The organism is Salegentibacter agarivorans (assembly GCF_900113135.1).
In the GTDB taxonomy this organism is placed as follows: domain Bacteria; phylum Bacteroidota; class Bacteroidia; order Flavobacteriales; family Flavobacteriaceae; genus Salegentibacter; species Salegentibacter agarivorans.
Map to the genome: position 1 here is coordinate 287,857 of NZ_FOOH01000001.1, position 57,671 is coordinate 345,527.

Here is a 57,671-nt window from a genome sequence, read left to right on the forward strand (position 1 = left end):
AGAGCATAGCCAACGAGATGATTTTAATTACCAATAATTTACCGAGCGGTTATCACAGGGATTATCAATTAATTAAAGAAAACAGTATTTATGCAGTTGAAAATATTAAAGAGATCCTTGATATTTTTATTCACTCTATCGCTTTAATTAAGGTGAAAGATATCAATTTTAAGGATGAAAAATATAAATACCTCTTTACAGTAGATAGCATTAACGATTTGGTGATGCAGGGGAAATCATTTAGAGAGGCTTATCAAATAATTGGGGATCAGGTTCAGGAAGGAACTTATGAAGCTGCTGAAGGTAAAAGGCATTCGCATTTAGGAAGTAAGGATAATCTTGCTTTAGCCGAAATTAGGAGAAAAAAGGATGAGGTTTAGGAGTTTTGAATTTTTATGTGATTATAGATTAATAAGATCCCGACTGAAGTCGGGATAGTTCTACCAGCACTTTTCAGAACCTTAATTAAACTCCTGCAAAGTGGGTATCACTAAAAAACCCCCCGCAAAACCACACGAAATGCGAAGGGTTCAAAACATAAATGAAGAAAAAATAATCTTAAATAATAGTCATTTGCCCAAGGTTCAGGTTTTCGTTGTTGATACTAATATTATCAACTTCACTAATAAGCCCCTCAAGGAAATCACCCACTTTTTCTGTGGTATAATGGTTGTCTTTGTTAATGTCTATGGTGCAAACATTTAGTTTAATACTAAGTTCTACAGCCTTTTTTACTGCTTCAGCTTCTTCTACCAAACCGAAATGCTCTAAAAGCATCGCCGCCGATAAAATGGAAGCCACCGGGTTGGCAATACCTTTTCCAGTTGCCTGCGGATAGGAACCATGAATAGGTTCAAACATCGCATTTTCTTTTCCTACAGATGCTGATGCTAATAACCCAATACTACCACCAATTACGCTGGCCTCATCTGAAAGGATATCACCAAACATATTTTCCGTAAGGATAACATCAAACTGGGTTGGGTTCAGGATCATTTGCATTGCGGCATTGTCTACAAATAGAAAATCCAGTTCTACTTCAGGATATTCTTTACCAATTGCAGTTACAGTTTTTCGCCATAATCTTGAAGTTTCCAATACATTGGCTTTGTCTACCAGAGTTAATTTTTTGGAACGTTTCTCAGCCGCTTTAAAAGCCAGGTGAGCCATCCTGGAAATTTCTTCTACCGAATAGGTACAAACATCGGTAGCGCTTTGGCCATCTTCTGTTGTAAATTTATCACCAAAATAAATTCCGCCGGTAAGTTCTCGGTAAATTACCATATCGGCGCCTGCAATGCGGTCAGCTTTTAAGGGTGATTGTTCTATAAGTTTATCGTAAGCTTTTACCGGTCTAATATTGGCAAAAAGTCCCAGGCCTTTTCTTAGTTGCAAGAGTCCTTGCTCAGGTCTAACTTTTGCATCTGGATTATTGTCGTATTTTGGATGTCCTATTGCCCCAAATAACACAGCATCAGATTTCTTGCACAATTCCAGCGTAGCTTCAGGTAACGGATTGTCCAGCAAATCTATTGCTGCCGCACCTACCAAGGCGTCTTCAAATTGAAAGTGGTGATCGAATCGATCTGCTACAGCTTTTAAAACTTTAACTGATTGCTGTGTAATTTCGGGGCCTATCCCGTCTCCGGGCAAGACTGCTATTTTTAATTTCATTTTTCTTCTTTATGTGTGGTTAATTTTTAATCCTAAACCGTCTAAGAATTATAACTCTTGTCAAGCTGAACTTGTTTCAGCTTCTAATATGTTTAATCAATTTAGATCCTGAAACAAGTTCAGGATGACCTTAATTCCAGATATCTACTCATATTCAAATCTACAAGGCTGTGGTCCCTTGTAATTTTTGTGTTCTTTTTTGTTCATATTCTTTTATTGCATCCAGTTTACTTACCAGAAAATCTATATCGTCAAACCCATTGATCATACAGGTTTTTTTATAAGGATCTATTTCAAAATTTTCTGAAATATCTTTCTTCGGAATTCTAATCCTTTGGGCTTCCAGGTCAACCATAATTTCTACGGAAGGATCTTTGGTGATTTCAGCAAAAAGCTGGTCCAAAAATACCGGACTTACCTGAACCGGAAGCAATCCGTTATTGAGTGCATTTCCTTTGAAAATATCGGCAAAATAGCTGGATACTACTACGGTGAAGCCGTAAGCTTTAAGAGCCCAGGCGGCGTGTTCCCGGCTGGAACCGCACCCAAAATTATCCCCTGCGACTAAAATTGAACCTTTATATTCAGACTTATTTAAAGCAAACTCCGGATTAGGTTCATCATTTTTATCAAAACGCCAATCCCGAAAAAGGTTTTCTCCAAACCCCGCTTTATCGGTTGCTTTTAGGAACCTTGCAGGAATAATCTGGTCGGTATCTACGTTTTCTACTTCTAAAGGAACCGCTGTATCGGTTAATGTGATAAACTTTTCCATTTAATTTAAGTGTTTTGTAAAGTCGGTTAATTTTCCTGAAACTGCAGTTGCAGCCGCAGTTAACGGACTTGCTAATATAGTTCTGGAACCCTGTCCCTGTCTTCCTTCAAAATTCCGGTTACTGGTAGATACACAGTATTCGCCTGCGGGAATTTTATCATCATTCATTGCTAAACAAGCCGAACATCCCGGTTGTCGTAATGTGAAACCTGCATTTTCAAATACTTCTCGTAAACCTTCCGCTTCAATTTGAGCTGCTACCTGTCGTGAACCCGGTACAATTAAAGCGTTTACATTTCCAGCTTTTTGTTTACCTTTTATATACGCTGCTGCCTGTCTAAAATCTTCAATTCTAGAGTTAGTACAGCTACCAATAAAAATCCAATTTATAGGTTTATCTAATAAAGATTCTCCAGGTTTAAAGCCCATATAGGCCAAAGCTTTAGCATCGCTTTTTCCACCTTCCATCGGGATTGCACCTGTGATTTTTATGCCCATCCCTGGATTTGTACCGTAGGTGATCATCGGTTCAATATCTTCTGCATCAAATGAATATTCCTGGTCAAACTCAGCGTCTTCATCGGTTTTTAAAGTTTCCCAATAAGCTTGGGCAGCTTGAAAATCTTCACCTTCCGGTGCAAATTCTTTTCCTTTTACATATTCAAATGTAGTTTCATCCGGAGCTATTAATCCTCCTCGTGCTCCCATTTCAATACTCATATTACAAACCGTCATTCGGCCTTCCATAGACATTTCTTCGAATACATTTCCGGCATATTCGCAAAAATATCCTGTACCAGAATTTGTCCCAAGTTTGCTTATTATATAAAGGATCACATCTTTAGGTAAAACCCCTTTTTTGAGTTTTCCGTTTACATTTACACGTAATTTCTTAGGTTTTTGAACCAAAACACACTGGCTGGCAAAAACCTGGGAAACCTGGCTGGTGCCAATTCCGAAGGCAATAGTACCAAAAGCACCGTGAGTAGAGGTGTGGCTATCCCCACAAACCATAGTCATTCCCGGTTGGGTAATGCCGAGTTCGGGAGCCATTACGTGAACAATCCCGTTATAGGGATGTCCGAGGCCGTAAAGCGTAATATTATTTTCTTCGCAATTTTGGGTTAATTCTTTAAGTTGTTTTCTGGACAAGAGATCTTTAACCGGTAAATGCTGATTTTCAGTAGGGGTATTATGATCCGCCGTAGCCACAATTTGATCTGGACGAAATACCGAAATATCTCTTTCTTTCAGCTCGTTAAAAGCCTGTGGACTCGTAACTTCGTGTATTAAATGTTTATCGATATACAAAATATCGGGACCATCGGGTATAGATTCTACCACGTGTGCATCCCAAATTTTATCGAATAAAGTTTTCTTCATTTTTATAAATTCAATCCTGGTTTATATTCAACTTTATACAGAATTATTAGGCTATTGCTCTTATTTTTCTTTCTGAAATTTCCATAATTTCGTGAATATCATGGTCTTCCACGCATCTTCTGGCATCAGCATAATTCAGGAATTCTGCATAAACCTCATCTAACTGAAGCTTGGTTAAATTGTAGCCCATTTTCTTGGCTTTGTAAGCTAAAGCTGCTCTTCCGCTTCTGGCGGTAAGAACAATTGCGGATTCAGTAACTCCAACTTCTGCAGGATCTATAATTTCGTAAGTTTCACGGTTTTTAATTACCCCGTCCTGGTGAATTCCAGAGCTATGTGCAAAGGCATTTGCACCTACAATCGCTTTGTTTGGCTGTACAAACATTCCCATTTCACGGGAAACCATACAACTAGTATCAAAAAGGAATTTGGGGTCTATATTTGTATTTAAATTTAAAGTTGGGTGTTGTCTTAAGATCATGACGACCTCTTCTAAAGCGGTATTCCCCGCACGCTCACCAATCCCGTTAATAGTGCACTCTATTTGGCGTGCTCCATTTTGCACACCTGCAATAGCATTTGCAGTAGCAAGGCCTAAATCGTTGTGGCAATGGCAGGAAATTCTAACTTTATCGATGTCCTTTACATTGTCTTTTAAATATTTTATTTTTCTTCCGTATTCATCAGGAAGGCAATATCCGGTAGTATCAGGGATATTAAGAACAGTTGCTCCGGCTTTGATCATTTCGGTACAAACTCGGGCAAGAAATTCATTATCTGTTCTTCCGGCATCTTCAGCATAAAATTCAACATCGTCTACAAAATTCTTTGCGTGTTTAACCGCGGCTACACCACGCACAATAATTTCTTCTCTGGTAGAGTTGAATTTATATTTAATATGTGAATCTGATGTTCCAATACCGGTATGAATACGCGGTTTTTTAGCATATTTTAAAGCTTCAGCAGCAACTTCGATATCTTTTTTAACAGCACGGGTGAGTCCACAAACGGCGGCATTCTTTGCCAGCTTAGAGATTTCGTAAACCGATTGAAAATCGCCGGGACTCGAAACAGGAAAACCTGCTTCAATAACATCTACTCCCAGCTCATCAAGGCGCGCAGCAATTTTAAGTTTTTGGGCCGTATTTAATTTACAACCTGGAACTTGCTCTCCGTCTCGTAACGTCGTGTCAAAAATTTCTACCTTTTCTGTGCTCATAAGAGATTTTTTTTACTTTATCTTTAACTAAAGTATTGTTAATCTATACACTCAAGACCTTTGCCTATAAGGTCATTACGATAATTAAACTAAAAAATATAATGTAATACTACTGTAAATCAGTTTATTACGAACTATTCTGTTACAATGACTAATGATTTAACTGATAACTTATTTTCTTTGATTAAGTCGCTTTCACCTTCAGAAAAGCGTCAATTTTCATTGTATGTTGGAAGAATTGGTGTGAATACCGATAGTAAATTTTTAAATTTATTTAAGGTGATGACCAAAATGAAAAAATACAATGAGAAAGAAATTCTTCTAAAAACTAAAATAAGTAAGCAACAATTATCTAATGTAAAAGCACATTTATATAAACAAATCCTTATTAGTCTTAGACTGAATCCTGCTCATCAAAGCATACCGGTGCAAATTAGGGAACAGTTTGATTTTGCTTATATCCTTTATAGAAAAGGTCTTTACAAACAAAGTTTGAAATTGCTCGATAAAATTAAAGGCCAGGCGCTGGAATATGAAGAGAAAAATCTGGCTTATGAAATTCTGGAGCTGGAGAAAATAATAGAATCGCAATATATTACCCGAAGTATAGAAAACCGTGCCGAAAGCCTTATTCAGCAAACCAGGGATTTGAGTGATCTGAATTTAATTTCCAGTAAACTTTCAAATTTGTCATTACAGTTATATGCTATTTTTCTAAAAATGGGATATGCCAGAACCCAAGAAGAGGCTGAAAGTATTAGAAATTATTTTTATCAAAATCTTCCTGAATATCAAATCAAGAATATAGGTTTCAGGGAAAAATTGTGGCTATATAAAGCTCATTTATGGTTTAGTTTTATCACCCAGGATTTTCTGGCTTGCTACCGCTATTCTATGAAATGGATAGATCTTTTTAACGAACACAAACATTTGGTGCCTATTCACCCGGTTTCCTATTTAAAAGGGAATCACTATTTACTGGAATCGTTATTTTACCTGAATCACACCAATTTATTCGAGAAAACCCTTAGGAATCTTGAAGGGATGCTGAAAGATGCCAAAATCCCTGACGATGATAATATAAAAGCCCTGGCTTTTCTTTATCTATACTCCAATAAGCTGAATTTACGTTTTATGCAGGGGAACTTTGCGAATGGCGATGAATTGGTAGAGAAAATCCAGAAACGAATTAAAAAATATAAGGACCGAATTGATGAGCATCACATTATGGTGTTCTACTATAAGATTGCCTGTCTATATTTTGGAGATGGAAACAATAAAAAATGTATAGAATTTCTTAATAAGATTATTAATAATAAATCGCTTGAAATGCGGGAAGACCTTATGTGTTTTGCCCGTATCTTGAGTTTGGTGGCTCATTACGAAGCCGGGCTGGACTATCACTTAGATCGCCTTGTAAAATCTACCTATAAATTTTTAATTAAAATGAACGATTTGCACGAGGTGCAGAAAGAAATGATACGTTTTCTTAGAAATTTACCAGAAGTTTCTCCGCTTGAAATTAAAGATGAATTTAGGAAACTGCATACCAAATTAAAAGATTTTGAAGATCATCCCTATGAGCGTAGGGCATTTTTATACCTGGATATCCTTTCCTGGCTCGAGAGTAAAATAGAAAACAGACCGGTGGCTGATGTTATTGCTGAAAAAGTAGCTTTGGTAAGCAGATAGTTATTTCTGAAATACGAGAGGAAGACTATAACTTACATTTACCACCTCTCCAAATTGCTTCCCTGGTTTCCATTTTGGCATTTCTTTTACAACTCTATAAGCTTCCACCATATATTCAGCGGGGGCTTCTTCAACTATTTTAATGTCAGTCGTATTTCCTTCGCAATTAATAGTAAATCTTATTACTACTCGCTGCATAGAATTATGATAAGTAGGTATTTTAATATTTTCTATTAGATACTTTTGTAGAGCTTTTTGTCCTCCAGGAAATTCAGGTGGAATCTCAAAGTGGAAATATTCAATTTCTTCACCAGCCTTATTCCAAACCGTACCTTTTTTTAGTTTATTTCGTTTGAAATAATCATGTCTCCTTTTGATCCCATTTTTCCAGTAGGCAACTAATTCTCCGTGCATTTTTCCGTTCTTAAATTCTATCGAATGAAACAATTCTCCAGATTCATAATAATGTTTATGTAATCCTTCATAGATTTTCTTTTCATCTTTTAGATCATAAGATTGCTCAGCTTTTTTTGCTCCATCCACGAAATAGGTGGTTCTTAAAAATTCATAGTCTTTGTCTGGAGTAGGAGTAACAATTTTAAAATATTTAGCATTTTCTTTCTTATCCAATTCCTGGTAATTATTATCCATATAGATAGTATCCTGGGCAAATACGGAAAATGAAATTACAGTAAGAATTAAGCTGAGGAAAAGGTTTTTCATAAGTATTTTAGGCGGGTTTTAATTTAAACAATTATTCCAAAGTACTTCATCGGGAGGAGGAGCAGTAATGTGTATTTCTTCTTTCTTTACGGGATGAATAAATTTTAGCTCCCTGGCATGTAGATGAATACTGGCATCTTTATTACTTCGGTCAAAACCGTATTTTAGATCGCCTTTAATCGGGCTGCCAATTGCCGAAAGTTGGCTCCTTATTTGATGATGCCGCCCGGTATGCAAATCTACTTCCAACAGAAAATAGTTATCTAATTTTTTTAAAAGTCGATATTCCAGAATAGCTTTTTTGCTTTCGGGAACTTCTTTAATATGCGCGTAAGATTTGTTTTGTTTTGGGTTTCTATTTAAAAAATGGACTAAAGTATCTGAATCTTTCGGGGGAACATTTTTCACAATTGCCCAGTAAGTTTTCTTCGCTTCTTTTTGCTGAAAAAGCTTGTTAAGTCTTGGTAGGGCTTTAGATGTTTTTGAGAAAAGAACAATTCCGCTGGTTGGTCTGTCTAAACGGTGAACTACGCCTAAATAAACATTTCCGGGTTTATTATATTTTTCCTTTATATAAGATTTTACAACCTCGCTTAGCGGTTTATCGCCAGTTTTATCGCCCTGCACAATATCACCGGGACGTTTATTAACCACAATAATGTGATTGTCTTCATAAAGAACCTGGAGATTATTTTTATCTGAAATTACTTTTTCCAAAAAGAAGATTTTAGTTATACTGCCGGCTTTAACAATTCACTGCTTACCAAACTAGTACTGTTCATCATCAGATGGGAAACTTTTGCTTTTTACATCGTCCCGATAATTTTCAAAAGCTTTGGTCATTTCTGTATGAAGATCAGCATATCTTCTTAAAAATCTGGGGTTGAATTCGTGGGTCATCCCTAACATATCATGAATTACCAACACCTGGCCATCTACACCGTTTCCGGCACCAATTCCTATTACAGGAATACTTATACTTTCGGCAACTTCTTTAGCTAGCTTAGCCGGAACTTTTTCTAAAACTATGGCAAAACAACCCAGGCGTTCCAATAAGATCGCATCCGATTTTAATTTTTCGGCTTCAGCTTCCTCTTTAGCTCTAACGGTATAAGTCCCGAATTTATAGATAGACTGCGGGGTTAAGCCTAAATGTCCCATTACGGGAATTCCTGCGTGCAGTATACGTTTAAGTGATTCTTTAATTTCTTTTCCGCCTTCAAGTTTTACAGCGTGACCGCCACTTTCTTTCATAATTCTAATGGCAGAGCGCAAAGCTTCTTTTGGATCACTCTGGTAACTTCCAAAGGGAAGATCTACAACAACAAGGGCACGATTTATAGCTCTTACCACGCTGGTTGCGTGATAAATCATTTGATCTAAAGTAATAGGAAGTGTGGTTTCGTGTCCTGCCATCACATTACTGGCAGAATCTCCCACAAGAATTACATCTATTCCAGCACCATCTACAATTTTCGCCATAGAGTAATCGTAAGAAGTTAGCATCGCAATCTTCTCACCATTTTTTTTCATATCTACGAGAGACTTGGTAGTGACTCTTTTATATTCTTTCTTAGCTACAGACATATTTTCAATTTTGGATGGTAAAAGTACAAAAACACGCGGTTTTAAGGTAAGAAGCTGGTTTTAATGTTTTTTAAGCTCAGCATAAAGCGTTTTTAATAATTCACCATCGTCTCCGTGATATTGCCAAAACATCGCACCACCCAAATTATTATCTAAAATATAACAGGCTTTTTCTTTTATTGATTGGGGGTCATCATAAGTGATAAATGTTCCTGTAGCTTCGCGCCAAAGAAAAGGTGCTTTGGCTTCTTTATCCCAATGGCGTTTATATTTACCAGTTTCTATACTATCTTTTAAATCTCTATAATTGATGCTGAAAGCATTCCCAAGAGCTTTTTGATGTAACCCGAAGTTTTTATTTTCTGTCTCGTGCCATCCACGGCCATAGAAAGCCATACCCACAACAATTTTTTCTGAAGGAGCGCCAGCCGCCAAATGTTCCTTCACTGCTGTTTGAGTACTCTGTTTGTAATCCTTAGGATCTGTTTCTGAAACATATAAGTTTGTATGGTGTGATGTAGAATCGTTCCACCCACCCTGGTAATCGTAACTCATAATATTTATAAAATCCAGGTAAGGATGAATTTTATCCAATTCTACATTATCTAAATATTCCTGAGTAGCAGCCGTTGCTATGGTTAGTAAGTAATTTCTCTGGTCTATTTTGCCTAGGGAATCTAATTTCTTCCTAAAAAGTTTTAAAATAGAGGTGAAGTTTTGTTTGTCCTCAGGCATATGAGGGTTTCCCGCTCCTGGCAACCCGGGATATTCCCAGTCTAAATCTATTCCATCTATCTTGTGATTTTTAAGAAATGAAATACCATTATTTGCAAATTGTTCTCTGGCAGCTTTGGTTGCAACTGCTTCAGAGAAACCTCCAGACCAGGTCCAGCCTCCAACGGAAATCAATATTTTTAGTTCGGGATTGTTCTTTTTTAAAGTGTTTATTTTCTTTAGGCGGTCTTTGTCTTTAGGATTTCCTGCTACGATTTTTCCATCTTTAATATTAGCAAATGCGTAATTAATGTGGGTGAGTTTTTCAGCAGAAATTTCATCAAATTTATCATTAATATTCTCACTAATAATGTAGGCTACAATCTTTTTTTCCTGTTTTCCCTGGGCCTTCATGTGAAGATTATTAAAGAAAAAACAAAGACTTAGACACCAGAAAATAATCGTAATTCTTTTCATAATTGATGGATTAGCGTAAAAACTTTAAAATACTAAATTAGCGTTTAAATAAAATGAATTCTATGAAGAAGTTATTATTAATTAGTTTTTTGCTTTTGTGCCAAATTGGGTGGAGCCAAAATGGCGAAAAAGAAAATCTTCAGACTTTAATTGAGAATTTCTTTGAAGCCTTTCACGCTCAGGATTCTGTGAGGTTAAAAAGTTTTGCACATCCCGATATTAAAATGCAATCTGTAGCTATAGATAATGAAGGGAATACAGTTTTATCTACTTCAGAATATTCACATTTTTTAAGGTCGATAGCTTCAATTCCTGCTTCGACTAAATTTGAAGAAAAATTACACGATTTTGATATTAAAGTTAATGGAATGATCGCCAATGTAAGCACTCCTTATTCTTTTTATGTAAATGATGAATTAAGTCATTGCGGGGTAAATACTTTCCAGCTCATGAAATCATGGGGCGAATGGAAAATTATCTATTTGGTAGATACACGTAGTAAAAAAGGCTGTAAGTAACTATTCAACATCTTTTACACACCTAAAGCCTAAATGTTCCAATCCGCTCTCGGGAGTAGAGCTCATTCTTGCCGCATTCCGGTAACCGGTGCAATAAGATTCGCTGCATAAAAATGAACCTCCCCGAATAACTTTTTGTTGTTGGGGATTAAAATATTCTTTAAAGTAACCATCTGTGCGCTGTTCTAATTTTGAATACGCATTTGGATAATAGGTATCCAAAACCCATTCCCAGGCATTTCCAGAAATTTCGTAGAGCCCGAAAGAATTGGGAGGAAAACTTTTTACCGGGGCGGTTTTTTCAAAACTGTCTTTTATCTCGTTAGAAACCGGAAAATCTCCCTGGTGGAAATTCACGAATGCGGTTGCTTTCTCAAAATCGTTTCCCCAATGGTAAATTTGATTTTCTTTTCCACCTCTGGCCAGGTATTCAAATTCTGCTTCGGTAGGTAAACGTTTTCCGGCCCATTTTGCATAAGCCATAGCATCATACCAGGAAACCTGTACTACGGGATGATTTTCTTTATCTTCAATAGAACTTTCTGGACCTTGCGGATGTTTCCAGTTGGCACCTTCTTTAAACTTCCACCAGGCCTGCGGATTTTCGGCATCAAAAACCATCGCACCGGGAGGAAAAGTTTTACCGTTAATTTCAAAACTACGTTCGGCGGTAGTAACGTAACCGGTTTCTTCTACGAATTCTCCGAATTCAGCATTAGTAACCTCAGTTTCATCTACCCAAATTGTTTCAATTTTTTCTTTATGCTGCGGAAACTCATCTCGCCTGGCTTGTTGGGAATTTCCACCCATCATATATTCCCCTCCTTCAATCTTTAGCATTCCGGAGGTTGAAACCGAATCGCGTTCTTTTATTTCGGCAATTTCTTCAAGATATTTTTCGTGGTAGGATTTTTCGGTTTTCTGAATATTTTCTTTAGAAGCTTCAGCAGGTTCATTTTCTTCATTTTTACAACTAAGAAATGAACAGAAAAGACAGAGGAGAACGAAGTATTTTATAAAGAATAAACGCATTAATTGATTTTCGGCTAAAGATAAACAAGTGTGGTAAATACTTAAAATTAATTGAAGCTGCTAAGGCTGGTTTTATTTATTGTAAAAGCTTTGGAAGCAAAAAGAATACTACAATTCCGTTGTTCATGGCGTGCATCGTAATGGGCCAGATAAGGTTTCCGTTTTCAACTTTTATTTTTCCGAAGAAATACCCTGCTATAATTCGTGGGAAAATTAACAGGAATAAAATCAGATCAAATTGCCAGCCTTCAACGTAATTCCAGATATGAACCAGACCGAAAAGAGCAGCGGTAAGTAGCCATATTAATCTATAATTTCGGTATAGAATTATACGAAATATTCTAAGGAATCTTGAAGGTTTTAGAGATTGTAAGAACAGAAAAATGATAATAGCCGATAATATTACCAGCCCATATTTAAGTAAAGAATGTCCTTCCTGCGGAATAAAACCCAGGCCTATAAATGCAAGTACTGCACAAATAAAAATATGAATTTCGGTAAAAGATGGCTTAATGAGGGTTCTAAACATACTTTCTTCCAAAAGTGGCGCTATAATAACTGCCATAAGAATAAATGCCAGCGGACTCTCATCCATTAAATTGAATAACTCAGTTTGCTGGTATTTCTCGAGGTCTAATTCTGGTAAAAATGTATTTAAAAATCCCAATAAAAAGAAAAACAGAAAATAAGTCCCAATCATGAACCAGTAATTGCGAAAGAGGTTGCTGACTTTTGGTGGGATTTTAAGGAACTGCAAAGATTTAGATTTGATTATTGCTGCAATTTAATACTGTAAGATATTTTAAATAACTAATTCACGAATTATTCCAATGAGTTTTTTAAATAATTCAAAATTCAGAATAGCAAAACTCAGAACTGATAACCCACAACAGAGAACGGATAATTAACAATCACTCAAATTCACCTTAACTGCAAGCCCGCCTTCAGATGTTTCTTTGTATTTAGAATTCATATCTTTTGCAGTGTCCCACATTGTTTCAATTACTTTATCCAATGGAACTTTTGCTTTGGTAGCATCGCTTTCCAGGGCTATTTCAGCGGCATTGATGGCTTTTATGGCACCCATTGCGTTTCTTTCAATACAAGGCACCTGTACCAAACCTGCAATAGGATCGCAAGTCAATCCAAGATGATGCTCCATAGCGATTTCTGCGGCCATTAATACCTGTTCAGGCGTTCCGCCAAGTAATTCTGTTAATCCGCCGGCAGCCATTGCCGAGGATACACCAATTTCTGCCTGGCACCCGCCCATAGCTGCAGAAATCGTGGCTCCTTTTTTAAAGAGACTGCCAATTTCACCGGCAACCAGCATAAAGCGTTTCATATCTTCAAAAGTTGCTTCGTGGTTTTCTATCACCATATAATACATCATTACAGAAGGTACGGTGCCGGCACTGCCATTAGTTGGCGCGGTGACTACACGACCCAAAGATGCATTTACTTCATTTACGCTAATAGCAAAACAACTCACCCATTTAAGGATTTGCCTGAATTTCACCTCAGTTCTTCTAATAGCGATTATCCAATCTTCGGGCGAATCATATTTTTCTTCGCCAATAAGACGCTGGTGCATTTCAAAAGAGCGGCGTTTTACGTTGAGTCCGCCGGGAAGTGTTCCTTCGGTATGGCAGCCAATAAACATAGATTCCAGCATCACATCCCAAATTTGTTTTAAGCCGGCATTTATTTCTTCTTCAGTTCTAAGAGATTTTTCATTTTCCAGAACTATTTCAGAAATAGGTTTGTTTTCAGCTTTGCAGTAGGCTAGGAGTTCTGTAGCTTTTTCAATAGGAAAAGGAAATTCTAAAAAGCTTTTCATCTTATCACTAGCGTTTTTACGCTCTTTCTTTACAACAAAACCGCCACCGATAGAATAAAAAGAAGAGGAAGTTTTTTTACCGTTTTTCAGTTTAGCCCGAAATGTCATTCCGTTGGGATGAAACTCAAGGAATTTCTTGTTAAACTTTACATCGTCAACTATGCTAAAATCGATCTCTTTTTCGCCGTTAAATTGAAGTTTTTTTGTTTCCCTAATCTTTTGAATTTCAAGATCAATTATAGAAATATCCATAGTTACAGGATCGTGGCCACAAAGTCCTAAAACAGTGGCAATATCTGTAGCGTGACCTATTCCGGTAAGGGAAAGAGAGCCATAGAGATCTATATGTATATGTTCTACGTCATTAAAAGTGCCTTTTTGCTTTAATTCTGCAATCCAGCGTTGTGATGCCCGCCAGGGACCTAAAGTATGAGAACTGGAAGGGCCTACGCCCACCTTCAACATATCAAAAACACTAATACATTCAATTTTTCGCATTGTATAACTCCTATTTTACTGCAAAAATAAGGATTTGTTAGTATGAAGTAGAATGAATTGAAGAAATATTAAAACGATTTCGTAATCTTGGAAGCGCAGATTTGGCAAGTACTTTTAGAAAAAAATGACAACCTGTCATAAGTTTTCTGCTGGCATAATGATTGACTTTAACACCTCGAAGAATTGAAATCAATAATATAAAATTCAACCTATAAAGTTATGAGTAAAATAATTGGAATTGACTTAGGTACTACCAACTCTTGCGTTGCCGTAATGGAAGGTAACGAGCCTACGGTAATACCTAATGCCGAAGGAAAAAGAACTACACCTTCTGTAATCGCATTTGTAGAAGGTGGCGAAATAAAAGTTGGTGACCCGGCTAAGCGTCAGGCAGTAACTAACCCAGAAAAAACTATTTCGTCTATTAAACGTTTTATGGGGAACAAATATTCTGAATCTTCTAGAGAAGCAGGCAGAGTTCCTTATAAAGTAGTAAAAGGTGATAATGATACTCCACGTGTAGATGTGGATGGAAGAAAATATACTCCCCAGGAACTTTCTGCAATGGTACTTCAAAAAATGAAGAAAACCGCAGAAGATTATCTTGGACAGGATGTAACAGAAGCGGTAATTACCGTACCTGCATACTTTAACGATTCTCAGCGTCAGGCTACAAAAGAAGCTGGTGAGATCGCAGGATTGAAAGTAAGTCGTATTATAAACGAGCCTACTGCAGCAGCATTGGCTTACGGACTTGATAAAAAATCTCAGGATCAAAAAATCGCTGTTTATGACCTTGGTGGTGGTACATTTGATATCTCTATCCTTGAATTAGGTGATGGTGTATTTGAAGTATTGTCTACAAATGGTGATACGCACTTAGGTGGTGACGATTTTGATGAAGTTCTAATCGATTATCTTGCAGATACTTTCCAAAAGGCTGAAGATATTGATCTAAGAAAAGACCCAATGGCACTTCAGCGTTTAAAAGAAGCTGCTGAAAAAGCTAAAATTGAGTTGTCTTCTTCAAGTCAAACTGAGATCAATTTACCATATGTAACGGCAACTTCAAGTGGACCAAAACACCTTGTAGAGACTATTAGCCGTTCTAAATTTGAGCAGTTAGCTTCAGAATTGGTAACCCGTTCTATGGAGCCTGTTAAAAAAGCACTTAGCGATGCAGGTCTTTCAAAAAGTGATATCGACGAGGTAATTCTTGTTGGTGGTTCTACCCGTATTCCTAAAATTCAGGAAGAAGTAGAAGCATTCTTTGGTAAGAAACCTTCTAAAGGTGTAAACCCAGATGAGGTTGTTGCAATTGGTGCAGCTATCCAGGGTGGTGTATTAACCGGAGATGTAAAAGATGTATTGTTACTTGATGTTACTCCACTTTCTTTAGGTATTGAAACTATGGGAGGAGTTAACACTAAGTTAATTGAATCTAACACTACGATTCCAACCAAGAAATCACAAACATTCTCTACCGCGGCCGATAATCAGCCTTCAGTAGAAATTCACGTATTGCAGGGTGAGCGTCCAATGGCGGCAGATAATAAGACAATTGGTAGATTCCACTTAGACGGAATTCCACCAGCGCCAAGAGGAACTCCTCAAATTGAAGTGACTTTTGATATTGATGCCAATGGTATCATTAAAGTAAGCGCTACCGATAAAGCAACCGGAAAATCTCAGGATATTCGTATCGAGGCTTCTTCAGGATTAACAGAAGAAGAAATCGAGAAAATGAAGAAAGAAGCTGAAGCAAATGCTGATGCCGATAAGCAAGCTAAAGAAAAAGTAGATAAGCTGAACGAAGCTGATGCTATGATCTTCCAAACTGAAAAGCAGTTGAAAGAATTTGGCGATAAGATTTCTGAAGATAAGAAAAAGCCGGTAGAAGAAGCTTTAGAGGAATTAAAGAAAGCTTATGAAACTAAAGAGCTTGATCAAATAACTCCTGCTTTAGACAAATTGAATGAAGCCTGGAAAACAGCTTCTGAAGAAATGTATAAAGCACAAGCTGAAGCTCAAGGCGGACAAGGTGGACCACAACAAGGTGCTACCGGAGCCGAAGGCGGACAGCAAGCTGGAGGAGACTCTAAAAGCGGAGACGACGTAGAAGATGTAGATTTTGAGGAGGTGAAGTAAGCAGAGAGCCATTTTTCATAGCGCTTTGCGCTAAACAAAAATGTTCGAATCGCCTATCCCAAACTCGCTTCGGGATCTTAAAACCTCAAACTCACATCTGAGCAATATAAAAAGCGCAATCATTAATTTGATTGCGCTTTTATCGTTTTTACACGCAACCATTTTGTGATTTTTACATCTACTATATAAACACCCACAATTATGAAAAAATTTATACTACTTGCATTATTAACTTCAGCAACTATTTTTCTGACATGCAGCCCTGACAATACTGATGACCAACAAGAAAATTTTACTACTGATTCTGTTAACCTTAATATAGGTTTAGAGGAAAATTGTGCAGTAACTGAAACTTACTGTGCCATGAGTGATACATGCGGGGAAGAGTTTTTAAACTTAATTGATTTCCAGTATACCGATTCCGAATTAGAATTTACTATGTACTTCAATTCCCAAATTGAAAATAACTTTAGCCTTGAAACCTTAAGAAACAATTTCGAATATTTGAATTTTGTTATAAGATTTCCTGAACAAAAAACAGATAGTACGTCATATGCTTATGTTCACAAATTACCCATAAGAGAATTGAACACTCCGAGTGAAGAAGGCTTTACCCTAAGTTTTGATAATTATGAAGATGGGGCTATTACTGGCTCGCTAAAAGGTAATATATCAGAAATGACTAAAGTTAAACAATCAGATGATCCTAATTGTATAATGGATGATATCATGGGGGTTTGTACTGAAGAAATTAGCGTAGAAAAAGCAGTTGCTATAGATTTTAAATTTTGTTTAGACAGATAGTTAGTACTTATTATTTAATTACCTTGTTGCTTAAACGTCACTATCCTAAAAACGTAATATACAAATAGACAAAATTAAATACCACCAAAAGCCCAAAGCAAATCAAGCTGAAAACTCTATAATTTTTTCCCGGGCGGTGTTTTTTAGGCATTTGTTTTCCTGTTACCAGTTTATAATTAAACCAGGCCAGAAAAGGTGCTGATAGAAAAGAAAGTCCGGCAGCAAAATCTACTAAAATGGTAAATGACCCGGAGAGAAAATACAAAATAGAAAGTGAAAGAACCGGGATAATAAAAATGGAATTTCGGTAAATTTTCCATTTTTCTTTTTTGTCTTCCGGTTTATCCTTTTCAGGGTTTTTTAATTCAGAAATTACTCTCGGGTAAGCATCTGTAACTGTTAGAACGGTACTTAACATAGTAACAAAAGCTGCTACGGAGATCAAAGGCTTGCTCCATTCCCCAAGGGTTTTTCCGTAAAGTTCCACCAACTGGCTCGAAAATTCCACGCTGTTGCTGGAAAAAGAAGTCCCGCTGCCAAACATTACTAAAACGCCAAGTAGAAAAAATAATAAACCAATAAATGCCGCTGAAAGATAACCCACGTTAAAATCGACAAAAGCACCTTTCACTGAAATTTTCTGTTTGTTTTGAACTGCTTTTTCTTTGGTCCAGATGGAATGCCAAACCGAAGCATCTAAAGGAATAGGCATCCAGCCCATAAAAGCGATTATAAAACCTAAACTGGCGGTAGTCCAAAGCGAAGGCGATTCGGTAGTTACGGCATCATTCACAGTACCGGCACCAAAAGCCATAATTACGGCAACAAGTGTAGCCAACGTTAACAAAGTAACGATCACTTTCATGCTTTTATCCAGGCCGGGATATTTTCCTATTAAAAGTAAAGCGATACACGCAATAAGAATAATTCCACTCCAAAGAAAAGGCGACCAGCCAAAATTGAATAGTCGCTCGGCTAAACCTGCGGTAACAATAGTCACTGCGGCCTGTATAATAAACATACTTCCTATCGTAATCCATATATAAATCCAGTATGGGAATTTGCCCAGTTTTTTATATCCGGTAATTAGGTGATTTCCGGTACCGGCGGCAAACCTGGGACCAAATTCAAGAAAAGGATATTTTGAAATACAAGCCACGATCAAAACCCAAATGAGGATAAATCCATAATCGGCACCGGCTCTAGTAGCCTGCACTAAATGAGAAACTCCAATGGCTGCACCAGCCAGTAAAAATCCGGGGCCAATACTTTTTAAAATGGATTTTTTAGAAGAAGTAATATTTTGTTTCATTTAGAAATAATTAAATCGCTAAGTTCTCGACTGCGCTCGAAGTGACAGTTTCTGGCTAAAGAATTGAAAAGAATACCACCGAATTTAAGCAAATTCAGTAATAAGTTTGGTATTAACTTCGTGCCCGCCTTTATAGGTTTTTATTTCAAGATTACGAGGAAATATCTCTTTCAGGTGTTCTTCTTCTACTTTTACTATTCCGTTTTTGAGGTATTCATCTTCAGTTCCGTAGATAAAAGTGAAATTTGTTTTTTTAAGAAATTCAAAATCTTCGGCAGTTAATTCTGAAGGAACTTTTCCCGAATGCATAATTAATTCATGGCACTTAATTTTACGCCTGGCAATCCACCTTATTGCTACTGAAACGCCCTGGGAATAGCCTAAAACTATTAATCTTGGTGCGTTTTTTAGATATTCAGCTTTATAAACTTCATCGAGATAATTGAGTACATTTTCAGTTTCTGCTTCAGTGTGTTCTTTAGTGAGCCAGGAGGCACCTACGTGTTTATACTCGTTGTTGAGGTAATATTTAGATTGGGCCTGTGGAGCGATCACATAATTTTCTGTTGCATTTAAATGATTAAAATGCCTTAAGAAATACCTGCTTAAATAACCAATTCCATGGCAAACCAACCAGACGGTTTTTGTCTTTTCAGTAAAATCATTTAAAACGCTGTAGGTATTGGTGATTTGGTAAAAAAGCTGCTTTTCGGTACTCATTATTTTATGTGATTTTTAATGGGAAACCCTCAGTGGAATAGCGAGATTTTCTCATTAAATTTGAAATATCTTCGAAGATAATATTCTTAACCCCCTGTGACCTTTTCTTATTGCAATACACCCTCATGTAATGCAATAAATTTCACCCCGGCAATTTGTATTCACAAAACTAATTAATACTAATTATTATGGAAATTTTTATAAGAAGATTATTCTTATCGTTCCTCCTATGCGTTATTTGTTTTTCGTGTAGTGAAGAGGAAGGTGTCCAGGAAGTTTCAGAAAAAGCTACGCTATCTTTTAGTCCTATTCTTAATGATCTGCTACGAAACCAGCAAAATAAACAGGAAGCTACCGAGCTTCCAGCGTGTTCTGATGATACCCCTTCCTATGTAGAAATTATTTTATTGCGAGGTGAAGAAGAAGTCGTAGGTACTTCTGGGGATCCTTTTGCAATTGATTTGGTTTCTGATGAAAATTATACTGAATATAGTCCTGAACTTGAACTTGAACCGGGAACGTATACTTTAGATCATTTTGCCGTGTATAATTCTGAAGGTGGTCTTATTTGGCTTGCACCAAAAGGAGGTGCAATTGGAGATTTATTACAGAACACTTTACCGTTAGACATTAATCTTCGTAGCGGAGTTAAAAAATATGTAGATGTAACGGTGGTTTGTTTTGATGATAGAATTGTGAATGAATATGGTTATTTATTTTTTGATCTTATTCCCACCGAAATATTTGAATTCTGTTTCTTCGCAAATTATTGTAATGAAGCCGGAAGACATTATACCGCGGCTTATAGCGTAGATATCTGGTTAGGAACAGACGATAGTGGAACTCCGCTTTATACCGATGTAGAAAATGCAAAATCTGCTGAAGGTGAAGATCCCTGGGCAGATCCATTATGTTTCGATTTACCTAATTTACAGGATTACGACGATGAAGAACCATATCTATATTATGAGGTTACCCTTAAGGGATGGCCAGATGTATATGGCGAAGTTTCAGAGATAATTATTGATGGTACGTTGAGTAGATCCAATATCCAGGCTAATTTTGACGGGGATGATAATGTAGAATACGAGCATTTATTTTTTGGTTGTGGAGATGATGACGAACCATTAGACTCAGATCAGGATGGAATTCCCAATAGTGAAGATAATTGTCCAAATGTACCAAACCCAGACCAGGCAGACGAAGATGAAAATGGTGTAGGTGATGCCTGTGAAAGTGGATCAGATGATGATGGCGATGGCATACCAAATGATATTGATGAATGTCCAGATACAGATCCCGGAGTAGAAGTAGATGAAGTTGGATGTGAAAGTATCCGGGTTCCCGGCAGAGATGTGGTTGTATTAAACGATATAAATATATTTGATAATACCGCTCTGGAAGATCCCGATAATGTGAGATTTGTTCAAAACCTCGTTAATTATACCACTACGGGAGTAAGGAACGGTGGAGATGTGGTTTGGATAGATCGCGGGCGCCATGCAAGATGCTACAGCAATGGTGAATGTACTGAAACCGGATGGGCTACCACGGAATCTGTTATAGAAGATGAAGGTTTTACCGTAGAGAGTATTTTTTCAACGGTAGGCTCTTTAACAAGCATTCCTTCAGATGTTAAAATAGTGATGCTGGTTATGCCAACATCGCAATATACGGTAGACGAAATCAATACTTTAAAGCAATTCGCGGCCGATGGTGGAAGAATAATTTTTGTTGGTGAGTATGATTCATTTTATGCAAATATTGAAGTTGAAAATCAATTCCTTGCAAATATGGGCGCCGTTTTATTCAATAGTGGAGGCCGAGTTGATTGTGATTATACCATATTACCTTCAGCATCCAATAGAGATCACCCTATTATGGCAGGTATAGAAGACCTAACCATTGCCTGCGCTTCTGTAATAGAACCTGGAGATGGAGACCTTGCTCTGTTCTATGACACTACAAATACTTTAGTTCTTGGGGGTGTAGCAAAAATTGATACAGCACCAATAACTGAACTTAAGCAGGCAGCAAGATCGAAACTTAGAGCAAAAACCACACGTATATCTAATCAATCTTCGTCTACAGGATATTAATAATTAAAATTTTAATTAAATAAAAAGCCGCTATAGAGCGGCTTTTTTTATGGTAGATTAAAAATTTGTTTTGGCATCTTAGGTCTTTCTCAATGTTTATTTTTATTTCAGGGTTTCGTACTTTTACGATATAATCAATAATTAGAATGATGACTAATGAAGAAATTCTGGAGCTTTCCAAAAAGGTGTGTAAAAATACGCTTATGGAAACCCTGGAAATTGAATTTACTGAAGTTGGAGAAGATTATTTAATTGCAAAAATGCCGGTTACCCCAAAAGTGCATCAACCCGATGGCGTGCTGCACGGTGGTGCCAGCGTAGCTTTGGCTGAAAGTGTTGGCAGTATGGCCAGTTATGTTTTTTTAGATACTGAGGAGTTTTTTATTCGCGGTATTGAAATTTCTGCAAATCATTTAAAAAGTATTGCTGAAGGTTTTGTGTTTGCCAGGGCTTCTTTTATTCATAAAGGCCGAACAACGCAGTTGTGCGAAATAAAAATTACCGACGAAGCCAATAACCTGATTTCTATCGTAAAACTTACTACCATAGCATTGCCAAAAAAGAAATAGAAAATGAACAACGAAGAGTTTTTTATAAAATTGGAAGAACAAATTCAAAGCGGAAATCCTTTTGTAGCCTATAGAAACCCCGGATCTAAAAACGAATTGACCAAAGCTTTGCTTCAGGATTCAGCTGAAACATATAAAACCGACGATTTTACCGAAAATGGATTTGTTTTTGCTCCCTTTGAAAATACTAAAAACGCAATTTTAATCCCTTCAGAAAATGCCGAAATAATTACTACAGAATATTCGGCTGAAAGCTCTGAAGAAGTAGAAAAGGAAAATCAGGAATTTCCCCCTGCTTATACCAATTCCAAAGCCAGAATTAAACACGAAGAATTGGTTGAAAACGGAATTGAAGCCATAAAAAAAGGAGAATTGAAAAAGGTGGTTTTGTCACGTAAGGAAGACGTGCAAACCCAACTTAAAGCGATGGAGATTTTTAAGAATTTGCTTAAAAAATATAAAACTGCTTTTGTGTATTTCTGGTTTCATCCTCAAACCGGGATTTGGTTAGGTGCCACGCCAGAAACTCTTTTAAACGTAGAACGTGAAAAATTCAAAACTATGGCTCTGGCCGGAACCCAGGCCTTTGAAGGAACTTCATCTGTAAACTGGGAAGAAAAGGAAATTGAGGAACAACAAATTGTTACCGATTCGATTTTGGAAAATCTGGAAAATAAAGTTTCCGGGAGTATTCATAAATCTGAGCCCTATACTTCCAAAGCTGGGAATTTGCTGCATTTACAGACCGATATTACAGGAATGTTAGATCCTGAAAAATCCAGTCTTAAAAGCTTGATTTTTGCTTTACACCCAACTCCGGCTGTATGCGGACTTCCGAAGAAAAAAGCCCAACAATTTATTTTAGAGCATGAAGCTTATAATCGCGAATTTTATTCAGGTTTTTTGGGAGAATTGAATATGAAAAAGGAGGTAAAGCGAAATAACAATCGTAGAAATCAGGAAAATCAAGCTTATGGAAGCATCCTGAAACAAACTTCCCTTTTTGTGAATTTACGTTGTATGAAATTGGAAGCCGGAAAAGCCAGGTTATTTATTGGTGGTGGGATTACCAAAGATTCCAGTCCTGCAGATGAATGGCAGGAAACCGTAAATAAATCGCATACCATAAAATCTGTACTTGTTAAATAAGGTCAAAACCTGCTCCCAAAATGTTTTTGAAATTGTAATTTTGGGTGAAATTAAATTGCCTGTCGTCATTCTGAACTTGTTTCAGAATCTAGGTTTTTAATTAGCTTAGAACCTGAAACAAGTTCAGGTTGACCTTATATCAAAATTATAGACTTCAAAGGTTTTTAAAACCTGTGAAGTTTGGGATTCAACTCTACAAAATAAACTTTGTGAAATACTCCAAAATACCAGTTGCCAGATCTATTGTAGCCCTTTGTGTGGCTAAAAATATAAATCACGTGGTGATTTCTCCAGGTTCAAGAAATGCGCCTCTAACCATAGGTTTTACGCACCATTCCGACATTAGACCTTACAGCATCGTAGATGAACGCTGTGCGGCTTTTTATGCGTTAGGAATGGCGCAGCAATTACAAAAACCGGTGGCGCTGGTTTGTACCTCTGGCTCTGCATTGTTAAATTATTATCCGGCGATTGCCGAAGCTTTTTATAGTGACATCCCTTTGGTGATTATTTCTGCAGATAGGCCTATTGAACGTATAGATATTGGCGACGGACAAACAATTAGGCAGAAAAATGTATTTGAAAACCATATTTTATATTCGGCTAATTTACATTCAGAATTAGTTTTAGATTCTGAAGCAACCGATAAAAAGCTTCAGCAAAAACAATTTGAATCGCAGAAACATAATGAGCGGGAAGTCAATTTGGCGCTAAATAAAGCGATAGAAGAGAAGGGGCCGGTTCATATAAATGTTCCTTTTTATGAGCCTTTGTACGATTTGGTAGAAAATGTTGAGGTAAATCCTATCCAGATTTTGCCAGAAATTAAAGAACGAACCTATACCGAAAGTCAATTAGGCGGTTATGCCGAACTTTGGAACAAAGCAAAGCGAAAAATGGTGATCGTTGGCGTTGCACAGCCCAATATTGTTGAACAGCAATATTTGGAAAAACTGGCCAAAGACGATTCGGTTATTGTATTGACGGAAACTACCTCCAATTTAAATCATCCCGAATTTTTTACTAGAATTGATACTCTTATTGGTCCTATTGAGAAAGATGAAAACAGGGAAGAATTATTTAAAACGCTTCAGCCGGAAATTTTACTCACTTTTGGCGGAATGATTGTTTCCAAAAAGATCAAAGCATTTTTAAGAAATTACCAGCCCCAGCAACACTGGCATATTGATCCTAAAAAAGCATACAACACTTTTTTCTGTTTAAACAAACATTTTGAAACCACTGTAAATTCATTTTTCACACATTTCTTTCCCCTTACTGAAAAATCCGAAAGTGATTATGGAAAATTCTGGAAAGAGGTAAAAAGCAGGAGACAGGTTCGGCACCAGGAGTATATGAACGAGATTGTGTATTCAGATCTAAAAGCGATGCAGAAAATTATTCCCAGCGTACCAGAGAATTATATTGTACACCTGGGGAATAGTTCAACCATTCGCTATGCACAATTGTTTAAATGGAAAGAAAGCTTGCGTATTTTTTGTAATCGCGGTACTAGCGGGATAGACGGGAGTATTTCTACTGCAGTTGGCGCGGCATGTTTAAAAAGGGAGCCCACGCTAATGATTGTAGGTGATTTAAGTTTTTTCTATGATAGCAATGCACTTTGGAATAATTATATTCCTAAGAATTTCAGGATAATAATTTTAAATAATAACGGTGGTGGTATTTTCAGGATCCTACCTGGAAATAAGCACACCGAGAATTTTGAGACTTATTTTGAAACCACACATCAGCTTCAGGCAAAATCTTTAAGTGAAATGTATGGATTTGAATACTGTTCTGCTAAAACTTCCGAAGAAATAAATGAGCAATTGAAAGGTTTTTTTAGCGATTCGAGTCAACCTAAAATCTTGGAAATTTTTACCCCAAGAAAGATTAACGATGAAGTGCTGCTGGAATACTTCAGTTTTATGAAATCTTAAGAATTTAAATTCGTAAAAAAACACTCATTTAAGTAACTTGGTGGGAAATAATCAAAAAATTCTTAATTATGAGTACAAAAACCGATGAAAAAGTAGGTAAATACATTCAGGATGTAAAAGACAAAACTGGCGAAGAACCCGATGTTGATTTGCTTAGAAAAGTAACCGAATCCTGCGGCCCCAGTATTTTTAGAAGCGACGCGGAAACCGTTTCCAGTTCTTCAGAATCTGAAATGGAAACCGTAAAACGCAACTTCCTAATTAAAAAATTAGGACTTAAAGATGACGAAAAACTGGATGTAGGTTTAAATGCCGTAATGGAAAAATATGGTAAATCTAATAGAAATAAATATCGCGCGGTAGTCTATTATTTACTTACAAAATACTTTAAAAAAGAAAGTGTTTTTAAATAAAATGATGGGTTTAAATATTTTAAAAATCCGTTTTTCGAGGGTGAAAGACGGATTTTCCTGTTTTATAGAAAAGGCGTAAAATATAAAGTATATTTGCACTTCAAAATATAGATTATGCTTAGAATTGGCGAAAATCACACGCTTAATATTGTTAGAGAAACCGAACCCGGACTTTTCTTAACAGATACTGAAGGAAATGAAGTTTTGCTTCCAAATAAATATATCCCCGAAACTTTTGAAATAGGGGATGAAATTGAGGTTTTTATTTACCTGGATCACGAAGAAAGACCGGTTGCAACCACTTTAGAACCCCTGGTAAAACTAGATGAATTTGCATTTCTAAAATGTGTAGAGGTAACCGAATTTGGAGCTTTTCTAGATTGGGGATTGGAGAAACATCTATTTGTTCCGTTTAAAGAGCAGGCTTACCCAATGAAAAAAGGTGGCCGCTATCTTATTTTTTGCTATTTAGACGAAGAAACAGATCGTTTGGTTGCTTCAAGCAAGGTTCATGCTTTTTTAGATAATTCTGAACTTACCATAGAGCCTTTTGAAGAGGTAGATCTTATAATTAGTAATAAAAGTGATTTAGGCTATAATGTAATTATCAATCAGTTGCATTTAGGTTTGATCTATCACGACGATGTTTTTCAGGAAATAAACGTGGGTGATGAAATGCGCGGATTTATCACTAAAACCCGTCCCGATGGGAAAATTGATGTGAGTTTACAAAGGCCCGGTTACCGGAGTATTGAACCAAATGCCGAGCTTATTCTCGATAAATTAAAGAAAAACGAAGGTTATTTGAACCTTACCGATAAATCTTCTCCTGAAGCTATTCACAGTCAGTTAGGCATTAGCAAAAAGAGTTTCAAGCGTGCTGCCGGAAATCTTTATAAGCAAAGAAAAATTGATATTAAAGACGACGGAATTTATCTGAAAGAAGATTAGTAAAAGTAGCGTCCCCGGGGCGAATAATATTGGGAACCGTAATACATTCTTCGCTGGGTTTGCCTGTGAAGTGCATTTTGATAAATTCGCTGGTTCTGATAATAAGGATTAGAGTTTAAAGCATCATTATATACCTCGTCATTATCCCTAAGCCTGTAATTGTTTGAAATTTCGAAAGCTTTCTTCTTTTGATTTGTTGTAGGTAACGGCGAACCGATATCTACAGTGCGTTTTTTCATATTACGTTGGCTTTCAAGAATCCCAACCATATCTACGCTAGCGCGTTTTCCATCATCTACATTTATAAATTCGCCGCTTGGAAGATCAAAATCTCCTTTAAAGAATTGCTGTCCAAAACTAAGGTCGCTCCAGGAAGGCTCTATACTGTAATTGCTAATTTCAAAATCGGCAACATCCCAGTATTCCTGGGCAGAAACCGAAGTTATGCAGAATAAAAACAGACTTAGAAATAGAAAGCGAAATTTCATTTTTAGGGCTTTTGTCTTTAATATAGCAAAAACAATGCAAATCTATTTGCAACGCAAATATATTAAGATAAATTGAAAAGCTTATTTTTGAATAAAATAAAGACCTATGAGTGAAATCAACTGGAAAACTGTAAAAGAATACGAAGATATAACTTATAAAAAATCGGGTGGCGTGGCGCGAATAGCCTTTAACCGACCTGATGTTCGCAATGCTTTCAGGCCAAAAACAACCTCAGAACTTTTAGATGCCTTTCATAATGCACACGAAGATACTGAAATTGGCTGCGTTTTACTTTCGGCCGAAGGTCCTTCTACTAAAGATGGAAAATGGGCGTTTTGTAGCGGTGGAGATCAAAAAGCACGTGGGCACCAGGGTTACGTAGGTGAAGACGGTTATCATAGATTGAATATTTTGGAAGTTCAACGTCTAATACGGTTTATGCCAAAGGCTGTAATTTGTGTAGTTCCTGGCTGGGCAGTAGGAGGTGGGCATAGTTTGCACGTAGTTTGCGATTTAACTCTTGCCAGCAAAGAACACGCTATTTTTAAACAAACCGATGCCGATGTAACGAGTTTTGATGCCGGTTATGGTTCAGCTTATTTGGCAAAAATGGTAGGGCAGAAGAAGGCACGGGAAATCTTTTTCCTCGGAAGAAATTATTCGGCACAGGAAGCTTACGAAATGGGGATGGTGAATGCGGTTATTCCGCACGATGAGTTGGAAGATACTGCTTACGAATGGGCGCAGGAAATTATGGCAAAATCACCAACTTCCATTAAAATGTTGAAATTCGCCATGAATATGACCGATGACGGAATGGTGGGCCAGCAGGTTTTTGCAGGAGAAGTTACCAGACTTGCCTATATGACAGATGAAGCTAAAGAAGGTCGTGATGCTTTTCTGGAAAAAAGAAAACCAAATTTTGACAAAAAATGGATCCCGTAGCCAAGGACTTTAGTAACGAACAAATAGATTTAGCTTCCCTGCCCCAATATGAGCAGGTAGCTTTTTCTTCAGTTTCGTCTAAATATCTTATAAAAATGAATATTCAGACGGGCATTTTTATGCTCGTTCTGACTATTGCACTGGGAGTGTTTTGGTTTTTTCAGCTAAATTATGCTCAGTCGGGGATTATTTTTGGCTTTGTATTAGTCGCTTTTATATTTAGATTTTGGAATAATTATAAATTGCTTCAGAGTTTGGGATATGCGATTAGGGAAAAAGACATTATTTATAAAAGAGGGTTTGTTTTTAGTAAAATCACCGTAATTCCATTTAACCGAGTGCAGCACGCATCGATTTCACGAGGAATTTGGGATAAGCTTTTAGGAATTTCCAGCCTTAATATTTTTACTGCAGGTGGAGGCGCAAGCGATATTTCTATTCCCGGTTTAGAACCCGAAATGGCTGTGCAATTAAAAGAAGCTATTGCGGTTAAGATTTCTAATGATGAATCCTGAAGCCTACAGCAATCCCCAGCGCCAATCTATAGCCGGTATTCTTCTTATTTTTATTTCCAGCATTTATAAATTATTTAGATCTTTCTGGGCGGTGGTCGCGTATTTGTTGGTTAGTGGCCCCAGTAGAACGACTTTAATTTATATTGGTCTTGCATTGCTTTTAATTGGGTTCTTAGCCCTTATCTATAGCTACCTGTACTATCGCAAATTTATTTTTTATATAGATTATAAGCGGGAGGAATTTGTATTAGAAAAAGGGATTTTTTCTACCGAAAATACTGCGATTCCTTTTGATAAAATTCAGCAGGTTTATTTTAAACGTTCTATTCTTCAACGAATAATCAAGGTTTACAGCCTGGTAATAGAAACTGCCGGGAGTAATCTTAAAGAAGTTGAAATAAAAGCTGTTTCTGAAGAGGATGCCAATAAAATTTCAAAAATCTTATTAAAAGCGAAAGCTGAAAAAACCGAGGAGACTTCATTAGAAGAAGAATCTGAAAAAACAGAGGAAAATAAAGAGGTTTTTTGGACTCATAAAGTAGGATTTCTCACGCTCCTTAAAATTGGGATTAGTACTAATTATTTACGCGGGCTTTCGTTAGTGTTTGCCTTTGTAATGACTATTTATAATAGGGTAAATACCTATTTTAAAGATCAGGTAGAAGATGTAGAGGTTTATTTTGATCAGTTTTCCGGGGTTTTACAATCTATCGGTTTTTTAGCGATCCTTTTTGTGTTGCTTTTACTTTTAAGTATTAGTATTACGATTATTGAAGTTTTTATCAAATATTATGGTTTGACTATTCAGCAGAATAGGGATAAAATGGAGGTGGAGATGGGGTTGAAAACCAATACCAAGGTTTCCCTGCAACCGAGACGGCTTCAGTTAATGCGAATTAAAACAAACCCGGTCCAGGAGCGTTTAAATCTTTATGAGGCCCAAATTTCTTTATCAAGTAGTGAAAATGAACTACAGAAGAATAAAATAAAGATTCCGGGTCTTGGAAAAGAAATTGTAGAAAAAATAAAATATTTTTTATATCCAGAATCTTCTAAATCTAGTTTCAGCACAACCTTTAGACCAGATAAATTATTATTATTCAGAAAAATTTCCCTGGCAATGTTACCGGTAGTTCTTTTTCTTGCCTTCTGGTATTTTTTAGACTTTATAAACCTAAAATTAGGTGCTGTTTTAGCAATAGCGGGAGTATATACTATCGCAGCTTTAACTTTACAAATACTCGCTTTTAGAGCCCGTAAACTTATAATCACCGAAGAATTTCTACAGAAGAAAACCGGCTTTTGGAACAAAACCGAAGAAACCCTGGAATTATTTAGGATTCAATCTATAAGTGTAAAGCAGCCTATTTGGTACCGCAGAAAGAACCTGGTAAATGTAGTTTTTCATACCGCAGGTGGTGATCTTAAGTTTTATGCGGTGAATACTGGTATAATTCAATACGTAAATTATGTATTATATAAGGCAGAGGTTAGTTCGAAAAACTGGATGTGAGAAGGTAAAAAGTGATAAAAATCCTTTTTTTTATAAAACTTTACGCAACCTTTAGCACATTTTTGCATCTTTTATGAAGACATTCAATAAATACTGTATGAAAATCTCAAATTTTTTCCTTTTTTTCCTAGTGCTTTTTTCTTGTTCTGAGAATGAAAATAATAATAGTGCAATTACTGGTGAGAGCGGGGTTAGTTATAATGAAAGTAAGAAGGTGTGGAGCGAGCTCAAGAATATTAACGGAAATTCTTATAGTTATACAATTAGTTTTATTTCCTGGAGCGGATTTGGTAACCGAACAATCATATCGGTAAAAGATGGTATTATTAGTAAAAGGGAATATCTTTATTATGAACAGACATATAGCGACGAGGGTGAAATGGTAGAAGTGGAAATTAAATCTTATACAGAAACCGGTGAGGAAATTGGTAGTAATTCTGAAGGTTTTGATCCTTTGCTCATAGATGAATTATATCAAACCTGTCTATCTGATTATTTAAATATTAATAAAGCAGATAATGAGATTTATTTTAATACAGATGAAGCCGGAATAATCTCCAATTGTGGTTTTGTTGAAACAGGCTGTGTAGATGATTGTTTTAGGGGCTTTAGAATCAGTGAATTTAATTGGCTGTAAATTTCCAGAACCCCTACTAACTGAAATATCAGAAAATCAAAAATCCCCAATCTAATTTTAGACTGGGGATTCTCATTTAAACAATTAACAAGATTTATCGTATCGCCGGATATTCCTCGGGGTTTACTTCATTAAAAATCGAATAAACCTTTTCAAAAATATCTTCTGCTGAAGGTTTACTAAAATAATCACCATCAGTCCCGTAAGCCGGGCGGTGTTCCTTAGCGGTTAGGGTTTGCGGTTTACTGTCCAGGTATCTCCAGGCGTTTTGTTCATTTAAAACCTTATCTAAAATAAATGCTGAAGCTCCTCCCGGAACATCCTCGTCTATAACTAGAAGTCGGTTGGTTTTTTCTACACTTTTTACAATGTCGTGATCTAAATCAAAAGGTAGTAGAGACTGTGCATCTATTACTTCTGCATTAATTCCATATTCGCCTAATTCTTCAGCAGTTTGGCAAACTATTCTTAAAGTAGAACCATAAGAAATTAAAGTGATATCACTACCTTCTCTTACCGTTTCAACCTTACCAATTGGTGTTCTAAGATCGGGTAAGTTACTCGGTTTTTTCTCTTTTAAACGGTAACCGTTTAAACATTCTACTAATAATGCAGGGGTATCCTGTTCCAGTAAAGTATTATAAAAACCTGCAGCCTTAGTCATATTTCTCGGTACTAAAACATACATACCGCGTACCAGGTTTAAAATTCCACCCATTTGTGAACCACTGTGCCAAATTCCTTCTAAACGGTGACCACGAGTTCTTATAATTAGTGGAGCTTTTTGTTTTCCTTTAGTACGGTATTGTAAGGTTGCCAAATCATCACTCATTCCCTGTAAGGCGTACATCACGTAGTCCAGGTATTGAATTTCGGCAATTGGTCTAAGACCTCTCATTGCCATTCCTATGCCCTGGCCAAGAATAGTGGCTTCGCGAATACCAACATCGGCTACCCGTAGTTTTCCATATTTTTTTTGAAGACCTTCCAGTCCCTGGTTTACATCGCCAATTTCACCCGCATCTTCACCAAAAATTAATGTTTCAGGAATATTACCAAAAATCTGGTCGAAGTTATCTCTTAAAATAATTCTTCCATCAACTTCAGCTGAATCCTCATCATATTCCGGTAAAACTTCAGAAAGAACTCCTTTATTTTCGATATATAAATGACTGTTATAATCATTCGCCATATCTTTCTCAAAATCTGTGAACCAATCCAGTAATTGGGATTTTTCTTCTGAATTTTCTTTTCTAACAGCTCTTAAAGTTTTTCTTGCAACAACTGCAAGATCTTTTTTAAGCGGTTCTTTATTTGAGTTAAGATCTTTTGCCAGTTTAACTACACTCTCTTTTTCTTCGGTATTCTTTGCCAGTTTAGATAGTACCGCGAGTAACTCTTTTTGCTTTTCTTTTGTAGGCTGTAAATAGTTGTTCCAGGCTTTTTTCTTGCCTTCTCTTACTTTGCGCTTAATTTCTTTCTCAATATTTTGCAGCTCTTCATCTGTGCTAATATTGTTTTCAAGAATCCATTCTCTAAACTTTACATTACAGTCGTATTCACGTTCCCAGGAAAGGCGTTGTTCATTTTTGTAACGCTCGTGAGAACCAGAGGTAGAATGCCCTTGCGGCTGTGTAAGTTCTACCACGTGAATAAGTACCGGGCAATGTTCTTTTCTGGCTATTTTTTCGGCTTTTTCGTAGGCTTCAATTAGCGCTACATAATCCCAGCCATTCACTACGATTATTTCGTAGCCTTTTTCATCTTCATTTCTTTGGAAACCTTTTACGATTTCAGATATGTTTTCTTTTGTAGTTTGATGTTTCGCGTGTACCGAAATTCCATATTCGTCGTCCCATACGCTTAAAACCATAGGCACCTGCATAACGCCGGCAGCGTTTAGGGTTTCCCAAAAATGACCTTCACTGGTACTGGCGTTTCCAATAGTACCCCAGGCAATTTCATTTCCATTTTCTGAAAATTTTTCAGATGGAATACCTGCTACGTTTCTATATATTTTAGAAGCCTGTGCGAGTCCCAAAAGTCTTGGCATTTGACCGGCGGTAGGAGAAATATCTGCACTGGAGTTTTTTTGTTCCATCAGGTTTTTCCAGCTACCGTCTTCATTAAGGCTGTGAGTGGTAAAGTGTCCTCCCATTTGTCTTCCGCCAGACATTGGTTCATTCTCCAGGTTAGAATCGGCATACAAACCGGAAAAGAATTGTTCTATGCTAAATTGATTAATGGCCATCATAAAAGTTTGATCACGATAGTAACCAGACCTAAAATCACCATTTTTAAAAGCCTTTGCCATTGCAAGCTGTGGCACTTCTTTTCCATCGCCAAAGATCCCGAATTTAGCCTTTCCGGTAAGCACTTCACGTCTTCCCAGGAGGCTGCATTCCCGGCTGGTAACGGCAATGTTGTAATCTGCCAGCACCTCGGCCTTGAAATCTTCAAATGAAATTGAATCTTTAGTTTTTGTTTCGCTTTGCATGAACGTAATTTATGAATAATAACAAATGTAACGAAAACTTAGATTGTACACAATTCATTAAAATCAAAATATTTTAAGAAAAGTATATTTTAAAGGATTTTTATTGTATTTACTCAAATGAAATATCAGTTTTAATAGTAAATACTGATTAATATGTAATTGAATTGAAGAATGCTAAGAATTACCTAAGCATTTAAATATTTGTTAATACCAGCGACGGGTAAATAACCTAATTAATGTATTTATATCTAAGGAAACAATAAATCTTATTTTCTGATCGTAATTTTCCTGGGCTACTTCCCAGCCTAAATTGGAATAAACAGGAAAGAAAACTTCAAAATAATCGTCTACTAAACTTAAGCGTACCCCAGAGTCGTATAAAAACCGCGCATTTTGGTGCTGATTTTTAACCAAACCTACATCGCCATATATAAAAAACCATTTGTATAGGTTAGTACTGGCATTTAAAGTAGTTAGCCATTGGTTGGCATATTCAGGCTGTAATTGAGATTTGAACCCGCCTTCTGCCACTATAATTTGCTGACTGAATAGACCGGAGCCCTGGCTTCTTCCGTAGTAATTATAATCAAAAAGATAATCTGTAGGGCGATCTAAGGCAAAACTAAAATAATCGGTTTCCATATTATCGCTATACAAAAATGTACCGGTAAATAAGCGAAGATTTATTTGCCGATTATTTCTAAATAGTTTTCGATATTCCAGGCTCATAGAAATTTTACTGAATTTTTCAGCCAGTTGAAAATCAAAAGAAGCACTGTAGTAATCTACTAAATGAGGCTTACTGTACCTGTAATTAATATTAAAAACATTGTAATTGGGTTCGTCTAAAGTTTTATCAGGATCGCTATCCCGCCTTACATTTACATTTCTAATTAGCAGATTTTGACGCTCATTATCCCGTAAATATTTATCTCTAAAAGAAAAACTTAAAAATGGAGTATATTTTTCATAGAAGAGATCGTAGCCATATGAATAGCGCGTGCCTCCAATACCGTAAGAAATTTTGTAGAGTTCCTTATTTTCAAACTGGTGGGTATTGCTAAAAGAGGCCGATCCAACTATGGTTTCACTATTAAAACCATATTTAGGTGAAATATTAAAATTGAAGGTTTTAGAAAGTACTGTTTTATTATACAATTTGGGCCCAATAGAAATACCATCGTAGAGGTTATAATTAAATTCTGGCATAAAAAACAACTGGTTATACCGGGGGTCTTCTATATCCTGAAGTAATCTAAACTGAAGCGGTTTATTAAAGAGTTTAGTCACCGCTTTATAATTATCCCGTTGATTGAATTCCGGAATATTTTGTTCGTAATTTAATGCGAGCCTGTCTACACCCTGCCTTGGGATTTCAACTGTTTTGGTTTTATCTATATTATCTACCCATTTTTTAAAGATTACTTCTCCATCTTTTAAACCATATAAAGAAATAGGAAAATTGGTATTTCTTTTATTTTTAATGGTTACCCGCAGCGAATCTTTTGTTTCATTTAGTCTTTGAATGGTAAAATCTATTTTTTTATTGGAGTCTACATAATCCTGGAAAAACCACGAAATATCTTTTGTTGCATGGCTTTTTAAGCTCTCCTCAAAATCTTTTGCAGTACTGGGACGCATATTATTTTCCTGGTAGAAATCTTTAACAGCTTCTTTTATTTTATCATTTTCCAGGTAATCTTCAAGATATTTTAAGCCCACTCCTGCTTTATAGGCATTAGCAATATTTTTATTGAATTTAACCAGGGAATCCTGCGCGGTTCTAAGCGGTTGGTCTAAATTCATTCTTGCCATATTCATATAAAGAAACTGGTACTGGTCGTTAAATTCCAAGTCTGCTGCGTGAAACCATCGTATACCAATAATATTACTTAGGTTTCCTAAAAGTTTCATATTAGGATAATACTCATTTACATAATCTATCATTAAAGAAACCAGGATGGCATCATGAACCCATTGTTCTTTCCGCGGATTAATGTGCACCGAATTTTTTAGCAAATAATTAGTAATGGTTTTAAACTGCTTAATATCGTATTGAAAACCATCTGGAAAAGGACGAATAAAGCCAGGTAATTGGTTTAAACCATAAATAGGACTTATTAAATAATCGTCCCGTGTTACAAAAATGTTTTGATGAGGATATTCCCCAAGTCTTTTGTTATAGTATTTTAAAATACGATCTAATAAAATTCTTTTTATTTCAGGCTGAAGTTCATCATCATCTACATTTGTAAATATTTCGTGATCTTCGGTTCTAATAGACTCAAAAATGAAAGAGTTGGTTAGGTATAATTTAGTGTCTAATTGATCTTTCCCTGAAAGTTTTACGGTTTTTGAGCCATTACTCGTACTAACACCTTCAAAATCCAGCGCCGAGCCTACATAGTATTTAGGTGGAGTGGTAAGGGTAATTTCAACATCATGCATTGCATTATATTGATCGCCTAAATCTTTATGGCTGTAAACTTCCCAATTTCCGTTTTTGTAAACGCCAGGAGTAATATACCAATACCGGAGTTTATAATTATTATTTGAATCTACCCCGTAACGAGTAAATTTATCTATAGGAATCTTTACCTGGTAATCTAAATTAATGGTGATACTATTACCGGGTAGTAAAGGTTTATAAAGTTTAACTCTAATAAGGTCCTGGGCCAGGTATGGGCGTTCCCAAATTAAGGCTTCATCTTCGGTATTGCTGAGTTTATTAATATAGGTAGTACCTCGCTCTTCATTTTTAGCAAACCTGAAGCGTCTCGCAAATTCTTCGGCAAAACGTTTTGCAAGGGGAGTGTCTTTTGCACTAAAGGCATTTGCCCAATCGTTAAGATAAATTTGGGTAAGAGTATCGTTACTGGAGTTAGTATACACCAATTCCTGCTCTATGGTAAAAGTATGTGTACTATCGTTTAAGTGAGCTTGTAAAGAGATGGAGTTTTGTGCAAAACCCCATCCAATTCCCACAAAAAAAAATAAATAAAACAGATAAAATCTCAATGGGAATATATTTAACGTAACACAGAATTCGAGCTAAATATAATCAAAGTTTTTTTCCCTTCTTAAGATTTGATTAAAAGTTAGGGCTAAGATTATATTCCCCGTAGAATTCGTTTAGAATTTCAATAACTTCATCTTCGGTATCTACAACCTGAACAAGATCCATATCTGGAGCGCTAATGTTTTGAAAGGTATCTAAAAGTGTTTTTTGAACCCAGTCTACAAGACCTCCCCAAAAATCCCTTCCTACTAAAATAATAGGGAATTTATCTATTTTATGGGTTTGAATAAGGGTGATGGCTTCAAAAAGTTCGTCTAAAGTTCCAAAACCGCCCGGCATAACTACAAATCCCTGTGAATATTTTACAAACATTACTTTTCTAACAAAAAAGTAATCAAAATCCAGGCTTTTATCATTATCAATATATGGGTTGTCGTGTTGCTCGAAAGGTAAATCTATATTTAATCCTACAGAAGTTCCGCCTCCAAGATGAGCACCTTTATTACCGGCTTCCATAATTCCCGGGCCACCACCGGTAATTACGCCGTAGCCGTTTTCAACGATTTTTTTTGATATTTTTTCAGCTAGTTTATAATACTTTTGATCTGGTTTGGTTCTGGCTGAACCAAAAATTGAAACACAGGGACCAATTTGACTTAGCTTTTCGTAGCCATTTACAAATTCGCCCATTATTTTAAATATGGCCCATGAATCGTTTGTTTTAATTTCGTTCCAGGCTTTATTTTTAAGATTTTTATTCATATTATAATTAATATAGTTAGTGTAATTCTTTTTTAAGGAAACCGGCAGTATAACTCTTTTTTGATTTGGCCACTTCTTCTGGGGTGCCTTTAGCGATAACTTTTCCGCCATTTTTTCCGCCTTCGGGACCAATATCAATTATATAATCGGCCATTTTTATTACATCCATATTATGTTCTATAATAAGTACGGTGTTTCCTTTATTTGTTAATTCGTTTAAAACATCCATTAATACCCGAATATCTTCGAAGTGCAAACCGGTGGTTGGCTCGTCTAAAATATAAAAAGTATTTCCCGTATCACGTTTTGAAAGTTCTGTAGCAAGTTTAATTCGCTGGGCCTCCCCTCCAGATAGCGTGGTACTTTGTTGGCCAAGCGTGATATACCCTAAACCAACATCTTTTATGGTTTTTAATTTTCTATATATTTTGGGAATTGGTTCGAAGAAAGTGGTTGCATCATTGATGGTCATTTCTAAAACATCAGCAATCGACTTTCCCTTGTACCTAATTTCCAGAGTTTCTCGATTGAAGCGTTTTCCCTGGCAGGTTTCACATTCTACGTAAACGTCCGGAAGGAAATTCATTTCAATAACACGTAATCCACCACCTCTACAAGTTTCGCATCTGCCACCTTTTACGTTAAAGCTAAATCTTCCGGGTTTATAACCACGAATTAGCGACTCGGGGGTTTTTGCAAAAAGACTCCTAATTTCTGAAAATACGCCAGTATACGTAGCTGGGTTAGATCTTGGAGTTCTACCAATTGGTGTCTGGTTAATATCAATTACTTTATCGGCATTATCAAGACCTTTAATGCTTTTATATGGTTTTGGTTCTTTTACGCCATTAAAATAATGGGCATTCATAATAGGATAAAGCGTCTCGTTGATAAGCGTAGATTTTCCACTTCCCGAAACTCCCGTAACCGCAATCATTTGCCCTAAAGGAATTTTAATAGAAACATTTTTAAGGTTGTTTCCGGTTGCTCCTTTTAGTTCTATATGCTTTCCATTTCCCTTTCTTCTTTCTTTAGGAACTGAAATTTCTTTGGTTCCGTTTAGATAGGAAGCAGTAAGCGTATCGTGTTTTAATAATTCTGAAGGCGGGCCTTCACTTATAATTTCACCACCGTGTTTTCCGGCTCTGGGCCCAATATCAATCACATAATCGGCGCGTTCTATCATATCTTTATCGTGTTCTACCACAATCACAGAATTGCCAATATCCCTTAGAGAAATAAGTGAATTAATAAGTTTTTCGTTATCACGCTGATGTAAACCAATACTAGGTTCATCTAAAATATAAAGAACACCTACTAATTGGGAACCAATTTGTGTAGCCAGTCTAATTCTTTGTGCTTCTCCGCCAGAAAGCGATTTAGAACCGCGGTTAAGGGAAAGATAGGTAAGCCCAACGTCTACCAGAAAACCAATTCTCGTTCTAATTTCTTTAATAACTTCAGCAGCAATTTTGTTTTGTTTTTCGCTTAGCTTTTTCTCTAACCCAACAAACCATTTAGCCAAATCTTCAATATCCATTAAAGAAAGTTCGGCTATATTTTTATCGTTAATTCTAAAATAAAGCGATTCTTTTTTGAGTCGGCTGCCTTCACAAACGGGACATTCAACTTTATCCATATATTCTTTGGCCCAGCGTCTTAAAGAAGTAGAATCGTTATTATTAAAAGTAGTTTCAATAAAAGTTGCTACGCCTTCAAAATTAATCTTAAACTCCCGGTTTACACCAAGGCTTTTAGATTCTTTGGTAAAAGTCTCTTTGCCCCCGTAAAGTATAAACTTCATTGCGGCATCTGGTATTTTAGAAACAGGATCTGTAAGTTTAAAGTCCCAGCGCTCAGCAATTAATTCCAGCTGAGAAAAAACCCAGTTCTTTTTTTGCGGACCGTGAGGAGCCAGTGCTCCATTTTTGATCGACTTAGAATTATCTGGAATAATTTTATCAATATTCACCTGGTATAAAGTGCCAATCCCGTTACAGCTTGGGCAGGCACCTTTAGGCGAATTAAAGGAAAAAGTATTGGGCTCAGGATTAGGATAAGAAATTCCCGTTGTGGGGCACATTAAATTCCTGCTAAAATACCGAACATTTTCAGTTTCCTGGTCTAAAATAATTAGCGTATCACTACCATGATACATCGCGGTTTTTATACTTTCGTCCAGGCGCTTTTGTGCATCGGTCTTATCATCAATTTTTAAGCGATCTATTACAATCTCTATATCGTGGGTTTTGTACCGGTCCAGTTTCATTCCTTTTACCAGGTCCCTAACTTCACCATTTACCCTTGCTTTAAGAAATCCCTGCTTGGCTATTTGCTCAAATAATTCACGGTAATGCCCTTTTCTGGATTTCACCACGGGAGCCAAAACACTTACTTTTTTCCCTTTAAAATCTTTTAAAATAAGATCTTTTATTTGGCTATCGGTATAGCTAACCATTTTCTCCCCGGTCTTATAACTATAAGCTTCACCGGCACGCGCGTAGAGTAAGCGTAGGAAATCGTAAATCTCTGTAATAGTCCCAACCGTACTTCGCGGATTTTTACTGGTGGTTTTTTGTTCTATAGCAATAACAGGGGAGAGACCTTCAATTTTATCTACATCGGGACGCTCCAGACCACCCAAAAATTGGCGGGCATAAGCAGAGAAGGTTTCAATATACCGCCGCTGGCCTTCGGCATAAATCGTATCAAAAGCCAGGGAAGACTTCCCGGATCCCGAAAGACCGGTAATCACAACCAGTTTCTCTCTGGGAATATTAACATCTATATTTTTAAGATTATGGACGCGAGCCCCTAATACCTCTATAAATTCTTCGGTTTTAGCCATATTTTTTATCAAGGGGGCAAAGGTACTTAAAGTGTTGCTAACTAAAAAGAAAGGAAGTTTCTGGGAGTGTTAATTATGGTTTAAAGTTTTTTAAAGAGGAATTAGCAATAAAATTTTAGCGTGGTTAAGGTGGTGAAAAAACAAATTTTTAGAAACATAAAATTTATCGGCTATAATGCTCCTTTTATCCTTTGTTTATTCTGTTGATTGTCAGTATAATATTACTTTATTTTTTTGCATAAAATAAGGATAATCCCCTATATTTGAGATACCAAATCTTCATGAAATTTTTTTTCATCCCCCCAGAAAAGTATTAAACCTACAAGTAGGTAGTTTTTAGCCCCATCAGTTTTGCCCCGTTATTTTTAACCCCCCACGTAAGATTTAAAACATCCAGACCCTTCTATTGTTATGTTTTAAATCTATCAATTTAATTTTTTGTGGACCTACTCCACAGTTTTTACTAACTGGCTAAATAGCCGCAAAATTGATGTATTATGATAACAGAAAAAAAGCAGTTGTTGCTTATTACCAACAAACAAAGTATGGTAGACTGTGTTCAGGAGGGTGTTAGTATGCAATTTGAAGTAGCTCACGCAAACTCTTTGCATACTGGCTTTAACATGGCACTTAATTTATTACCCGATATAATCTTATTAGATTATTCTTCCTTTAGATCGGGTAGGAATTTTAAGAATATCGCCAATTTTAAATCAAATCATTTTCTTACTAAAGCCTGGCTGGTTGTTTATGCCGAAGAACGATATAGGGCCGAAGCTGAAAGTAGATTTAGAAAAGTAGTAGATGAGTTTATATACTCTCCTACTATAGAGGCACTTTGCGGGAAGATTGTAAAACTGGTATATAGCAACCGTTCACTTTCCAATTATTGGAAAGACGCTTTTATGGGAATGTTTAATATTATTTCCCAACCGGTAGTGCTACTGGATCAAAATGAAATTGTAGCGATGAACGATGCTTTTAAGCAAAGTTTTGATGTGAAAGAGAAAAAGGGTTTAAAACTTACCGATTTCGTGAAATGCGAAAATGTACAAAAGGTTAAAGATAGTTTAAGAAATTTTGCCCGCGGTAAACATATAAAGGCAGCCACTAAGACTGCCTTACTATTAAGGAATGATAAGGTGAGAAATGCCCGTATTAATTTTTCTAAGTTAAACAGGAATTTTGGGCATCAATTTGTCATGTTTATTGATCTTATGGAAGAAAGCGAAGTGATTAATGACCGAATAGGCACTGCTTCTGAAGAAGTAGAAAATTGCTTCAAACAAAATAGCCAGCTCACCGATTTTAAATTCACTAATAGAGAGAAGGAAATTATTGAATTACTTATTAAAGGCTATAAAACCAAAGATATATCTGAAGCGTTGTTTATCTCCCCAAAAACAATAGAAAAACATCGTTCTAATATTATAAAGAGAACCAACTCTGATACTATCCTGGAGAGCATAATATATGCGATAAATCATAAGCTTATAGATTATCAAAAAGTCTAAAAATTAGACTTTTCGGTAAAATAGGGGAGAAAACCCCTATAGCATGATAGGAAAGAATTAGACTACATTTATCATATGAATTACTAGTCACCCCACTTCACTAGTATTTACCTCAGCCTATTTTTTTTGAGCCCCCCAACAAGTAGTATTGATATATCAAGATGCTCTTTACAGAGTCATATTTATATATATTGTTTTAACCATTCTAAATATTTATTAACCAAAACTTTAGTGTTATGAAAAACCTAAAAAATTACCTTTCAAGCGTCGTTATTATCGCGATGTTATTTGCATCTTGTAGTAAAGATGAACCCACAAACAATGTGGGAACCGATGGAGAAATGGCGAGCATTTCCCTGGGAGCAGTTTTAAACGACCTGGATAGACAGGGATTACTAAAACAGTCTATTCCTGAATGTTCCGATGATGCTCCCATGTATGTAAGAGTTATTCTAACCCATGATTTGGGCGAAGAAGACGTAGTTGTTCCTGTAAATTTTGATGGAACTACTTATTTTACAGATTATGATGAAGATCTGGCAATTCCAATCCCTGCCGGAGAAACTACTACTTCTGTTAGTGTAACAGATTTCTGGGTGTACTCCGAAGAACCGGGTGAAAGTACATTGCCAATTTGGGTTACTCCAAAAGAAGATAGTGAGTATGAAAACTTTGTAAACGATCCGCTTCCAATTAATTTTGAACTTAGAGCCGGCTCAAAGAAATATGTTGATGTAGAAGTTTTATGTTTCGATGATAGAGAAGTAAACTTATACGGATATCAATTCTTTGACCTTGTACCAATTCCGCTAATTAAATTCTGTTTATTTGGAAACTTCTGTCCTTCAGAAGATGGTAGACACTACGTAGCCGGTTATACAGTTAATGTATGGATGGGCTCAGAAGCAGTTGGAGATCCAATTTACACTGAATCTAATACTGTAGATGAAGATGATACTACTGGTGACTATTATTCAGATCCATTATGTTTCTGGTTACCTGATACCGCTGAAACTGATACTTACTATTTTGAAATTACATTAGATAATACCGATGAGTATAGTTCAGACGATGCAGGAGAAGTAATTCTTGCTGGTCCTATCACTGATGAAGAAATTAGAATGTTTTATAGTGAAGACGACGATTCAACAATGGATTATTACCACTTTAATTATGGATGTGGTGGCGATAACCCTCCACCATTTGATGACCCAAGAACAGAAGCTAAACGTTACAAAGCCTGTTTAAAGAATTTAGGTGATTCAAATGCTGTAGGATTTGCATACCTGAAGTTACAGGGGAATCAATTAACTGCTACTACAGCAGCTACTGAACTTATTCCAGGAGATGTACCACAACATATCCATGAAAATGCAAGTTGTGATGCTTTTGGTTCGCCAATTTGGGATCTTGATTATACAGGAGATGTATGGCCTGTAGCTGACGGAGCTGGAAACTTATTCTACACCAGGACTTTTACTTTAACTCCTGCTCAGGTAGCAGCTGCTAATCTAGCTAATAGAACAGCTGTGTTACATGAGTCTGATATGACACCACTAGCTTGTGGAGAATTTGAAGAGTACTAAAACTCTTATAAGGTGTCCCAGTTTTTGGGACACCTTTTTAATTCCTTTTAAAACATAGAAACAATGAAGAATTTAAAATTAATGCTGGCCATTTTCGTGGCTACGGGGATGTTATTTTCGTCCTGTAGTAAAGAAGAGACCAATGAGCCCTCTGTAAACGAGGAAATGGGTAGTATCTCTATAGGTGCTATTTTGAATGATCTTGTGAATGATAATCGTCAGGCTATTTCAGATGAAATCCCGGAATGTTCTGATGATACACCAATGTATGCCTGGATAGTACTTACCCACGAATTGGGAACTGAAGATGTAGTTGTACCTATTCTCTTTGATGGTGATACTTATTTCACTGATTACGAAGAAGATCTGGAAATTCCAATTCCGGCTAACGAAACTACAACCGCAGTAAGTCTTACCACTTTTATGGTGTATGCTGAAGAACCAGGAGAAGGTGTTTCACCTATATGGGTAGCACCAACTGACGAAGGTGAATATAAGAACTTTGTGAATGATGCTTTACCTATCAATTTTGATTTAAGAGCAGGATCTAAAAAATATTTGGATGTTGAAGTCTTATGTTTTGACGATAGAGATGTAAATCTATATGGATACCAATTCTTTGATCTTATTCCAATAGAGTTATACGAGTTCTGTGTATTTGCTAACTACTGTACCGATAATGGTAAACATTATACTGCAAATTATAATGTTGATATAGATTATATAAGAGAAGGAGAGGATGATATTAACTTATATACCAATAGATCTCCTGAGACCGGAAATACCGAAGATGATAATTCGGGTGACTGGTATGCTGAACCACTATGTTTAGCAATTCCGGCTCCTATGTATGACGAGTTAGACACTGAGGCATACTTAAGAGTAACCGTTACTTTGGCCAGTTGGGCTGATAATTACGGAACACCTGGTGCTGAAGAGCCTGAAATTATCTATTTAAGCTGGAACGATGTACAATCATATTTTGGTGATAATGACACTATAGATTATGAACATATTTTCTTTAACTGTGGAGATGATCCTATACTTGATTGTCCAATAACTGAAGAGGATACCGATGGTGACTGTGTACCTAATGAAGATGATTTATGTGAAGGCTACGATGATGATGAAGACATGGATGAAGACGGTATTCCAGATGGGTGTGATCAATGTCCAGAAGAAGCCGGTGATCCATTAGATGGTGGTTGTCCTATAGATGATTGTGCTGGAGATGCTGATAGTGATGGATTAAATGATTGTGAAGATGAATGTCCTTACCAGGCAGGTCCAGAGTCTAATAATGGATGTCCTGAAGAAGGTGGGGATACCTGCGAAACCGCTTATATGGAAGGAGATACTGCTCTTAATACCTTAGCAAATGCTAATCGATGGGGTTGGGCAGAACACTACCAAACAGGTATAGATGGAAGTAGTAATACTTTCGATATTTGGGCAGGTGCTGCACAGAATAATACTTCTAAAGGCGAACATATAGCCACAGCGGAGATTTCTGTAAATGGTGATGATATTACTTTGGAAATCACCCTGGAACCCGGAGTGAGCTTAAGTGAGCTTCATATTAATTTAAGTGAAGTTGCACCATCAGGAAATGATGTTTTTGCACCCGGACAGTATAATCTTAATGATGAAGTTGATGCAAATACTCTTACCTATACCTGGACAAGAGACTATAGTAATGACTTCTATATTATTGTTCATGCCGTAGCTTGCTATTAAAATGAAAAGCTAACTACCAGGAGGATATGAAACCTTCTGGTAGTTTATTAACCATTCTAAATATTTAATCCAAAAACTTTAATTATGATACTTCTAAGAAAATATCTGGCCATTGTGGCCGTTTTTTCCCTCTTTTTTACCTCGTGTACAAAAGATGAGGAAGGAACCTTAATCAACGATCCAGGTTCAGAGAGTTTTGCTGAATTAAGTCTGGGGGCAAACCTTAATGACTTTGTAAACCGTGCAGCGGTCAAGCAAAGTATTCCCGACTGTTCATCTGACGCTCCAGCCTATGCGCATATAGAATTAACACATAATGCAGGTACAGACCTGGAAGGTGTTATTAATGTAAATGTTCCTATTTTAAGCGAAGATGGAAGCTTTTTCACTGATTATGACGAAGATTTAAAAATTCCTGTAGCAAATGCTGATGATAAAACAGCTACGGTTTCAGTCACTACCTTCCTGGTATATGATGGTGATCCAGATGATGCAGGATCTACCGTCATTTGGGCTGCACCGGCAACTACCAGTGAATATGGAGCTTTTGTGAATCAGGGTCTTCCATATAACTTTCCAATAAGAGCAGGTTCAAAAAAATATGTGGATATTGAAGTGCTGTGTTTTGATGACCGTGAGGTAAATTTATATGGTTATCAATTCTTTGATCTGGTACCTGAGGTACTTCACGAAGTGTGTATTTTTGCAAACTATTGTGATGATGATGGAAGACACTATACTGCCAATTACAGCCTTGAGGTTATATATATCGGTGGAGACGAAGATAAAACTTTGTATACAAGCATGGATCTACCAGAAGATAGCTATGGGTTTGATGAAGATACCGGTGATTATTATGCTGATCCTTTCTGCTTCGCAGTTCCAGCGCCTATGTTTGATGAAACCAGTACTACAGAATATATAAGAATAATTGCAACTTTATCAAATTGGGAAGGAAATTATCCAACTCCTGCTGAGGAAGAAATTGTTCTTAATCTTACCTGGTCACAAATAATGGAGAGTGTTCGTGAAGATGGTACTATTGATTATTTCCATATCCTATTCTGCGACGATGATGATCCAGGAAACGGGAATGGAGAAGAGTGTGATCCTCAAGATCCTGCTGCTGATTGTGATAACGATACAATACCTAACGGACAGGATAATTGCCCAGCTACTCCCAATACAGATCAAGCCGATCTGGATGAAGATGGAATAGGAGACGTTTGTGACTCAGACATTGATGGAGATGATATCTTAAATGAAAATGAGAATCCTGGGTGTGTAAGAGATCCCGATCCAACATGTGGTGATTCAGTTGCAGAGTGTCCTACTTTACCATCAGCTGGCGACTGTGAAAGAGTTTACGTAGCCGGAACTGATGTAACTGATCTTACCGAGTGGATAGCAATAACAGATTCAGAACCATTACCAATTTTCATAGGTAATAATACAACCGTAGCATTAGGCTTGATTTCTTTTGATGCTGACGGAGATATGTTACTTATAAATACAAATACCAGTTTTTATCTGAAAGATTATAGGTTGGAAATTGTAGATGAATTGGGTGACGCAATTACATGTGTATACGAAGATGATCTAACGGCACCAGAGGATACCAATGAAGCTGATGTGGATGTAGAAGTTGCAGGAGATTTCTCTGGAACTGTCTATGTTCGTTTTTCTGCTAACGTTTGTTCAAGATCTGATACCTAGAATAAAATTACCCAGTAAATTTATAACCGGGGGGTGACTAATTCACTGGGTTTTTGTAATCCTCACTCTTGAAGATTACAAAAGAGGCTGTGCGAAATTTTCGCACAGCTTTTTTGTTAAAAAAATTAACAGAGTGGAAATAAGTCTGTATGTTGGCCAAAAGTTTCTGAGAATTTGCAGTTCAATTTTAATTAAAAACTGGCTGAAATAATAGCAAAAACAGTCCTTTAGGAAGAGGTGAAAAAGTATTTTTATTAAGTTTTATAAATTCCCAAATTGTTTTAAAACTGAAAAATCTTCATCCTTGTAGGAATCTGACTATTAAAATTTTAGAGTTGTAAAAGCCGGTTTTTTTGGAATGACCTTTGTAAATCCAGAATGAAATTTATATTAATTAAATCATAAAAAAAAGTAAACCCTACTTATGAAAAAAAGCAAATTTTTGTTACTACCTGTTCTAGCGATTCTGGCATGTAGTAAAGATCCAATTTCAGAAAATCAAGAAGCAGAAACGCAACTCAAACCAGAAGAAATCTCAGATCAACAATCAGAAATGGCCTTTCCCAACGTTCTGGGTCCCGTTTCCCAAATTTATTATGCCGGTCAAAAAATGCCCGTAGAAGACCATGGTAATGATTATGTTTACCAGGGTGATATTTTGATTCCTAAAGGTCAATCAAGCAAATCCCCACAATCTATTGTTTATAAGAACAAAGAGGCTATTCCGCAGGAAAAGAGTACAGGGCGTACTTCGGGAATGTGGCCAGATAATACCGTTTATTATTCTATAAATTCCAGCCTACCCGATAAAAACAGGGTTCACGATGCAATACGTCACTGGGAGAATAATACCCCGTTAAAGTTTGTTGAAAGGTCAGGACAATCTAACTACATATACTTTACTACCGGCTCCGGCTGTTCTTCTTATGTAGGGATGATTGGCGGTAGACAGAATATAACGCTATCTGATTACTGTAGCACCGGGAATACCATTCACGAAATTGGTCATGCCGTAGGACTTTGGCACGAACAAAGCCGTGTAGATAGGAATAATTATATTACGGTACACCTGGATAATGTGAGAAGCGGTACAGAGCATAATTTTCATACTTACGAAGCCAGTGGTCTTGATGGTGATGAATATACCACAAGCCTGGATTTTGAGTCTATAATGATGTATGGCGCTTATTCTTTTTCTAAGAATGGGGAGCCCACTATAACCAGAACAAATGGTAACACCTACCAGGTGCAACGTTCCGCACTTTCTTCAGGAGATATATCTGGCATTAAAAGTATGTATACAGATGATGGGTCAGAACCCAAATATGTAAATGGAGAATATTATACTCTTAACGGATTAACGGTACTCAGAAATTATGATAGATGGTATTATAATTCTAAATGGGGCTGGAAAGAAGTAGAGATTAAATATGGTTACTGGTTTTTTGTATAATTAAAAGGAAAACAGGTATCTATAAAAACCCGGGGGAAAACCTCCGGGTTTTTTATTTTTAAAATTTTGTGGCCTGCAAACTGTAGATTTAATTTCTACACCCTTTGTGGTTAAATTCCACAATTATTAGAATCAATATAAATCAAATTGGAAGCCTACGAATTTATTTATTTTATTAATTAAGTCGTGCGTTACTTCCTGTTGTTTAAAATGTCGATGAGCATTTTAAGAATATTTATTTAATGTTTTGATTTTCTGCGTTTTCCGGGAGAATATAAATAATTTAAGTTTATCGAGATTAATGGTATTTCATCTGGGTTCTCTTTTAGATTTTGAAAAAAGTTAGCTGATCTTTTCAGTTTTTTATATCTCTGTAAGAAAAAGACTAATAATTACAGGAATTGAATTTGGTTAATCTTACAGGGTTTTCCCCATACACTAGTTGCATTCCTCATCATAAATTAGTGTTAAGATTTAAAGGCAATATCCTACCAGCCTGAAAATTCCCCCCACTCAATTTACCCCTACACTGTGTATTGAAATACACCTGATTTAGTTCAGGTTAAATAATTAAACTATTTAGGCAATGAAAAAAATTATACGTTTTAGCCTGGGAATAATTCTAATATTGTTTTGTGTTGTTTCCTGTACAAAGGAAGAAGTAGGTAAGGAATTAGAAGAGTCTCATGCTGTAGGAAAACTTTCTTTTGGAAGTGTACTAAGCGACCTGGCCAACCGTAACCAGTTAAATAAACAAACTTCCTCTGATTCTTATGATATTCCACAATGTTCAAATGAGAATCCTCTGTTTGTTAGAGTTGCTATTAAGGTAAAGGATGAAAGTGGTAATTGGGTTTGGTATAAAAATTCTCACCAGGATAAGATTGAAATTCAAGTTAATCCAAACGGAACCGATTTGGATAATGATGGGAATTTGGATGCGTGGTTTACCCAGGAGTCAGCAGATCTGGAACTTGAAGAAGGAGAGTATAGCATAGAATATTTTGCGGTAGCCACTGCAGCCGGCAATGATGAGGCTGACATTATTTATATGGCTCCCAGGATTCCTAATGGAGATTTAGATTATACCCAAAGTATTCAATATCACAATTTCGTAGATAATCCATTACCAATACAAGTTAAGATACGTCCCGGGGTAAAATATTACCAACCGGTAGAAGTATTATGTTATGAAGAGCACTATGCTTTTGCCTTTGGTTATCTATTCTTCGATTTTAATACAACTAATTTAATTTACCTATGTACCTACGGCAATGTATGTGATGAAGATCAAAGACATATGCCTGCGCAATTTAAAATGAAAGTATGGAAAGACTCTAATGAGGCTGACTTGCTTGTTGTGGCCCAAAATGAAAGAAAGACCTTTAGTGATGAAAACGGCACCCATTATTATGCTGATGCACTCTGTTTTCCACTTCCCGAAATAGAAGAATATTATGCAAAAATATGGCTCGTGGAGGGCGAAACGGAAACTCTAATAAGAGAAGGAAGTTTTGATGCTGAAGATCTTGCTAACGTATACCAGGAAGAACAGCAGCATTATTACTACCATTTTAGAGAAGCTTGTTGCGATGAAGCAGGTAATTTCGATTTATTAAATGATTTAACCGAAAACGAAGGAGAATGTGAAGAAGAACCCCAGGATCCGGAAGAACCGGAAGACTGCGTACCTTGTGATAACAATGAGGGTGGGAAAATAAAGGAGCTAACGGTTAAATATTTAGGTGACGATGCAATTAATTTGGTGGTAACTCATAACGGTCCAGACTCTCCTTACGTAATATTTAACGGAGTTGTAAATAACAATGAAGAAATACTGTTGCCAGGGGAGGCAACAAATGGAGGACATCCTATTCCTTCAGTATGGACAGAATTGGAATTTACAATTTCAGAAACATCATATAATCTACATACAAGTTGCTCAGAGCCATTTTATCCGGGCCAAATTTTCGGAAATAATCTTTTTATGGTGGTGTCGGCAACCAACGTAGATAATCAATCAATATGCGAAATAGAATAAATTTAAATATTAAACTCATAGGCCTGTCATTGGGTGGTTCTTTTTACAGGCTTATTAATCAAACCTTTTATTAATTAATCTAAATTTTTTATTATGAAAAACTTTAAAATTTATTTGGCTTACGTCGCTCTTTTAGCGATGCTAATGACTTCCTGTAGTAAGGAAGACAATCCAGACAGTCCCGATGGACCAGCTGGTGAGGAGATGGGAGCGATTGGCTTTACTGCTTTGCTTCAGGATTTTAACCGTGAAATGCTAACCAAGCAATCGGAAGAAAATCCAACTCCTGGTACAGAAAATAATGGTCTACCAGCATGCCCAGAGGACAGTGAGGCAGAAGTCTTTGTTAGAGTTCAACTATTAGAGGGTGCTAATGGGGGTGATGTGTACACTAAAGATGGACAAACCTATTTTGATGTACCTGTAATCCCGCAAAATGATGGTACCTGGTTAACAGGTGAAGGAGCAAATGACGAATTAGAGCTCCCTGAAGGTGTATACAGAATTAACTATTTTGGAGTTTACGCTTCTGGTGGTGATGACAGTAGTGAAGATGATGATACTCTTCTTTATATGGCTCCTCGTGAAAATGACGATTATGGTCCTGCAGAATACCAAAATTTTGTGAATGACGCTTTACCAAGTGATCCTTTTTCTGTAAACAACGGTCAAAAGAAATATGTAGATGTACAAGTACTTTGTTATGATGAACATTTTGTAAACAAATATGGTTATTTGTTCTTCGATTTCGAAGAAGTAGATATTCTTTACTTATGTCTATTTGGAAATGAATGCGACGAGGATGGCCGACATACTCCAGCAATATTTGAATTTGAAGTATGGAATTACAGTGGAAACACACTTGATCCAAAAGGTTCACCTTTATTCGTTGCTGGAAATGAGTTGCTTCCTGGTGAAGATGAATACGGTACTTATGAATATGCCGAACCGGTATGTGTACAACTCCCTGACGATCCAAACGAAATTGACATTTATTATGGAGAAGTTTGGTTATTAGATGATGATGGGAACCGTGAAAAACTCATTAGAGTAGGAGAATTTGATGAAAATGATGTTTGGGATTTAGATTATTCTGTAGATGGTAATGGTGATTCAACTAGTAACTACTACCACTTTAGAGAAGGAGCTTGTTCAAACCAGGATGATTCAGACCCTTGCTTGTTTTCAGAGCCGGTAAAGTATGCTAATCACTTCGATGGCGCTAGTTTAGATGGGTTTAAAGGATGGGATGGAACAGAATACACCCAAGAGACTAATATAGTATTCAATGCATTATGGGAAGAAGGTGAATATGCACTTACTAATAATCCAAATAATGTGCATTCAAATTGGATAAATGAAACTCATACTGGAAATATGTTGGTATTTAATGGTGATCCTGAGGTAAATCAAGCAGCCTATTTAGCAACCACGATGGCAGATGTTTGTCCTGACTCCGATTACTTTGTGTCATTCCAAATGAGAAATGTTTTAGCAGTTGATTCTGGGGATGAAAATGATGTTAGACTAGTTATTCGTAAAGGCGATGACGAGACTGGTAACCTTGTTGTAGACGGAAATAGTGATCCGCAGGTAATTTCAGTTGATGAAGCAGATGGCTGGGTAAATGTAGGCTTACGACTTAAAGCAGACGGTTCTGGAATTCTTTCATTCCGTTTAGAAAATGATCAACTTGAAAGAAATGGTAATGACTTCGCAATTGATAATATGAGAATATCTAATGATCCATCAATTGTAAGTGGTGCAACGATAATGGTTGTGGAATAAATTCCAAATTATTTTAGTATTAAAACTGAAGAGCCCAAATTGGGCTCTTCTTTTATGTGTTAATTTCAGATTTTACATAAGTCCTTAACTCTTCAAAAAACATCCTAAATTCATTCTCAAATTCTTTGTAAAACTCTCTAAGTTCTTCTACTGCAAGGTGCATTTTGGCGCGATATTTAATCCTTCGGTTCATTTGAAAAAGAATTTTTTCTATTCCTTCTATTTCTCGGTAGTTGTAAAGCCAGTTATCGGCCACCATATAGGGCAGAAAATTTTGTACCGGCTTTGGTAAAACATCAAAATTATCCTTTAAAAGTTTATAAAAATCTTCGGTATATTCTTTCAGCGGAATCTCACAATATTCTTTCCAATTTGCGGCTAGAAAATGATCATATAATATATCTACAATAACCCGGCTGTAATGGCCGTAACGATCAAATAAACGCTCTACACTTTTACTTACAATAGGATGGGTATCCGTAAAAGTATCAATAGCACGGTGGAGTATTATTCCTTTTTGAATTTCCGGCGGAAAATCTAAATACTGTTTTCCTTTCACCGAATCTGCAATAAAATTACCGATTTTTAGTTGTGAATTATCGCCTGAAAGATATATGTGTGCTAAGAAATTCATCTTTGAAAGTTACGTAAATCCCGTAGTTTCCTGTTTAATTTTTGTTAAGTTTTGGCGCTACCTGTCTGCGGCTTGTATATTTGTTAAAATTTTACTCGATAATAGAGATTTATATATCTATAAATAACACTTTGAGCTCGCCCCTGGCTGGTTCACTATTAAAAAACATTTAATATAAAATAAACTTATGAGTTTAATAAAATCAATTTCAGGAATACGTGGTACAATAGGCGGAAGAACCGGAGATAATCTAACTCCTATAGATACCGTAAAATTCGCCGCTGCTTACGGAACCTGGCTAAAGAATAATTCAGAAAATAAAAAGTTAAAAGTAGTTGTAGGTCGGGACGCCAGGATCTCAGGGAAAATGGTGCAGGAATTAACAATGAATACTCTTACCGGTTTAGGAATAGATGTGATAGATATAGACCTTTCAACAACGCCAACCGTAGAAATAGCCGTGCCTTTAGAAAATGCAGACGGAGGAATTATCTTAACAGCAAGCCATAATCCCAAACAATGGAACGCCCTTAAATTATTAAATAGTAAAGGAGAATTTTTGGATGGGGTAGAGGGTGCTAAAATTCTGGAATATGCCGAGCAGGATAATTTTAATTTTTCTGAAGTTGATGGTCTTGGTTCCATCACCCGGAAAGATAATTATATGGATATCCATATAGAAGAGGTGTTGAAACTTAGACTTGTAGATGCCGAAAAAATTAAAAAAGCCGGTTTTAAAGTGGTAGTTGATGGAGTGAATTCTAGTGGAGGAATTGTTATCCCACAGCTTTTAAAGAAAATGGGTGTTGAGGTAATAGAACTTTATTGTGAGCCAAATGGGCATTTTCCGCATAATCCAGAGCCTTTAAAAGAGCACCTTACCGATATTTGTAAATTGGTGAAAGAAGAAAAAGCCGATTTTGGAATTGTGGTAGATCCAGATGTAGATAGGCTTGCCTTTATAGATGAAAATGGCGAAATGTTTGGCGAAGAGTATACGTTGGTAGCTTGTGCCGATTATGTTTTATCTAAAACACCGGGGAATACCGTAAGTAATTTATCATCGTCCCGGGCGCTTAGCGATGTGACTAAAAAACACGGTGGGAAATATAAAGCCAGTGCCGTAGGAGAAGTGAACGTTGTTAAATTAATGAAAGATTCTAATGCTGTAATTGGCGGGGAAGGAAATGGTGGAATTATCTATCCTGAATCTCATTATGGCCGTGATAGCCTTGTTGGAGTTGGATTGTTTTTAACCCATTTAGCCGAAAAAAATATAAGTGTTTCTGAATTGCGTAAAGAATATACCGCTTATTTTATGAGCAAAAATAAAATTCAGTTGATACCAGAAATTGATGTTGACAGTATTTTAAAGACTATGGAAGAAAAGTATAAAAATGAAGAAGTTTCAACCGTAGACGGAGTAAAAATAGATTTCCCAGAAAACTGGGTGCATTTAAGAAAATCGAACACCGAGCCGATTATAAGAATTTATACCGAAGCAAAATCTCAGGCGAAAGCTGATGCACTAGCTGAGGATATGATTAAAGAAATCGAGAAAATTATAGCTTAGCGAACAACAGCATTTTCGGGAATTTTTTTACCCACATGTTTCCACCGCTTGTGCGTCCAGAGATAGAATTCTGGTTTTTCCCGAATTTGTTTTTCTAAATGCTGAATGTAATCTAAGGTTATTTGATTATTTTTAGTTACAGCAGGATTATCAGAAATATTAATTAAAGAGGCCTTATAATGGCCTCTTTTTACTTTTTCTACATGGAGATATAGTACCACCATATCAAATTCTGTAGCTATTCTTTCAGAACCTGTATAAAAAGGAACTTTTTTCCCCATAAAATCTGTCCAGAATTTATAACTGGATGTTCTGGGGGATTGATCGGCTATCATAGCATAAGCGCCCCGAATACCTTCTTTTTGATTATTGGCTATTCGCAAACTTGCTTTAGAATTTTGTATTAGTTCGGCACCAAACCGTCTCCTTATATCATTAATCAGTTTGTCAAAACCGGGATTTCTAATTTTTTTATAAATGCCAAATGCGCTGTGTTTAAGATCGTGCAGTTGTAGTGCAAAAAGCCACTCAAAACTGGCATAGTGTCCACACATAAGCATAATACTTTTGTCTAATTTTTCTATTCGCCTAAGCTCTTCAAGATTGGTGTAAACAAATCGTTTTTTTAATTCCTCTTCAGAGATAGAAATACTTTTTATCATTTCCAGAAACATATCACACATATGTGAATAGAATTTCTTTCTTATTTTAATGATTTCTTCAGTAGATTTTTCAGGAAAAACAAGTTTTAAATTATTAGTCACCGTTTTTTTACGGTATCCTATCAGGTAATAAACAATAAAGTAAACCACATCTGAAACCAGGTAGAAAAGCGGAAAAGGAAGAATAGAAATTAGCCAAAGTAGCGGGTAAGCCAACCAAAAAACTACAGCCTGCATAAAATAATTTTCAGCAAATATATGGTATATTTGGCACTAAACTAAAGCTACTATGGGAGAATTAAACCTGGTTACCCTTATAATTATTGGTGTAAATGTGTTGGTTTCATTCAAAGGATTTAAAGACGATTCTTTTTTTCAGAAATATAAATTTAATATTGCCGATATTAATCGCGGCGCCAAATACCAAATTCTTACTTCAGGTTTTTTGCATGTAAATACTACGCACCTTTTGGTGAATATGCTAACCTTGTATTTTTTCGCCAATTCGGTTATCTTTTTTCTGGGAACAGTAGGTTTTATAATTGTTTACCTTGCCAGCTTGGTTCTAGGAAATTTACTTTCATATTACTTTCATAAAAAAGATATGCATTATACGGCTGTTGGCGCAAGTGGCGCGGTGATGGGCGTCTTGTATTCAGCCATTCTCTTAAGGCCAGATATGATGTTGGGCCTATTTTTTATTATTCCCATCCCGGCATATATTTTTGGAATAGGCTATTTGTTTTATACCATTTACGGGATGAAGCGCCAGGTTGGTAATATTGGTCACGATGCCCATTTTGGCGGTGCGGTAGGCGGATATTTATTAACTCTTTTGCTAGCCAGTTGGGTTTTTGAAGAACATTTACTAATGGTATTATTGCTTGCGCTTCCCATTGTTTTCTTATTTGTGATGCAAAAAATGGGAAAAATCTAATTTGGTACTCTTATTGTATTAGCCCTTTCAACTAATAATAAATCACCTATGAAAAAATTAATCTTACTTATGGCCGTAATTACCGGCTTTGGAATGCAAGCTCAAAACGATACAAATCCCGGAATTCACGTTACCGGAGAAGGAGTTGTAAAAGTAGCACCCGATAAGGTGACTATAAAATCCCAAATTGAACACGAAGGCCAAAGTGCTACTTCAGTAAAATCTCAAAATGATGAAGTGGTGAATAAAGTGATTAAGTACCTAAAATCTGAAGGAATTGCCGAAAAAAATATTAATACTAATTATATCAATTTAAATAAGCGCTATAATTACAATGATAAAACCTATACCTATGTAGCTAATCAGGCAATTTCAATTACTTTGGAAGATATTAGCAAATATGAATCTATAATGAAAGGTTTGCTGGAAAATGGCCTTAACGGAATTAATGGAATTGAATTTGAATCTTCAGCGATTGAAAAGCATAAGGCTGAAGCCAGAAGAAAAGCGGTATTAAATGCTAAGGAGAAAGCTGAAGCACTTGCAAAACCTTTGGGCCAAACCGTAGGAAAAGCTTATAAGATTAGTGAGGGGAGTAGTAATAATTACCAGCCGGTTTATGGTGCTATGAGAATAAAAGGTTCTGCAGATGAAGCTTCTAACCAGGAAACTATGGCACCCGGTGAAATGGAAATAAGCATAGATGTAAATGTTTCTTTTCAGTTACTTATGGAATAGAATCTCAATAAATGCTAAATAAAAAAAGCGCCACTACGGCGCTTTTTTTATGACTTGAAAACTGAAATACTATCCTTTGTTAAGTAATTCTCCAATTTTATTATCTAAATCGTCACCTCTAAGGTCACGGGCAACAATAGTACCTTTTTCATCTAAAACAAAAGCTGCCGGAATTGCTTTAATCCCATAAAGTTGAGCAACAGGATCCTGCCAGAACTGAAGATTAGAAACCTGGTGCCATGGCAATCCATCTTCTTCAATAGCTTTTATCCAACGGTCCTTTTGGCCAGGACGATCTAAAGAAACACCAATAACACTAAGGCCATCGTCTTTATATTTATTATAAGTTCTTACAAGGTTAGGATTTTCTACACGGCAGGGTTTACACCAGGCCGCCCAAAAATCTATTACCGTTACTTTTCCCATCGCGTCTTTTAAAGAAAGTTCGTCACCATCTGGAGTTGGAGCTGTGAAATTAGGAGCTTTGCTACCAACCGCTACTTTACTTTCTTTTTCAAGATTTTGACCAATTTGTTTCCCAATGGCAGTATTTTGAATTTCTTCAGAAAGACCATCAAACATTTCTTTTATTTCATTTGTTGGGTACGATTTCATTCTAAGCATATCGCTAATCACCATTATTGAAACAAATGAATCGGGATTTTCCTGAACCACCTTTTTCTTATAAACCTTATCGTTATCTATAATTTCAGTTTCAGTTTCCTGTAAGGTTGCAAGTTTAGTACTGTCTTGCTCCTGGAAAGCCGTTCGCATGTCGTTACGACCTTTAGTTACTTTTTCGTTAATATTCTTAAGATGCCCTAAATATTCATACAATAAACGGTTTTCTTTTCCACCATTTACTTCAGAAGCTCTTATGCTATCTTTATAAACTTTGAAGTTTATTTTTTGATTTTCAGCAATAAATATCACATTACCCTGTATACCTTCAAATTCAAGAAAACTTAAATTTGGAGTTTCTGGATCTTCAAGATCTAATTCAAATTCGCCATTTTCAAGAGAGGTAGAATCAATTCTTTTGGGACGATTGGTGTTTTCGTCAATTTCAGAAACATAAATCATCTTTCCGTTTTCCATTTCGGGAGCGCTTCCAGAAATAAAATATCCTTTATCTTCCTGGCAAGAGGCAAATACGGTTGCAACCGCCAGCATTACTATAATTTTACGCATAAAAATTGGTTTATTTTAAAGCAAAAATAAGCATCTGTCATGGCAATACCTTCCAAATTTTATAAAAAATTGTTAATTTAAACTCTGTAAATTTGTAAGCCTTGCGGAATATGTAATTTTAACAGATATTACTTATTTATGAAAGAACAGAAACAAAATTTACCTTTTGAGATTCAAATTAGTTTTCATAAAGTTGTTGAGCAGTATAAAAAACAGCTCGAGTTTGAAGAAAATGAGATTTCCCGGAATTATATAAAAAGTATTCTTGAGCATGTGGAGGCTTTTCCTGCTTTAACCGAAGGGATTAAAGATTTTGAAGAGCTAAAAAATTACAAAGAGCCGGTAAGGGTATTGTTGGACGATCTTTTTCCAAATGTACTTACCAATAACGAAATTAAAGCGGCTTCTATTCCATTTCAAAACTTCTTGTTTAATAGGTCTAAGCGATTAAAAAAAATAATGGAGGATACTCCAGAAGATTTTGAACTTGAAATAAGAAACCTGGATAACAAAAGCGTTTATGTGCAGGAATGTATTAACATTTTAAACGATTACTACGGATATAAAATAGATTATTCCCGCCCTCTATATTTTGACATTCCAGATGAACAGGGTATAATTAGGCGATACCGTATT

General features: G+C 36.4%; 47 protein-coding genes (2 of these 47 only partly in view). 26 read left to right on the plus strand and 21 right to left on the minus strand.

The features are described from left to right. Window positions 1-380, plus strand: partial view of an argininosuccinate lyase gene (gene argH, locus BM084_RS01190; protein ID WP_075326431.1) — the 3' portion only. Its footprint begins 898 nt before the window's first position; 380 of the gene's 1,278 nt are visible here — the last part of the coding sequence; its start codon lies off the left edge, out of view; it ends in the stop codon at window positions 378-380. A gap of 178 nt (window positions 381-558) precedes the next feature. On the opposite strand, the gene leuB is transcribed toward argH, so the two are convergent. The 4 genes from leuB to BM084_RS01210 form a co-directional block, all read right to left on the minus strand. Continuing rightward, window positions 559-1,674: a 3-isopropylmalate dehydrogenase gene (gene leuB / locus BM084_RS01195; RefSeq protein WP_075326432.1), complete on the minus strand. Its 1,116-nt coding sequence runs from the start codon at window positions 1,672-1,674 to the stop codon at window positions 559-561. 160 nt (window positions 1,675-1,834) lie between these two features. Beyond that, complete coding sequence (leuD, locus tag BM084_RS01200; RefSeq protein WP_075326433.1) at window positions 1,835-2,449, minus strand: 3-isopropylmalate dehydratase small subunit; 615 nt, start codon at window positions 2,447-2,449, stop codon at window positions 1,835-1,837. Continuing rightward, entirely contained in the window at window positions 2,450-3,832 is a 1,383-nt protein-coding gene (gene leuC / locus BM084_RS01205; RefSeq protein WP_075326435.1) for a 3-isopropylmalate dehydratase large subunit, read from the minus strand. 46 nt (window positions 3,833-3,878) lie between these two features. Then, window positions 3,879-5,051: a 2-isopropylmalate synthase gene (locus tag BM084_RS01210; RefSeq protein WP_075326437.1), complete on the minus strand. Its 1,173-nt coding sequence runs from the start codon at window positions 5,049-5,051 to the stop codon at window positions 3,879-3,881. Window positions 5,052-5,198: 147 nt separating this feature from the next. Between BM084_RS01210 and BM084_RS01215 the strand changes: the two genes are divergently transcribed. After that, on the plus strand, window positions 5,199-6,743 hold the full coding sequence (locus tag BM084_RS01215) for a hypothetical protein (RefSeq protein WP_075326439.1): 1,545 nt from the start codon (window positions 5,199-5,201) through the stop codon (window positions 6,741-6,743). Here the strand turns inward: BM084_RS01215 and BM084_RS01220 are convergent, their stop codons facing one another. The 4 genes from BM084_RS01220 to BM084_RS01235 are packed head-to-tail and all read right to left on the minus strand — an operon-like array spanning window position 6,744 to window position 10,244. Beyond that, window positions 6,744-7,466 (minus strand): energy transducer TonB, encoded by a 723-nt coding sequence (locus tag BM084_RS01220; protein WP_075326441.1) that lies wholly within the window; start codon window positions 7,464-7,466, stop codon window positions 6,744-6,746. It abuts the gene before it with no gap. A gap of 18 nt (window positions 7,467-7,484) precedes the next feature. Then, window positions 7,485-8,183 carry an RluA family pseudouridine synthase gene (locus BM084_RS01225; protein WP_075326443.1) on the minus strand — a complete coding sequence of 233 codons (699 nt, stop codon included), beginning with the start codon at window positions 8,181-8,183 and terminating at the stop codon, window positions 7,485-7,487. 51 nt (window positions 8,184-8,234) lie between these two features. After that, entirely contained in the window at window positions 8,235-9,053 is an 819-nt protein-coding gene (gene panB, locus BM084_RS01230; RefSeq protein ID WP_075326445.1) for a 3-methyl-2-oxobutanoate hydroxymethyltransferase, read from the minus strand. Window positions 9,054-9,113: 60 nt separating this feature from the next. After that, window positions 9,114-10,244, minus strand: coding sequence for a glycoside hydrolase family 18 protein (locus BM084_RS01235; RefSeq protein ID WP_093302187.1), 1,131 nt, complete (start codon window positions 10,242-10,244; stop codon window positions 9,114-9,116). Between the two features lie 62 nt (window positions 10,245-10,306). Between BM084_RS01235 and BM084_RS01240 the strand changes: the two genes are divergently transcribed. Continuing rightward, window positions 10,307-10,762: a Cif family virulence factor gene (locus BM084_RS01240; RefSeq protein WP_093302460.1), complete on the plus strand. Its 456-nt coding sequence runs from the start codon at window positions 10,307-10,309 to the stop codon at window positions 10,760-10,762. Here the strand turns inward: BM084_RS01240 and BM084_RS01245 are convergent, their stop codons facing one another. The 3 genes from BM084_RS01245 to BM084_RS01255 form a co-directional block, all read right to left on the minus strand. Further along, window positions 10,763-11,794, minus strand: a complete 1,032-nt coding sequence (locus tag BM084_RS01245) for a formylglycine-generating enzyme family protein (RefSeq protein ID WP_093302190.1) — start codon at window positions 11,792-11,794, stop codon at window positions 10,763-10,765. A 76-nt stretch (window positions 11,795-11,870) separates the two neighbouring features. After that, window positions 11,871-12,494, minus strand: a complete 624-nt coding sequence (locus BM084_RS01250; RefSeq protein ID WP_093302194.1) for a CPBP family glutamic-type intramembrane protease — start codon at window positions 12,492-12,494, stop codon at window positions 11,871-11,873. A gap of 204 nt (window positions 12,495-12,698) precedes the next feature. Then, window positions 12,699-14,132, minus strand: coding sequence for an L-serine ammonia-lyase (locus BM084_RS01255; RefSeq protein WP_093302197.1), 1,434 nt, complete (start codon window positions 14,130-14,132; stop codon window positions 12,699-12,701). Window positions 14,133-14,351: 219 nt separating this feature from the next. Here BM084_RS01255 and dnaK point away from each other — a divergent pair, with 219 nt between their 5' ends. Continuing rightward, window positions 14,352-16,280: a molecular chaperone DnaK gene (dnaK, locus tag BM084_RS01260; protein WP_093302201.1), complete on the plus strand. Its 1,929-nt coding sequence runs from the start codon at window positions 14,352-14,354 to the stop codon at window positions 16,278-16,280. A gap of 201 nt (window positions 16,281-16,481) precedes the next feature. After that, window positions 16,482-17,084 (plus strand): hypothetical protein, encoded by a 603-nt coding sequence (locus BM084_RS01265; protein ID WP_093302205.1) that lies wholly within the window; start codon window positions 16,482-16,484, stop codon window positions 17,082-17,084. Window positions 17,085-17,124: 40 nt separating this feature from the next. Here BM084_RS01265 and BM084_RS01270 read toward each other — a convergent pair whose 3' ends face one another. Further along, window positions 17,125-18,396: an NRAMP family divalent metal transporter gene (locus BM084_RS01270; RefSeq protein WP_093302208.1), complete on the minus strand. Its 1,272-nt coding sequence runs from the start codon at window positions 18,394-18,396 to the stop codon at window positions 17,125-17,127. An 84-nt stretch (window positions 18,397-18,480) separates the two neighbouring features. Further along, a complete protein-coding gene (locus tag BM084_RS01275; protein WP_093302210.1) occupies window positions 18,481-19,116 on the minus strand; it encodes an alpha/beta hydrolase in 636 nt (211 codons plus the stop codon). A 188-nt stretch (window positions 19,117-19,304) separates the two neighbouring features. On the opposite strand from BM084_RS01275, the gene BM084_RS19645 reads away from it, so the two are divergent. The 6 genes from BM084_RS19645 (at window position 19,305) to BM084_RS01305 (ending at window position 26,240) form a co-directional block, all read left to right on the plus strand. Further along, window positions 19,305-21,215 (plus strand): thrombospondin type 3 repeat-containing protein, encoded by a 1,911-nt coding sequence (locus BM084_RS19645; RefSeq protein ID WP_093302213.1) that lies wholly within the window; start codon window positions 19,305-19,307, stop codon window positions 21,213-21,215. A gap of 149 nt (window positions 21,216-21,364) precedes the next feature. Continuing rightward, window positions 21,365-21,784 carry a PaaI family thioesterase gene (locus BM084_RS01285; protein ID WP_075326462.1) on the plus strand — a complete coding sequence of 140 codons (420 nt, stop codon included), beginning with the start codon at window positions 21,365-21,367 and terminating at the stop codon, window positions 21,782-21,784. Between the two features lie 3 nt (window positions 21,785-21,787). Beyond that, window positions 21,788-22,933 carry a chorismate-binding protein gene (locus BM084_RS01290; RefSeq protein ID WP_093302214.1) on the plus strand — a complete coding sequence of 382 codons (1,146 nt, stop codon included), beginning with the start codon at window positions 21,788-21,790 and terminating at the stop codon, window positions 22,931-22,933. 209 nt (window positions 22,934-23,142) lie between these two features. Beyond that, entirely contained in the window at window positions 23,143-24,876 is a 1,734-nt protein-coding gene (menD, locus tag BM084_RS01295; protein ID WP_093302463.1) for a 2-succinyl-5-enolpyruvyl-6-hydroxy-3-cyclohexene-1-carboxylic-acid synthase, read from the plus strand. Window positions 24,877-24,944: 68 nt separating this feature from the next. Then, window positions 24,945-25,289 carry a DUF2853 family protein gene (locus tag BM084_RS01300; protein ID WP_093302217.1) on the plus strand — a complete coding sequence of 115 codons (345 nt, stop codon included), beginning with the start codon at window positions 24,945-24,947 and terminating at the stop codon, window positions 25,287-25,289. A 114-nt stretch (window positions 25,290-25,403) separates the two neighbouring features. Continuing rightward, window positions 25,404-26,240 (plus strand): CvfB family protein, encoded by an 837-nt coding sequence (locus tag BM084_RS01305; RefSeq protein WP_093302219.1) that lies wholly within the window; start codon window positions 25,404-25,406, stop codon window positions 26,238-26,240. On the opposite strand, the gene BM084_RS01310 is transcribed toward BM084_RS01305, so the two are convergent. Beyond that, window positions 26,237-26,728 (minus strand): hypothetical protein, encoded by a 492-nt coding sequence (locus BM084_RS01310; RefSeq protein ID WP_093302222.1) that lies wholly within the window; start codon window positions 26,726-26,728, stop codon window positions 26,237-26,239. The genes BM084_RS01305 and BM084_RS01310 overlap by 4 nt on opposite strands. Before the next feature lie 106 nt (window positions 26,729-26,834). Between BM084_RS01310 and BM084_RS01315 the strand changes: the two genes are divergently transcribed. The 4 genes from BM084_RS01315 to BM084_RS01330 all read left to right on the plus strand — a co-directional run bounded on the left by BM084_RS01315 (window position 26,835) and on the right by BM084_RS01330 (window position 30,339). Then, entirely contained in the window at window positions 26,835-27,674 is an 840-nt protein-coding gene (locus tag BM084_RS01315; RefSeq protein ID WP_093302224.1) for a 1,4-dihydroxy-2-naphthoyl-CoA synthase, read from the plus strand. Next, the gene (locus tag BM084_RS01320) at window positions 27,662-28,189 is read left to right on the plus strand and encodes a PH domain-containing protein (protein ID WP_075326473.1); all 528 of its coding nucleotides are present in this window, start codon (window positions 27,662-27,664) and stop codon (window positions 28,187-28,189) included. The genes BM084_RS01315 and BM084_RS01320 overlap by 13 nt, the downstream gene beginning before the upstream one ends. Further along, window positions 28,158-29,702: a PH domain-containing protein gene (locus BM084_RS01325; RefSeq protein WP_143083606.1), complete on the plus strand. Its 1,545-nt coding sequence runs from the start codon at window positions 28,158-28,160 to the stop codon at window positions 29,700-29,702. Before BM084_RS01320 ends, BM084_RS01325 begins: the two co-directional genes overlap by 32 nt. A 97-nt stretch (window positions 29,703-29,799) precedes the next feature. Beyond that, entirely contained in the window at window positions 29,800-30,339 is a 540-nt protein-coding gene (locus BM084_RS01330; protein WP_075326477.1) for a hypothetical protein, read from the plus strand. Between the two features lie 94 nt (window positions 30,340-30,433). On the opposite strand, the gene BM084_RS01335 is transcribed toward BM084_RS01330, so the two are convergent. From BM084_RS01335 to uvrA, 4 genes are all read right to left on the minus strand, one after another. Then, window positions 30,434-32,836, minus strand: a complete 2,403-nt coding sequence (locus BM084_RS01335; RefSeq protein ID WP_093302229.1) for an alpha-ketoacid dehydrogenase subunit alpha/beta — start codon at window positions 32,834-32,836, stop codon at window positions 30,434-30,436. A gap of 204 nt (window positions 32,837-33,040) precedes the next feature. After that, on the minus strand, window positions 33,041-35,854 hold the full coding sequence (locus tag BM084_RS01340) for a gluzincin family metallopeptidase (protein WP_245764317.1): 2,814 nt from the start codon (window positions 35,852-35,854) through the stop codon (window positions 33,041-33,043). Window positions 35,855-35,927: 73 nt separating this feature from the next. Next, window positions 35,928-36,617 (minus strand): LOG family protein, encoded by a 690-nt coding sequence (locus BM084_RS01345; RefSeq protein ID WP_075326482.1) that lies wholly within the window; start codon window positions 36,615-36,617, stop codon window positions 35,928-35,930. Window positions 36,618-36,633: 16 nt separating this feature from the next. Further along, a complete protein-coding gene (gene uvrA, locus BM084_RS01350) occupies window positions 36,634-39,465 on the minus strand; it encodes an excinuclease ABC subunit UvrA (protein WP_075326483.1) in 2,832 nt (943 codons plus the stop codon). 497 nt (window positions 39,466-39,962) lie between these two features. Here uvrA and BM084_RS01355 point away from each other — a divergent pair, with 497 nt between their 5' ends. From BM084_RS01355 to BM084_RS01385, 7 genes are all read left to right on the plus strand, one after another. Continuing rightward, window positions 39,963-40,979, plus strand: a complete 1,017-nt coding sequence (locus BM084_RS01355) for a helix-turn-helix transcriptional regulator (protein WP_075326485.1) — start codon at window positions 39,963-39,965, stop codon at window positions 40,977-40,979. A 236-nt stretch (window positions 40,980-41,215) separates the two neighbouring features. Beyond that, the gene (locus BM084_RS01360; RefSeq protein ID WP_143083607.1) at window positions 41,216-42,565 is read left to right on the plus strand and encodes a hypothetical protein; all 1,350 of its coding nucleotides are present in this window, start codon (window positions 41,216-41,218) and stop codon (window positions 42,563-42,565) included. Window positions 42,566-42,628: 63 nt separating this feature from the next. Beyond that, window positions 42,629-44,302, plus strand: a complete 1,674-nt coding sequence (locus BM084_RS01365; RefSeq protein ID WP_093302231.1) for a hypothetical protein — start codon at window positions 42,629-42,631, stop codon at window positions 44,300-44,302. An 84-nt stretch (window positions 44,303-44,386) separates the two neighbouring features. Next, a complete protein-coding gene (locus BM084_RS01370; RefSeq protein ID WP_093302233.1) occupies window positions 44,387-46,018 on the plus strand; it encodes a thrombospondin type 3 repeat-containing protein in 1,632 nt (543 codons plus the stop codon). 424 nt (window positions 46,019-46,442) lie between these two features. Beyond that, entirely contained in the window at window positions 46,443-47,471 is a 1,029-nt protein-coding gene (locus BM084_RS01375; protein WP_093302235.1) for a M12 family metallopeptidase, read from the plus strand. Window positions 47,472-48,057: 586 nt separating this feature from the next. Continuing rightward, on the plus strand, window positions 48,058-49,512 hold the full coding sequence (locus tag BM084_RS01380) for a hypothetical protein (RefSeq protein WP_093302237.1): 1,455 nt from the start codon (window positions 48,058-48,060) through the stop codon (window positions 49,510-49,512). 93 nt (window positions 49,513-49,605) lie between these two features. Continuing rightward, window positions 49,606-51,300 (plus strand): hypothetical protein, encoded by a 1,695-nt coding sequence (locus BM084_RS01385; protein WP_143083608.1) that lies wholly within the window; start codon window positions 49,606-49,608, stop codon window positions 51,298-51,300. Window positions 51,301-51,352: 52 nt separating this feature from the next. Here the strand turns inward: BM084_RS01385 and BM084_RS01390 are convergent, their stop codons facing one another. After that, entirely contained in the window at window positions 51,353-51,934 is a 582-nt protein-coding gene (locus BM084_RS01390; protein WP_093302241.1) for an acyl carrier protein phosphodiesterase, read from the minus strand. A 187-nt stretch (window positions 51,935-52,121) separates the two neighbouring features. Between BM084_RS01390 and glmM the strand changes: the two genes are divergently transcribed. Further along, entirely contained in the window at window positions 52,122-53,507 is a 1,386-nt protein-coding gene (gene glmM / locus BM084_RS01395; RefSeq protein ID WP_093302242.1) for a phosphoglucosamine mutase, read from the plus strand. Here the strand turns inward: glmM and BM084_RS01400 are convergent. After that, on the minus strand, window positions 53,504-54,406 hold the full coding sequence (locus BM084_RS01400; RefSeq protein WP_093302244.1) for a lysophospholipid acyltransferase family protein: 903 nt from the start codon (window positions 54,404-54,406) through the stop codon (window positions 53,504-53,506). The genes glmM and BM084_RS01400 overlap by 4 nt on opposite strands. Window positions 54,407-54,458: 52 nt before the next feature. On the opposite strand from BM084_RS01400, the gene BM084_RS01405 reads away from it, so the two are divergent. Both BM084_RS01405 and BM084_RS01410 read left to right on the plus strand, forming a co-directional pair. After that, window positions 54,459-55,106 carry a rhomboid family intramembrane serine protease gene (locus BM084_RS01405; RefSeq protein WP_075326506.1) on the plus strand — a complete coding sequence of 216 codons (648 nt, stop codon included), beginning with the start codon at window positions 54,459-54,461 and terminating at the stop codon, window positions 55,104-55,106. A gap of 48 nt (window positions 55,107-55,154) precedes the next feature. Next, complete coding sequence (locus BM084_RS01410; RefSeq protein WP_093302246.1) at window positions 55,155-55,844, plus strand: SIMPL domain-containing protein; 690 nt, start codon at window positions 55,155-55,157, stop codon at window positions 55,842-55,844. A gap of 69 nt (window positions 55,845-55,913) precedes the next feature. Here the strand turns inward: BM084_RS01410 and BM084_RS01415 are convergent, their stop codons facing one another. Continuing rightward, window positions 55,914-57,035 (minus strand): TlpA disulfide reductase family protein, encoded by a 1,122-nt coding sequence (locus BM084_RS01415; protein WP_093302248.1) that lies wholly within the window; start codon window positions 57,033-57,035, stop codon window positions 55,914-55,916. Between the two features lie 138 nt (window positions 57,036-57,173). On the opposite strand from BM084_RS01415, the gene BM084_RS01420 reads away from it, so the two are divergent. After that, window positions 57,174-57,671 carry the 5' end (the start) of a GAF domain-containing protein gene (locus BM084_RS01420; protein WP_093302251.1) on the plus strand. Its footprint extends 1,872 nt past the window's final position, so 498 of the gene's 2,370 nt are visible here — the first part of the coding sequence; its start codon is at window positions 57,174-57,176; its stop codon lies off the right edge, out of view.

What these genes read in the sequence shown, in the direction of transcription:
- BM084_RS01245 (WP_093302190.1), bottom strand. Translation starts at nt 11,794, where the DNA reads ATGCGTTTATTCTTTATAAAATACTTCGTTCTCCTCTGTCTTTTCTGT.
- BM084_RS01285 (WP_075326462.1), top strand. Translation starts at nt 21,365, where the DNA reads ATGACTAATGAAGAAATTCTGGAGCTTTCCAAAAAGGTGTGTAAAAAT.
- glmM (WP_093302242.1), top strand. Translation starts at nt 52,122, where the DNA reads ATGAGTTTAATAAAATCAATTTCAGGAATACGTGGTACAATAGGCGGA.
- BM084_RS01265 (WP_093302205.1), top strand. Translation starts at nt 16,482, where the DNA reads ATGAAAAAATTTATACTACTTGCATTATTAACTTCAGCAACTATTTTT.
- BM084_RS01210 (WP_075326437.1), bottom strand. Translation starts at nt 5,051, where the DNA reads ATGAGCACAGAAAAGGTAGAAATTTTTGACACGACGTTACGAGACGGA.
- BM084_RS01250 (WP_093302194.1), bottom strand. Translation starts at nt 12,494, where the DNA reads ATGATTGGGACTTATTTTCTGTTTTTCTTTTTATTGGGATTTTTAAAT.
- BM084_RS01370 (WP_093302233.1), top strand. Translation starts at nt 44,387, where the DNA reads ATGATACTTCTAAGAAAATATCTGGCCATTGTGGCCGTTTTTTCCCTC.
- BM084_RS01315 (WP_093302224.1), top strand. Translation starts at nt 26,835, where the DNA reads ATGAGTGAAATCAACTGGAAAACTGTAAAAGAATACGAAGATATAACT.
- BM084_RS01320 (WP_075326473.1), top strand. Translation starts at nt 27,662, where the DNA reads ATGGATCCCGTAGCCAAGGACTTTAGTAACGAACAAATAGATTTAGCT.
- BM084_RS01390 (WP_093302241.1), bottom strand. Translation starts at nt 51,934, where the DNA reads ATGAATTTCTTAGCACACATATATCTTTCAGGCGATAATTCACAACTA.
- BM084_RS01360 (WP_143083607.1), top strand. Translation starts at nt 41,216, where the DNA reads ATGAAAAACCTAAAAAATTACCTTTCAAGCGTCGTTATTATCGCGATG.
- BM084_RS01215 (WP_075326439.1), top strand. Translation starts at nt 5,199, where the DNA reads ATGACTAATGATTTAACTGATAACTTATTTTCTTTGATTAAGTCGCTT.
- BM084_RS01220 (WP_075326441.1), bottom strand. Translation starts at nt 7,466, where the DNA reads ATGAAAAACCTTTTCCTCAGCTTAATTCTTACTGTAATTTCATTTTCC.
- BM084_RS01415 (WP_093302248.1), bottom strand. Translation starts at nt 57,035, where the DNA reads ATGCGTAAAATTATAGTAATGCTGGCGGTTGCAACCGTATTTGCCTCT.
- BM084_RS01400 (WP_093302244.1), bottom strand. Translation starts at nt 54,406, where the DNA reads ATGCAGGCTGTAGTTTTTTGGTTGGCTTACCCGCTACTTTGGCTAATT.
- BM084_RS01385 (WP_143083608.1), top strand. Translation starts at nt 49,606, where the DNA reads ATGAAAAACTTTAAAATTTATTTGGCTTACGTCGCTCTTTTAGCGATG.
- BM084_RS01300 (WP_093302217.1), top strand. Translation starts at nt 24,945, where the DNA reads ATGAGTACAAAAACCGATGAAAAAGTAGGTAAATACATTCAGGATGTA.
- BM084_RS01275 (WP_093302210.1), bottom strand. Translation starts at nt 19,116, where the DNA reads ATGAGTACCGAAAAGCAGCTTTTTTACCAAATCACCAATACCTACAGC.
- BM084_RS01240 (WP_093302460.1), top strand. Translation starts at nt 10,307, where the DNA reads ATGAAGAAGTTATTATTAATTAGTTTTTTGCTTTTGTGCCAAATTGGG.
- BM084_RS01235 (WP_093302187.1), bottom strand. Translation starts at nt 10,244, where the DNA reads ATGAAAAGAATTACGATTATTTTCTGGTGTCTAAGTCTTTGTTTTTTC.
- BM084_RS01290 (WP_093302214.1), top strand. Translation starts at nt 21,788, where the DNA reads ATGAACAACGAAGAGTTTTTTATAAAATTGGAAGAACAAATTCAAAGC.
- dnaK (WP_093302201.1), top strand. Translation starts at nt 14,352, where the DNA reads ATGAGTAAAATAATTGGAATTGACTTAGGTACTACCAACTCTTGCGTT.
- BM084_RS01405 (WP_075326506.1), top strand. Translation starts at nt 54,459, where the DNA reads ATGGGAGAATTAAACCTGGTTACCCTTATAATTATTGGTGTAAATGTG.
- BM084_RS01375 (WP_093302235.1), top strand. Translation starts at nt 46,443, where the DNA reads ATGAAAAAAAGCAAATTTTTGTTACTACCTGTTCTAGCGATTCTGGCA.
- BM084_RS01330 (WP_075326477.1), top strand. Translation starts at nt 29,800, where the DNA reads ATGAAAATCTCAAATTTTTTCCTTTTTTTCCTAGTGCTTTTTTCTTGT.
- BM084_RS01380 (WP_093302237.1), top strand. Translation starts at nt 48,058, where the DNA reads ATGAAAAAAATTATACGTTTTAGCCTGGGAATAATTCTAATATTGTTT.
- leuB (WP_075326432.1), bottom strand. Translation starts at nt 1,674, where the DNA reads ATGAAATTAAAAATAGCAGTCTTGCCCGGAGACGGGATAGGCCCCGAA.
- BM084_RS01305 (WP_093302219.1), top strand. Translation starts at nt 25,404, where the DNA reads ATGCTTAGAATTGGCGAAAATCACACGCTTAATATTGTTAGAGAAACC.
- BM084_RS01410 (WP_093302246.1), top strand. Translation starts at nt 55,155, where the DNA reads ATGAAAAAATTAATCTTACTTATGGCCGTAATTACCGGCTTTGGAATG.
- leuC (WP_075326435.1), bottom strand. Translation starts at nt 3,832, where the DNA reads ATGAAGAAAACTTTATTCGATAAAATTTGGGATGCACACGTGGTAGAA.
- BM084_RS01270 (WP_093302208.1), bottom strand. Translation starts at nt 18,396, where the DNA reads ATGAAACAAAATATTACTTCTTCTAAAAAATCCATTTTAAAAAGTATT.
- panB (WP_075326445.1), bottom strand. Translation starts at nt 9,053, where the DNA reads ATGTCTGTAGCTAAGAAAGAATATAAAAGAGTCACTACCAAGTCTCTC.
- BM084_RS01335 (WP_093302229.1), bottom strand. Translation starts at nt 32,836, where the DNA reads ATGCAAAGCGAAACAAAAACTAAAGATTCAATTTCATTTGAAGATTTC.
- BM084_RS01310 (WP_093302222.1), bottom strand. Translation starts at nt 26,728, where the DNA reads ATGAAATTTCGCTTTCTATTTCTAAGTCTGTTTTTATTCTGCATAACT.
- BM084_RS01365 (WP_093302231.1), top strand. Translation starts at nt 42,629, where the DNA reads ATGAAGAATTTAAAATTAATGCTGGCCATTTTCGTGGCTACGGGGATG.
- BM084_RS01355 (WP_075326485.1), top strand. Translation starts at nt 39,963, where the DNA reads ATGATAACAGAAAAAAAGCAGTTGTTGCTTATTACCAACAAACAAAGT.
- BM084_RS19645 (WP_093302213.1), top strand. Translation starts at nt 19,305, where the DNA reads ATGGAAATTTTTATAAGAAGATTATTCTTATCGTTCCTCCTATGCGTT.
- BM084_RS01345 (WP_075326482.1), bottom strand. Translation starts at nt 36,617, where the DNA reads ATGAATAAAAATCTTAAAAATAAAGCCTGGAACGAAATTAAAACAAAC.
- leuD (WP_075326433.1), bottom strand. Translation starts at nt 2,449, where the DNA reads ATGGAAAAGTTTATCACATTAACCGATACAGCGGTTCCTTTAGAAGTA.
- uvrA (WP_075326483.1), bottom strand. Translation starts at nt 39,465, where the DNA reads ATGGCTAAAACCGAAGAATTTATAGAGGTATTAGGGGCTCGCGTCCAT.
- BM084_RS01255 (WP_093302197.1), bottom strand. Translation starts at nt 14,132, where the DNA reads ATGCGAAAAATTGAATGTATTAGTGTTTTTGATATGTTGAAGGTGGGC.